Source organism: Ruegeria sp. AJ12 (assembly GCF_056536245.1).
On record NZ_JBQFJJ010000001.1, the window covers coordinates 281,320 to 338,187 of the forward strand.

The following is a 56,868-nucleotide window of genomic DNA, read 5'->3' on the forward strand; positions in this document are numbered from 1 at the left end:
GGGTTGGATTGGCTGACATGGCTGCAAATGCGCTATGGCCACGGGCATTGGACCCTTATGTCTGATGCGGATGAATTGTTGATCTACGCCCACCACGATACGCGGCCCTTGCAGGATCTGACGGCCTGGCTGGACAAAAACGGGCGTTCGGCGTTCGGCGCGCTGATGCTGGATCTTTACCCGCAGGGGCCATTGGGCGCTCAGGCCTATGATCCGGAAACGGATCCAACCGAGCTTCTTTGCTGGTTCGATAGTGCGCCATACCGGGTCCGGCGACAAAGCCCGATGGGCAATCTGTGGGTTCAGGGGGGTGCCCGTGAGCGCATGTTCTTTGCTCAAACCCCGCAACGCTCACCCACGTTGAACAAGATCCCGTTGGTTCGATGGTCGCGGCACTATGCTTTTGTGAATTCCTGCCATTCTGCCCTACCTAGATGTCTGAATACACTCTATGATGGACCGGACGGTGACACGCCGTCAGGTATTTTGTTGCATACAAAGTTCCTACCGGAAGTTGTCGAAAAGTCCCGGATCGAAAAACAGCGGCGCCAGCATTTTCACGATCCCGACCAATTCGCGCCTTACTATGATGGAATTATTGACCGGCCTGTCATGTGGGGCCCAGAGTCCCAGCGCTACACAGGTTGGAAGCAGTTGCAGCAGCTTGGGTTGATGAATCAGGGCGGTTGGACCTGAGAGCCAGACAAAAAGGCCAAAATACCATGCCGGAAACTAACGTCTTTTAAATCCGTTGCCTCGAAAGATGTAAAAGTGGCATAAATCCTCAATATCCCGGCACCAAACAGAATTTGGCGGGTCAGGGGGTCGCTCGCGTCAAAATAAAGGTTGGGCAGTCACGTGAGCCTGTTGGACTCTTATCGGATGAGATTGCGGCGCAAGCGCCGTATTCTGCGCTGCCTGAAAAAGCGACGTGAACTCAAGCCAGCCAGCGCCAAGACGGATGCGATCCGCCCCGGCGACGTGTTGTTGATGAGTGTGGTGCGGAACGAAAAAATCCGGCTGCCGTTTTTTCTGAACTATTACCGCAAGCTGGGCATCGACCACTTTCTGTTCATCGACAATGACAGCGATGATGGCGGCTTTGAGTTTCTGCAGGCGCAGCCCGATGTCTCGGTCTGGCGCACGACAGCCAGTTACCGCCGTTCGACATTTGGAATCGACTGGTCGAACTACCTGCTGCGCAAATACGCGCACGGGCATTGGGTTCTGACCGTCGATCCCGATGAGTTCTTCATCTACCCGTTCTGCGACACGCGCCCGATCCGCGCGCTGACCGACTGGCTGGATGGCTGTGCCGTGCGCAGTTTTGGCACGATGCTGATCGACATGTACCCCCAAGGCCCAGTTGACGATCAGCCTTATCACGAGGGGCAGGACCCGTTCGAAATTGCGCGGTGGTTCGATTCCGGAAACTACATGATCACCAAGAATCCGGACTACGGGAACCTATGGATTCAGGGCGGTCCCCGGGCACGGGTGTTCTTTCGCGACACTCCGTCCAAAGCACCAGCGCTGAACAAGATCCCGCTGGTGAAATGGGACCGGCGCTATGTCTATGTCAGTTCAACCCATTCCCTGCTGCCCCGGGGCCTGAACCAGGTCTACGATGAATGGGGCGGTGAAAAGACCAGTGGCGCGCTGCTGCACGCCAAGCTGATCGACACTTTGGGCAAAAAAGCGCAAGAAGAACTGCAGCGCGGTGAGCATTATCGCAGGTCGGGCGAATACAAGGCCTATGCCGAACAGTTGCAGGAGAGGCCGGTTTTTTGGTGCGACCGATCCGAGAAATACATCAACTGGCGGCAGCTTGAGATTCTGGGCCTTATGTCCAAAGGAAACTGGGCATGAGCAGTCTTGGCATCGTCATGCTGGTGCACACGGCGCTGGACCGGGCAGAACAAGTCGCCCGCCACTGGACCGCCGCAGGCTGCCCGGTGGTTGTCCACGTCGATCGCAAGGTGCCCGGCGATGTCTATTCCGGTTTTGTGACCGCGTGTTCCGACGATCCGCTGATTACCTTTTCCGATCGGCACATTTGCGAATGGGGCGGCTGGGGCATCGTTGCAGCATCGCAATCCGCATCGGAACAGATGCTGGAGACCTTCCCGGATGTCCGTCACGTGTTCCTGTCCTCGGGCGCCTGCCTGCCGCTGCGCCCGGTGCAGGAGCTGATCGACTATCTGTCCGACCGGCCCCGCGTCGATTTCATCGAAAGCGCAACCACGGCGGATGTCAGCTGGACCATCGGTGGGCTGGATCACGAACGCTTCACCCTTCGGTTCCCGTTTTCCTGGCGCAAACGGCGCAAGCTGTTCGACCGCTACGTGAAACTGCAACGCGCGCTGGGCATCCGCCGGCGCATACCGGACGGTCTGATGCCTCACATGGGAAGCCAGTGGTGGTGTCTGACCCGGCAAACCTTGTCCGCAATTCTCCAGGACCCCAAACGACAAACCTATGACAAGTATTTCCGCCATGTCTGGATACCCGACGAAAGCTATTTTCAAACTCTCGCGCGGCTGTATTCCACTCATATCGAAAGCCGGTCGCTGACGCTGTCCAAGTTCGACTACCAAGGGCGCCCGCACATCTTTTACGATGATCACCTGCAGTTGCTGCGCCGTTCCGACTGCTTTGTCGCACGCAAGATATGGTGGCGGGCGGACCGGCTGTACCAGTCCTTTCTCACCGACGAGACCGGGGCCATGAAACCCGCGGAGCCCAACCCTGGTAAAATCGACCGCTTGTTTTCCAAGGCGGTCGAACGGCGCACCCGCGGCCGGGATGGGTTGTACATGCAAAGCCGCTTTCCGCGGCATGGCAGCGAAAACGGTCTGACCTCATCGCAATATTCGGTGTTTCAGGGATTTACCGAGCTGTTCGAAGATTTCGAACCCTGGCTGACGCAGGCGAGCGGTGCCAAGGTGCACGGGCACCTGTTTGGACCGGAACGGGCAGAGTTCGCCGATGGCGAGACGATCTCGAACGGTGCGCTCAGCGATTGCGCGACCTTGCGCGATTACAATCCGACGGCGTTTCTGTCGAGCCTGATCTGGAACACACGTGGTGAGCGCCAGTGCTTTCAGTTCGGGCCAACCGACACGCAAAAAATCAACTGGTTCCTCGCCCGGGATAAAAACGCGCAGATCTCGGTTGTCACCGGCGCCTGGGCCATCCCGTTGTTCCGGTCAAACATGAACTTTGCCGATATCCGCAACGAGGCCGCCCGTCTGCAGCAGATCGAAACCAAGCAGCTTGAGGTTTTGACCTCGGTCTGGACCAAGGCAAGGGTTCGCAGCTGGTCGCTGGCGGAATTCGTCGAATCTCCTATGGAACCGTTGCAATCCGTCATCGAAGAAATCGGACCACATCAGCTCAGCCACTTGACCGAGGCCCCGACCATGGTCGATCTGTCCGGTTTCGGGCAGTTCCTGCAAAACCTCAAGAACCAGGGCATGCACCCCTATCTGATGGGCGATTTTCCGGCCGACGATGTCTTTGGGTCGCAGACGAAACCCTTCCGCAAACCCTATCTGGTTCAATAGGTACGCATGTCTGCGAAGTTCGACTATTTCATCATTCTGGCCGCCATGCGCACCGGTTCGAACCTGCTGGAGGCAAACCTGAATGCGCTTGACGGCGTCACCTGCCATGGCGAGGCCTTCAATGCGCATTTTATCGGCCGCTTGAAGTCCGACAACCTGCTGGGGGTTTCGCTGGAGGCGCGCGATGACGATCCCACCCGTCTTGTAAAAGCCATTCGATCCGATCCAGAGGGCTTGGGTGGTTTCCGGTACTTTAGAGATCATGACCCTCGCGTGCTGGTACCGGCCCTGAACGACCCCCGCTGCGCCAAGATCATTCTGACGCGCAATCCGCTGGACAGCTACCTGTCTCTCAAGATCGCGCGCAAGACCAAACAATGGCAACTGAAGAACATCAAACGCCGCCTTGACGCGCAGGTGGAGTTTCGTGCGCAAGAGTTCTTTGAATATGTTGAGCAGTTGCAGGACTACCACCAGTTTTTGCTTAGCCATCTGCAGACATCCGGACAGACACCATTCTTCATCGGCTATGACGACCTGAGCCAGTTGGACATCCTGAACGGTCTCGCGGCCTGGTTGGGGATCGAGGCACGGCTGACCCGTCTGGACGATACATTGAAGCCGCAGAACCCGTCCGCACCGTTGTCCAAGGTGACCAATCCCGATGAATTGGCGCGGGCCCTGTCCGAAATGGATGCTTTGAACCTGCACCGGATGCCGAGTTACGAGCCGCGACGCGGTCCGGCGGTCGGCAATTATGTCGCCGCCCCTGCAACGCCCTTGATGTATCTGCCCTTGCGCAGCGGGATTGAACCGCTGGTGAGCCAATGGTTGGCGGATCTGGATTCTGTCAAAATCGACGGGCTGATCACGGATCAAAACCGGAAACAGGTGCGGGACTGGATGCAGTCACACCCGGGCCATCGCAAGTTCACCGTTCTGCGCCACCCTTTGGCCCGCGCCCATACCGCGTTTTGTGCGCGCATCCTGAACAAGGGCCCCGACAGCTATCAGGTGATCCGGCACACATTGCGCAATCGGTTCAAATTGCCGATCCCCGGACAGGTGCGGGACAATAACTACGCCCTGGAACAGCATTACGACGCTTTCGCGGCATTCCTGACATTCTTGCGCCAGAACCTGAACGGACAGACGCCGATCCGGGTGGACGGAACGTGGTGCAGCCAATCGCAGGCGCTCGATGGAGTGTCCGGATTTGCGGCACCCGATCTGATTCTGCGGGAGGAAGAGTTGGCGACAGCGCTGCCCGATCTGGCGCGCCGATTTGGGCACACGACCCCGCCGCAGCCGGGCACGCACATACCGGATGCACCATTCACGCTGGATCAGATTTATGACACACGCCTCGAGGCGCTGGCGACTGAGGCCTACCCGCGGGACTACATGCAGTTTGGGTTCGGCAACTGGGCGCCGGTCTAGCGCCGCGTCAGGGACGCAGGGTGATCAGCGTGCCCCGGTTCACCATCGCGTAGATTTCTTCCATCTCGTCGTTCTTGACGGCGATGCAGCCCGCGGTCCAGTCCGGCGTCTTTTTCGCGCGCTTGTATTCCGACCGCAGATTGGGCTGACCGTGAATGAAGATGTCGCCACCGGGATCGACACCTGCCGCCTTGGCCTGAGCGACGTCCTGCGAGTTGGGATAAGAAATCCCCAGTGACAGGTGGTAGCTGCTGCGCGGGTTGCGGCGGTCGATCAGATAGGTGCCTTCGGGCGTGCGACCGTCGCCCTTTCGGGTCTTGGTCCCGTTCGGAGCAAATCCCAGATCGACCTCGTATTCCCGAAGGATCTTTTCATTGTGTAAAAGGTAGAGTTTCCGCGCGCCCTTGTTGACCACCAAAGAGGTCACTTCGGGTCCGTTGTAGGTCAGAAATTTTGGGCTGGCTGAGGCACAAGCCGAAAGGCTCAGCGTTGCCATTGCCCCCAATCCAAATGCTCGACGATCCATGTTTTCACTGCCTGCTGCTTTTTTTGGGAATCATTATGCCAAAAAAACAATAAACTGAAATCACTTTTTGATGTTCGACTGCTCAATTAAGTGGCGTTCGATGGTTTCCAGCCGCTCGAGCACCTGATCGCGATAAGCATCGGTTTTCACTTCGTCCTCGGCGTGATGCGCGTCCTGCATCGAATTCACGATCAGACCCACAAGCAGGTTCACCACCGCAAACGTCGTGACCATGATGAAGGGCACAAAGAACATCCAGGCATAAGGGTAGACATCCATCACCGGCCGGACGATCCCCATGGACCAGCTTTCCAGCGTCATGATCTGGAACAGGGTATAGGCCGATAGGCCCAGATCCCCGAACCACTCGGGGAAGGATTGTGAGAACAGTTTGGTCGCGATCACGGCGCCGATGTAAAACAGGATCGCCATCAGCAGGAACACACTGGCCATGCCCGGTACCGCCGAGATAAAGCCTTCGACCACGCGGCGCAGCCTCGGTGCAACGGAAATGACCCGCAACACCCGCAGGATTCGCAGCGCCCGCAGCACCGACAGACCCCCGCCGCCCGGGATCAGAGCGATACCAACGATCACAAAATCAAAGATGTTCCAGCCACTTGTGAAAAACCTGCGCCCCGTGGCGATCAGTTTTGAACCGATTTCAGCGACGAATATTGCCAGACAGACCCGATCTAGAAACACGATCAGTGGCCCGGCCCGATCCATCAGCGTCGGTGACGTCTCCATGCCCAACAACACGGCGTTGAAAATGATGACACCGGTGATGAAGCGGCCAAAAGCCGGAGCCTCGATAACGGTCAGCAAGCGCTGTCTGAACCCCATTCTGCCTGTCTCCTGTCTGCTCAAGATGCGGGGTTCAGCACAAACCGCGCCGCAAGTTCCGTATGTGACGACCATCGAAATTGGTCAACGACCTGTACCCATTCAAGGGTGTAACCCGCGTTAACAATGGTTTTTGCGTCGCGCGCGAAGGTCACCGGGTTGCACGAAACATAGGCAATGACCGGTCTTGTGGCCTGAATCAGCTCTGCCACCTGCGCCTCGGCCCCCGCGCGCGGCGGGTCCAGAACGACGGCATCGTATTTGGTCAGTTCATCTGGCATCATTGGGCGTCGAAACAGGTCGCGCGCCTCGGTCGTGACCTGTTTCAGCCCTTGTGCCTTGCGCCAGCCCTGATCCAACGCCTTTGTCATCGCGGCGTCGCCTTCAACCGCGTGCACTTCGGCGATTTGTGCCAGTGGCAAGGAAAACGTCCCACAGCCGGCAAACAGATCAACGATACGCTTGGCACCCCGCGTTGCTTCGAGAACGGCCTGTGTTAAAGCCTGTTCTCCGTCCTTGGTGGCTTGCAAAAACGCACCCGGCGGGGGCATGACATCGGCAGGGCCAAAGCGTTGAACCGGCGGGTGTCGCATGGCAATGACCTCGTCGTCCCAGCTGAGGCGGGCCAGCAGGTGTTTCTCGGTTGCCTGCGCCAGCGCCAGTTCCAGCGGGCCATCCAACGGCTTGCCGCCGTTCACCGCAACGTCCAGACCGACCTCGGACAGGGTCAGGGTGACGGCCAGAATACCTTTGCGGCTGCCGCCCAGAATCGCCAGCTCTTTGGCCAGGGGAATCGCGGAGATCAGTTCGGGGTCCAGCAAATGACAGTCCGGGATCTCGGTGATCGTCTCCGATGCGCGGGCGTGGAACCCGGCCAGGGCGCCTTTTTTGGTGCGGCGCACGGTGATCGTGGCGCGGCGTCGGGACCGTTCCGGCGATGTGTGAATTGGCCGCATCGGGGCCTCGAGCCCTTGCGCAGCCAGCGCATTCCGAACCACATCCACCTTCCAACCGGCGACAAATTCATCTGACGCGTGCTGCAATTGACAGCCCCCGCATGCCTTATAGTGGCGGCACGGGGCCTGCACGCGGCTGTCCGAAGGCGTCTCGATACGGATATCCTGCAGAAATTGACCGAGCAGCGTCCCGGTGACCACTTCACCCGGCAGAGTGCGTGGCGCATAGACCGGTCCATCTGCGATACCGTCGCCCTGATGCCCAAGCCGGTTAATGGTGAATTGCTGCGTCATGGAGGCCTGATACCGGGGGTTCGTGTGCAACAAAACCCCTTATTCGGCGGCTTCGGCCTGAATGAACCCGCCGGACTGGCGATGCCAGAACCTTGCATACAGCCCGCCCTTTTCAAGCAGGACATCATGGGTTCCGCTTTCCACGACACGCCCGTGATCCAGAACGACGATGCGGTCCATCTCGCTGAGGGTCGACAGACGGTGTGCGATGGCCAGAACGGTCTTGCCCTGCATGACCCGGTGCAGCGCAGTCTGAATCGACGCCTCGACCTCAGAGTCCAGCGCCGAGGTCGCTTCGTCCAAAACCAGGATCGGGGCGTCTTTGAGGATGGCGCGTGCCAAGGCAATCCGCTGGCGCTGGCCGCCGCTAAGCTTTACGCCGCGTTCACCCAGATGGGCGTCATACCCTTTGCGCCCCTGCGCGTCTTGAAGACCCAGTATGAAGTCATGCGCTTCGGCCTTTTTCGCAGCCTGGATCAGCTCTTCTTCGGTTGCATCAGGGCGACCGTACAGGATGTTCTCGCGAGCCGAGCGATTGAACATCGCGGTTTCCTGCGTGACCATTCCGATCTGGCGGCGCAGGCTGTCCTGAGTGACCTGCGACACGTCCTGCCCATCGATGCGAATGGACCCACTTTCCCCGTCATAGAGCCGCAGCAGCAAGGACACCAAGGTTGATTTCCCGGCCCCGGATGCGCCGACAATGCCCAGTTTTTCACCGGGCTGCACGTTCAGATGAATCTCTGTCACGCCACCAATGTCGCGCCCATAGGCAAAGCTGACCGCGTCAAACGTGATGCCACCCTTCACCACATTCAGATCTACGGCCCGTGCTGCATCCTCGACGCGATCCCGTTTAGCCAGCGTCTTCATTCCGTTCTCAATCTCGCCCACATTCGCGTAGAGGCCCATCAGCGTGAAACTGACCCAGCCGGTCATCTGCGCAATGCGGATCGACACAGCGCCCGCCGCAACAATATCTCCAGCGGTCGCCATACCGAATTGCCAGAGCCACAGCGTCGCGCCCAACAGCAGCACGGGCAAAATACCGGCCAGCGTCATCAGGATGAACCGGAAACTGGCGGAGAGCTTGCCGAAATCCAGTGACCTCTCACGCAATTCGACCATCGAGTCCCGCGCGGCCTGATCCTCGAACGCCGAATGGGCAAACAGCTTGACCGTCTTGATATTGGTGATCGTGTCGACCACCTGCCCTGACACCATCGCCCGCGCCCCGGCCCGCGCGGCGGAGCGCACACGGATGCGTGGCAGATACCAGCGGACCAGCAGGAAATAGACCACCAACCAGGCCGCAAAAGGCAGCATCACCAGCGGGTGAATGGACCCTAACAACAGCAAAGACCCCGCCAAAGACGCCAATGCAAATACGATGGCACTGATCGTTTCCGACACGACCGAGGCCATCGCGTTCGATGTTTGCATCTGCTTCTGTGCAATGCGTCCCGCGAAGTCATCATCGAAATAGGTCACCGACTGGCCCAGCGTCCACCGGTTCAGCTTGGCCAGAACCAAGGGCGTGATATTGGGCATCACGATGTAATTGTTCGACACCGAAGACAGGCCGAACAGGATCGGGCGCAGCAGCATAAAAAAGGCCACTGCCCCAAGGATCATCCACATATTGGCGGCGGTCAGGAAATTCTCGGGCCCGCTGGACGTTGCCACGTCGATCACGCGGCCCAGAATCCACGCGGTGCCAGCCTCCATCGCGCCCGCGATTGCCGAAAAGAACGCGGCGACAAACAGCATTGGCCACGCGCCGGACAGGCTCCAGCGAATAAACGCCCCCAACGTCTGTGGTGGGGGCGTTTCGATGTTCTTGAACGGGTTTATGAGGTCGGCAACCCTCATTCAGCGGCCTCCGGGTTCATGAAGCCGCCAGATTGCCGCGCCCAGAACTGAGCGTAAAGACCACCCTGCGCCAGCAGCTCGGAATGTGCGCCTTCTTCCACGATGCGCCCGGCATCCATCACCAGAATCCGGTCCATCTGAGCGATCGTGCTCAGCCGGTGGGCAATGGCGATGACAGTCTTGCCTTGCATCATGCCGTAAAGGGTCTCCTGAATCGACGCTTCAACCTCGGAATCTAGGGCGGATGTCGCCTCGTCCAACAAAAGGATTGGCGCGTCCTTCAGGATTACCCGCGCCAGCGTCACCCGCTGCCGCTGACCGCCACTGAGCTTCACACCACGCTCGCCCACATGCGCATCATAGCCGGTGCGCCCCTGCGGGTCCTGCAGGTCGAGAATGAACTCATGCGCTTCAGCCTGTTTGGCGGCGGCGATCATCTGCTCTTCGGTGGCGTCGGGCCGACCATACAGAATGTTGTCGCGAACCGACCGGTGCAGCAAAGCGCTGTCCTGCTGAACCATGCCGATATGGCCGCGCAAGCTGTCCTGCGTCACGCCTGAGATGTCCTGACCATCGATCAGAATCGCACCGCGCTCCACGTCATAAAACCGCAACAACAGCTTGACCAGGGTTGATTTCCCTGCACCGGACCGTCCGATCAGACCGATCTTTTCGCCGGGCTGAATGGTCATGTTGACGCGGTCCAGACCACCGGCATCCCGACCGTAGTGGTGCGACAGATCCCGGACCTGAATCTCGCCGGTTGTCAGGTGCAGCGGTTTGGCCCCGGCAGCATCCAGCAGATCAATGGGCTGCGCGATGGTCTCCATCCCTTCGGCAACGATGCCGAGTTGACGGAAGAAACTGGTCAGCGCCCACATGATCCACCCGGTCATGGCGTTCAGCCGCAGGGTCAGGGCGGTTGCGGCGGCAACAACGCCCACCGACGCGCCACCCTGCATCCATAGGTATATGGCCCAACCGACAACACCAACGATCAACAGGCCGTTCAAAGTCACCAGAACGGCGTCCATGATGGTGAAAATCCGCATCTCTACCTGGAACGTTCGGCGCGTTTCCTCAATCGCTTCGCGGGCATAATCCAGTTCCTGCGAGTCATGGGCAAACATCTTGACCGAATGGATATTGGTATAGCTGTCCACCACCCGCCCGGTAACGGTCGAACGGGCGTCCGAGGCCGCCTTGGAGGCCGGTCCGACACGCCGGACCGTCCAGCGCACCAGCAGAGCATAGAGCGCAAACCAGATCACCAGCGGGATCAGCAGGCGTGGATCTGCGACATACAAAAGGATCGCCGCGCCGATGAGATAGGCCAGCGAGAAGGAAATCGCATCAAAGACCTGAAACACCACTTCGCCTGCAGCGGGCGGTGTCTGCATGATCCTGTTTGCGATCCGTCCGGCAAAATCGTTCTCGAACCAGCCAACGGACTGACGCAAAACATGCTTATGGGCACGCCATCGGATCAGCGTGCCAAAGTTCGGCAGGATCGTGTTGTTTAACAGCAGCACGTCGACAAGATGCAGGATGGGCCGCAACAGCATAATGAACGCGGCCATCAACAGCAGTTCGGTGCCGTGATCCTGCCAGACCTCGGTGGGCGAGCCGCCCAACAGGTCGACAACACGCCCCATGTAATAGATCAGACCGATCTCGACGCCGGCAACGATGACGGAAACAAGCGCGGTCCAAAAAAACACCCGCTTGAAAGGCTGCGAGTAGTCCAGCATGAACGGCCACAGCCGTGTCGGCGGCTTGTCGGATTCCTTGTAGGCGACAAAGGGGTCAACGAGGTTTTCGAAATAGCGAAACATGGAGGATGCTCCAATTGAGCAAGAAAAACAGGGCGTGCGAAGAAAGATGGCGCCAGAACACCACCCCTACGGGTCGAGCGTTCCGGCTTTAGCCGAACCAGATCCCGTAGTACATTCGCATGCCTCCCTCCAATTCAAGTGACAGGCGCAAGTAATCACAAACGAATTTGTTTGTCATCCCCTTTTGAGACTTCGTTTCAACCGGTCAGCAAATCTTTGCGGGTCAGCTGAAACCCCGAGGCGATCCAGCGCGCCTCAAGCTCTGCCAGTTTCCTTCCCAGCGCAGGGCCGGTGAACTCCGGGATCAGGTCGGTCGCCTTTATTGGGAAGCGCGCCTCGGCACCCGAATGCAGGGCCGTGCGCAAGTCCTCGGACCACGGTTGTTCGAAAAGGGCGCACCGCAACAGGGTTTCATGCAGCCCGCCTTCGTCGCCGTACCTGTAGCCCAACTCAGCCACGCTGGTGGAGGCCGAGGCCTCGTCCCGCATGCGGGTCAGACGTTGCAGCTGCGCCCGGCTCAGCCGCAGGGTCGCGGCGTCTTGCGGGGTTGCAATTGATGCCAACCGGCGCACCGGGTCGGGCGCGGCATCTGCCGCCTGTTCAATGGCCACCAAAGGCGCCAGCGCCCGGTCATCCGCGCCGGGAAGAACCTGCGCCATTACCCCGGTGTTGCGCATCGCGGCGACAGAAGGCGCCGGGTCAGGCGCCCCGAGCAGCTTCAGCAGTTCGGCCCCCACGCGTTCGCGGGACAAAGCCGATAGCCCGTCAAGATTTGACGCGATCGCCGCAAGAGCCTCGGCATCGAACCCGTTGCCAGCGTCCCCGTACCAGGCGTGAAACCGGAAATACCGCAGCGAGCGCAGGTAGTCTTCGCGAATGCGATGCGCGGCTGTGCCGATGAACCGCACGCGGCGCGCCTGGAGGTCGGGCAACCCGCCAAGCGGGTCCAGTATGGTTCCGTCAGGCCGCGCATAGATCGCGTTCATGGTGAAATCCCGGCGCGCGGCGTCTTCTTGCACAGTGTCGGCATAAGCGACGACCGCGCGGCGGCCATCCGTTTCCACATCGCGGCGGAAGGTGGTTATCTCGTGCGGGATACCGCCACTGACCACCGTGACGGTGCCATGGTCGATGCCCGTGGGTATCGCCTTGAGGCCTGCCTTTTGGGCCAGCTCGACCACCTGTTCCGGCCGGGCGTCCGTCGCAATGTCAATATCAGAGACCGGTGCACCAAGCAGCGCATTGCGGACGCACCCGCCGACGAACAATGCTTTCGCACCGGACGTTTTCAGGGCCGAGCACACGTGTTGGGTCGCTGGTTCAGAAACCCAGGCCTCTTCGATCCGCTTCATTCATTCACCCGTGCCGCTAGCCCCCGCAAAATGCGGGCAGTTGCGCCCCAGATGTAATAGGGGCCGAATGGCACTGTGAAGTATTTTCGTCGCTGGCCGCGCCACCGGCGCGACTCGATGAGGTAATTGGCGGGATTCAGAACATGCGACAGAGGAACGGAAAACACCTCATCCACCTCTCCGGGTTCCGGAATTGCCTCGAAGCTTTCGCGCAGGATTGCCACCACCGGGGTCACCGAGAACGAAGTCACCGTCTCATGGGTCGGCAGGAATCCCAGAATCTCGGGCATTTCGATGGGCAAGCCAATCTCTTCACGGGCTTCGCGCAAGGCCGCCGCCGTGACATTCGCATCGCCGTCATCTTGCTTGCCGCCGGGAAAGGCGATCTGACCAGGGTGGTGTTTCAGGGCCGATGACCGCTTGGTCAGGATCAGACGTGGCGCGCCACCGACGACCGAGATGGGCACCAGAACGCCAGCCGGGCGCAATTTGCGCCCGGGCGGCAGGACGGTTTCCGGATTCAGGTCAAAGTCGCTCGACCCGTGACCGGGGCGGCCCAGCGCCGCCCGGATCTGTTCGGTGGGATCATGCACCCTTGGCGCCTTCGGCATCAAAGCCGACCGTCGCGGGATCCAGCACATAATGCGCCCCGCAGAACTGGCAATCAGCCGTTACATTGCCCTCGGGCGTGGTCATCTTTTCGATGTCCTTGGCCGAATAGATCGACAGGCTCTGGCGCACGCGATCTTCGGAGCAGGTGCAGCCGAACTGGACGGCCTGCGCGTCATAGACACGTGGCTGTTCCTCGTGGAACAGGCGGATCAACAGGTCGGTCGGCGCAATCGACGGTCCGATCAGTTCCAGATCCTCGACCGTGTCCAACAGGATGTTGACCCGGCCCCAGTTTTCGCCTTCGACCCCGTCGACCAGATCATCAGCAGACAGGATGTCACCGCTGCCTTCACCCGACGCCACAAAAGGCGACGCTTTTGGCATATGCTGCAGCATGATGCCGCCAGCGCGCCAGTGCTCATCAACGCCCGGTTCTGTCGATTTGCCAAAGCTCAGCGAAAACCGGGTCGGCAACTGCTCGGACTGCGCAAAATACGCTTCGGCACAAGCGCGAAGCGATCCACCCGCCAGCGGCGTGATCCCCTGATACGGTTGCGTGTTTTCGCCCTGATCGATCATGATGGCAAAGTATCCCTCTCCCACCTGATCAAAGGGCGCACCCTCACGCAACCGGTCCCGGTCGAAACTGGCATAGGCCCTGATTCTGGCCGGTTCGCCCTCGGTTTGTGGCGCGTAGTAGTCGGTTGCAATCATCCGAACCGCACCCTTGGACTGCACCTGCAGTGACAGTTTCCAGCGCAGCGCAACGGTCTGGCCGATCAACGCGGTCAGCAGGGCCATCTCTGCCACCAACGCCTCGACCTGTTCGGGATAGTCGTGCTGTTTCAGGATACCATCCAGCACGCCGTCCAGACGGGCCACGCGGCCGCGCATGTCCGATACATCAAGCTGAAAGGGCAGGACGGTATCGTCCCACGCGATTTTAGTTCCAAGAGACATGGGGTTTCCTTACACGCCACGGGTTGGCATACCGCCACCATATAGGTCGAACAAAATGGGTTGAAAGGGGCCATACATGATCAGACGGTTCGGTGAAACCCCGCAGCCCGGACGAAAATACACGCGGCGGGTTGGCGTTTATGCCCTGCTGCCCCGCCGCAGGCATCTGTTGCTGACCTGCCAGACCGAACCCGGACCGGATCTGCAATTGCCCGGCGGCGGGATCGACTCCGGCGAATCGCCGATCACGGCCCTGCATCGCGAAGTGTACGAAGAAACCGGGTGGACCATTTCCGATCCACGGCGCATCGGCGCCTTTCGTCGATTCACATATATGCCGGAATACGACCTCTGGGCCGAAAAGATGTGCCTGATCTATCGCGCGCGGCCCGTCCGGCGTATGGGCCCGCCTACAGAAGCGTTTCACGAGGCCCTCTGGATGGACACATCGGACGCGGTCGAATTGCTGGGCAATGACGGCGACCGTCATTTTGCCAGCCTGCATCTTGGCGACCTTTAGGGCCCGTTATACTCAAAGAAAACGGCTGAAACGTCATCTTCCATCGCGGCATCGGGCGACATGACCTGCGTGAGTCGCCAGAACATATCGTCCAGAAATTCAGGCCCGCCCCGGTCTACAATGCACTCCTGAGCCATCCGCAACAAGCCGTCCTCATCCAACAGCCCGCCTTCGGCGAGGCGGCATTCCGTAAAGCCATCGGAATACAGCAACAGCTTGTCGCCCGGGTTCAGATACGTTTCGAATTGATGAAAGGACGCGTTGGACAACAACCCAACGGGCAGACCCCCGCCCCCCAGAAACTCGGTGCTGCCATCCTGGCGCATCAACAGGGGGTGCGGGTGCCCGGCCTGTACCATCTTGAGGTGTCCATAGCGCAGGTCGATGATGGCATAAACCATCGTAAAGTACTCTTCGACCCCGGCATCTGCGATCAGGCGCGAGTTGAGCGTCCCGGCAACCTCCTCGGGCGGCAACAGGGCGTAAAACTTGTCAAATCGCCGCTCCATCGCGACGTTCTGGTCAAAGTGAGTGCTGGACAGATAGCCGCCCAGTCGCGCCGTCATCATGGCCGAGGTAATCCCGTGCCCCGACACATCAATGCTGTAAAACCCTAACCGATTAATGCCGGGCGAAAACACACCCACCAGATCGCCGCCAATGTGACCGCATGGTTTCAGCAACAGGCTGACACGCGAGTTTCCGAACTTTCGTGTCAGTTCGGGCACGAGCGACTCCTGAATTTTTCGCGCCTGCATCAAGTCCTTGTCGATAGCGTCGTGCACAAGTTTCAGTTCTTCCAACGCGGATTCGATCATCCGGTTCTTCTTTGACAGTTCGCGCTGCATATCCAGAATACGAGCCCCGGCCGAAATGCGCGCGCGCAGCTCATCCGCTTCCAGAGGCTTGATCAGGAAATCGTCAGCCCCGGCATCCAACCCCCGCGCAACCTCCTGCTTTTCGCTCTTGGATGTGAGCAGTATGAAATAGCTGTAGTGTTCGGTGTCCATCGCGCGAAAAGCGCGGCAGAACTCCAGCCCGCTCATCCCCGGCATCACCCAATCGCTGAGCACCAGATCGGGTGATTGATCGGCGCACATCGCGATGGCCGCGTCACCGCTGTCGGCCTCAAGAACCTCGAACCCCCATTTTTTGAACGAGGCGGCCAGAATGCGCCGCTGCAGACGGCTGTCATCGACCACCAGCACCCTTCGGATCGCACCAAAATCCAGCCCGGACCCGGCTTCCTGTTGAGTGGCTTCTGACACGCTGCAATCCCTGATCTGTGGCATCTCCCGCACGGACCAACCCTAGCGCCGTTGGATTTAACATCCGGTGAAGCCGTAAGGCCCGCGCCATCCCTTTTCGGGTTAACCGCCTGTTTACAGGAAACGCGGTACCAAAAGGTACACGCGGTCCGAAGCAGGAGGATGCGAATGATCCACTGGCCCCGAGTCAGGCAAGTGCGGGATGAGGTCGGCGCGGGTGAATTCGACGAGGTCGTCGAGATTTTTCTCGAAGAAGTGCAGGAGGCCATCGCACGCCTGCATTCGGACACCGCTCGAAAAGAGCTGGAACAGAACCTGCATTTTCTCAAAGGCAGCGCGCTAAGCCTGGGATTCGACCAGTTTTCCAAACTCTGTCAGGACGGTGAGCGCCGCGCTGCCGCAGGGCATGGAATGGACGTGGATTTGCCGGCGCTGCTGGCGGCGTTCGACGCGTCAAAAGCGGTTTTCGAGGCAGAGCTTGCGCAGAACCTGACCTGAGTCAGATCACAAACTGCGCAAGCGTTTCATCTTCGGTGATATCTGTATAGGTGAACCCGGCGTCATCCAGATGCGCAAACAGACGCATGAAATTTTCGGGTTTCCGGGTCTCGATTCCGATCAGAACCGAACCGAAATTGCGCGCTGATTTCTTCATGTATTCGAACCGGGCGATATCATCCTCGGGCCCCAGAATGTTCAGGAACTCTTTGAGGGCACCGGGGCGCTGCGGCAGGCGCAGGATAAAGTATTTCTTAACGCCAGAGTAGCGCTGTGCACGTTCCTTGACCTCGGGCAGGCGTTCAAAGTCGAAATTTCCCCCCGAGGTCACACAGACCACGGTCTTGCCGCGAATAAAGCTCTGAATGTCAGCGACGGCCTCAATCGCCAGCGCCCCTGCGGGCTCCAGAACGATGCCCTCGACATTCAGCATCTCGATCATCGTTGTGCAGATGCGATCCTCGGACAAAACCAGGACATCCGACAGGTGACGGTCCTTGAGCAACGCGAAGGGCCGGTCTCCGATCCGGCCCACCGCCGCGCCATCGACAAAGTTGTCGACCGAGTCCAGTGCCACCGGATGCCCCGCCGCCAGCGCGGCATGAAGGCAGGCGCCGCCCTTGGGCTCGACAAACAGGCAATGTGTGCGGTCACCAAACCATGTGGCCACACCCGAGGACATGCCGCCGCCGCCAACGGGCAGGACAACGTGATCGGGCACGCGGCCGAGTTGCGCCTCGATCTCAACTGCCAGAGAGGCCTGACCTTCGATCACATCCGCATCGTCAAACGGAGACAGAAAGTGCCCGCCCCGCTCGGCGCACCAGCTTTGGGCGGCGGCCAGCGTGTCATCGAAATAGTCGCCGGTCAGATGAACCTCGATATTGTCACCGCCGAAAATGCGGGTTTTCTGGATCTTTTGCTGCGGCGTTGTCACCGGCATGAAGATCACGCCCTTCACACCCAGATGCTTGCACATATAGGCCACGCCCTGCGCGTGATTGCCCGCGCTGGCGCAAACGAACAGATCCTGCCCTTGCTGTTTCCGCATGGCATTGAACGCGCCGCGGATTTTGTAGGATCGCACCGGGCTGAGGTCTTCGCGCTTGAGCCAGATATCCGCGCCATAGCGCTCGGACAGATGCGCATTCCGCTGCAGAGGTGTCGCCGGAAACACGGTGCGCATCGCCTGTTCGGCGGCACGGGCACAAGTCATGAAATCACTCATGTCGGTGTCACTGCCGCATCACTGCCGAAAGGGCAAGGAATACATATGTGTACGCGGATCAGGTCAGTTCGCGCTTTTCGACAAACACACCGTACATCGTGGTGAAAATGCTGACATTGATCATCGGAAGGATGAGCGTTCCAAAAAACACCGCCAGCAAAACCCCCAAGACCGGAATGATGGCAACTGCGGTAAAGACCAACTGCACAAGAACCTGAAACAGGAAGGCAACAAGCAGCAGCACAAGGATCGCACCGGACACACCGACAGTATTGGTCCACGCATCGCCCAGCGAGATCGGGTGCCCAACTGCGACGGCAGGCAGAATTATCGACAACCGATAAAAGCAGACAACCAGAAAGGCGGTATAGGCGATCAGCAGAATTACCGAGACGCCCGCAAGACCTTCGCCCAGACCGGCAAAAACGAGTCCCATCGGGACATAGGCGATCATCATCAAGACGCCCAGCAGCATGAAACGCCCGAAATAGCCCATGATCCTGTCGAACCGGAACGTTGGAAAAATTCCGGTAGGGTACTCTTCGAGCAAAATAAACCGATGCCAGGAGACTGCGATCCACGCCATAGTGATGAACATCACCACAATCAAACCCAAGACAAATACAAAAACTGACGCCGTTGTCACACCCGGTGGCAATTCTCCAGTGGACCCTTCGAAAGCGTCAAGCGGAATGCCCAGCGCCATGAACAGCCCAACGATGATAATCGTGGCAACCAGCGCAGGTCCGACCGTGATTTGAAGGACCTGCTTGAGGTTACCAAACACCATCCGAACTGAGTGCATGAAAATCTGCCAACCCAGCATGTCAAACTGCCCCTTCTTTCGTTCCTTGCTATCTTTCTATGCGTTTCACCCTAATTCACGCGTTGCGTCAATCCACATGAACTTGCCCCTGCTCACAAAACCCGCTAGGGGCCAGTCGTTCTACGCATAAAGGGAAGTCAGATGTCCGCGCCCAAGAAAGTTGTTCTGGCCTATTCCGGTGGCCTCGATACCTCGATCATCCTGAAATGGCTGCAGACCGAGTATGGCTGTGAGGTCGTGACCTTCACCGCCGATCTGGGTCAGGGTGAGGAGCTGGAGCCGGCGCGCAAGAAGGCCGAGCTGCTGGGGATCAAGCCCGAAAACATCTATATCGAGGATATCCGCGAGGAGTTCGTCCGCGACTTCGTCTTCCCGATGTTCCGCGCCAATGCGCAGTATGAGGGGCTGTACCTGCTGGGCACCTCGATCGCACGGCCGCTGATCTCGAAGCGTCTGGTCGAGATTGCCGAAGCCACCGGGGCCGATGCCGTGGCCCATGGCGCAACCGGCAAGGGCAACGATCAGGTGCGGTTCGAACTGGCCGCCTACGCGCTGAACCCCGACATCAAGGTGATCGCCCCGTGGCGGGAGTGGGACCTGACCAGCCGCACCAAGCTACTGGAATTTGCCGAGGCGAACCAGATCCCGATTGCCAAGGACAAACGTGGTGAGGCGCCTTTCTCGGTTGACGCAAACCTGCTGCACACCTCGTCCGAAGGCAAAGTTCTGGAAGACCCCGCCGATATGGCGCCCGATTATGTCTATCAGCGTACCGTCCACCCCGAGGACGCGCCGAACACTCCGGAATTCATCGAGATCGGCTTTGAAAAAGGCGACGCGGTCAGCATCAATGGCGAGGCTATGAGCCCCGCCACGATCCTAACCAAGCTGAACGAATATGGCGGCAAGCACGGCATTGGCCGTCTCGATCTGGTCGAAGGCCGGTTCGTCGGGATGAAATCACGCGGCATCTATGAAACGCCCGGAGGCACCATCCTGCTGGAAGCGCATCGTGGCATCGAATCCATCACCATGGACCGTGGCGCGATGCATCTGAAGGACCAACTGATGCCGCAATATGCCGAGCTGATCTATAACGGGTTCTGGTACTCGCCCGAGCGTGAGATGCTGCAGGCCGCGATCGACAAATCGCAAGAGCACGTCACCGGCACCGTTCGCGTGAAACTGTACAAAGGTCTGGCTTCGACGGTCGGTCGCTGGTCGGATCATTCGCTGTATTCCGAGGCGCATGTGACCTTTGAAGAAGATGCAGGTGCTTATGACCAGAAGGACGCGGCAGGATTCATCCAGTTGAACGCCCTGCGCCTGAAACTGCTGGCGGCACGCGACAAGCGTCTGGCCAAGTGATCGACGACGACGATACCGACAACGAGCTCGACATGTTCATCGAGGCGCAGGACACGGTCTGGACCGATGTCCTGCAAGAGTTGCGTCAGGGACAAAAGACAAGCCACTGGATGTGGTTTGTGTTTCCGCAACTGGCAGAGCTTGGCCGGTCCCACATGGCGCAGCTTTATGGAATTGAAGGGTTGGACGAAGCGGCAGCCTATCTGGATCACCCCGAACTGCGCCGTCGCCTGACGGAAACCGCCCGACTGATGCTTTTGCACAAGGGGCGCGACGCCAGTGATATCCTTGGTGGAATCGACGCCAAAAAACTGCGCTCTTCCATGACCTTGTTTTCGTCTGTATCGGATGCCCCACCCGAGTGTCAGGACGTGCTGGACGCGTTTTACGGAGGTCAGCCCTGTGAACGGACCGTACAGATACTACAGGCATCCTGATCACAAGTTCCAGCAGGGTCATCCTTGATCACCTGTCTCCCCACGCTTTACGCATTCAAAAACTGCGAAGGGACAACAGATGCTTCAGGACATCGCCGACGGGATACAAAAGGGACTGACTGGCAAGAGCTTTGACGGGTCCCTGAAATTCGATTGCGGGGCTGAGGGCGTGATTGTTCTGGCCGACAATCAGGCCTCGACGCAGGATCAGGAAACGGACTGCACGATCCGCATTTCGCAGGAAAACCTGACCAAGCTGCTGACCGGCAAGCTGAACCCGATGACGGGCGTGGCGCTGGGCAAGCTCAAGATCTCCGGCAATATGGGTGTCGCGATGAAGCTGGGGCAGCTTCTGGGCTGACGTCAGCGCAAATCCGAAATGGATTTCTGCATGGCGAGGATCAGCGCATCTCGCTGCTGTGACAGGTCTGCCAGGGTTTTGCCTCGGGCCTCATCTGCAACGCCATCCGCAAGCTGTTCTGCGATCTCTTTCGTCAGAGAGACCTTGCCCAGATCGTCCCACCACCCGTTGAACGTCTCCGCAAAATGGTCGCAGAAGGCTTTCAATCCGCCTTCACCCGCCCCGAGATTGAACAGCATGGTCGGGCCCATTGCCGCCCATCGGACGCCCGGTCCGGCCCAGACGGCTTTGTCCACATCCTCGACAGACGCAACACCCGAAACCACAAGATGGATTGCCTCGCGCCACAGCGCAGCCTGCAGTCGGTTGGCAACATGACCGGGTACCTCCTTGTTCACGCGAATCGTGGTCTTGCCGAGGCTTTCATAGAACCGCTGCGCCACGTCGACGACACCGTCTGCGGTTTTGGCATTGCCCATCACCTCAACCAACGGGATCAGATGCGGCGGGTTGAACGGATGGCCCAAAACAAACCGCGCCGGGTTGGACCAGCCGGGTTGCATCTGTCCCAGAGTCAGGCCCGAGGCCGAACTGGCAACGATGGTATTCGGTGACAGGACCGGTTCGATCTCGGCAAAAATCATGTGTTTGATCTGCAGCCGCTCGGGCACGTTTTCCTGCACGAATCCCGCGTCCTCGACCGCGCTGGCCGCGCTGGAGTGGAAGTGGATTGCATCCGGGTTGCCGTTTTCAGTCAGTCCCAGTGCCTCCATCACCGGCCAGGCCTCAGCAATATATGCCAGAACCCGATCCTTTACGCCAGGATCGGGATCAAACAGGGCCACAGACCGACCCGAGGCCAGAAACAATGCCGCCCAACTGGCACCGATCACGCCACCGCCCAGGCAGGCTGTGTGTCGAATGTCCATCAAAACAGCCCCGGATTGAGAGGCGAGGCCGCTGTCATGCCGCCATCCAATGTGAACATTTGGCCGGTCGCGAACCCGGCTTCGTCCGAAGCGAGCCAGACCGCCAGGCTTGCAATGTCTTCCGGCCGACCGAACCGGCGTGTGGCATGGCGGGCCAAAGCGTCCTGGCGTGCGGCTTGCGGATCGGTTGCCAAATCAAAACCCGCGTCCAGCATGCCGGTCTCGACCCATCCCGGACATATGGCGTTGCATCTGATCCCGGGTCCGTGATCGACCGCAATCGAGCGGGTCAACCCGTGCACAAAAGCCTTGGATGCATTGTAGAGCGCCATTGAAGGGTCCGCGACGTTCCCGGAAACAGAGCCGATGTTGATGATCGACCCTCCCTTGGGCATCCGGGGGATATAGGCCCGGCAAAGGTTGAACACGCCCCGGCAATTGGTGCCGATCACCGCGTCCCAGTCGTCTTCCGTGCTGTCGGTTATGGTCTTTTCAACCTGAACCCCGGCGTTGTTGACCAGGATATCCAGGCCGTCTGTCGATGCCGCCAACTCTTGGACTGCGGCGGCGTCCGTGACATCCAGCGTGTACCAGGTGATGTCTTCAGCCAACCCTTCAGGCCTGCCTCCGCGACCACATGTCGTGACCGCGGCGCCTTCGCGCATAAACGCTTGGACAATTCCGCGTCCGATCCCTTGCCGCCCGCCTGTAACCAGCGCCCGTTTTCCCGCCAGCCGCATCAGTGCGCCATCATCACATGTCGCACAAACGTGCGAAATTCCGATGCATGGGCCTGCAGATCAAAGCTGCAATTGCATTCAGATGGCCGGTGCGCTCGGCACGAGGTGGTCAGCGATGTCCGGTCGCGACCGGCGACCAGCAACAACCAGTCATTTCTACCAACTGTGGGCGCACGGGTGACGATCACCGGTTTTTTCATAGTTTCATCTGCTGAACCTGCGCGCTCAGCCCTCCGTCCAGAACCCAAAGCTGACCGCTGGCATAGCGCGCCTCGTCCGAGGCCAGCCAGTTGACCAGATTGGCAACGTCTTCCGGCGTGCCGTAGGTGCGCATCGGGTGCACGTCGCGCACGGCCTGTTGCAGCTGATCAATGGTCTGTCCCCCGCCGCCCGAACCATCGCCGGTGAAAAAGCTCCGCAGCATGGGGGTGTCGACATATCCGGGACAGATCGCATTGACGCGGATACCTTCGGGACCATGATCGCAGGCCATCGCCCTGGTCAACGCGTGCACAGCCCCCTTGGTTGCACAATAAACGGCGAGGCCGGGATCGGCGATGAACCCGTCATAGCTGCCAAAGTTGATGATCGAGGCCGAGGTTCCCGAAGCGGATGCGGCACGCATCAGGGGCAATGCGTGTTTTGACGTCAGAAACGTTCCGGTGACATTGACCGCAAACGACTGGTTCCATTCGTCCAGCGTCGTTTCTTCGATGGTCTTTTCGATCTCGATCCCTGCAGCGTTTACCAGAATGTCCAGTTTGCCCGCCTCTGCACCAACCTTGCCCAGCGCGGCAACGGCATCCCTCTCCTGTGTGACATCCAGTTTGACAAAGATACTGCCGTCATCATCATGCGCGGTCAAAGACCCCTGTGGTGTGAGATCGGCGGCGTAAACCCGGGCGCCTTCGCGCAGAAAGCGCGCGACAATGGCCCGACCGATCCCCCCACGGCCGCCGGTGACCAAAGCGGTTTTGCCGTTGAGCATCATTTTGCCTCCTCCCCAACCGGTGGAAACCGATATCGGGTCGCCGCCGCAGTCCAATCCAGATGATTGCGCACATATTCCTGTGACGCATCGCGCGGAGGATCATAGTCCCAGGCGTCGCCGGCGCCGGCCTCCATCGCTGCATGCAAGGCGCGTCGGGTTTTTTGGGTCGCGATCACGTCTGCGCGAAGCTTCTCACTGTCCCAGCGCCGCGCAACTTCGGCGGCAAACTGTGCTGCATGATCTGCATAAGCGGGATCGTCGGCAAGATTGACCTTCTCCAGCGGGTCCCGCGACAGATCGAACAGCAGCGGCGGGTCCGGATCGCAGTGAATGTATTTCAACGGCCCGCGCCGGATCATGAACACCGGATAGGGCGTCATCTCGGCGCAGTATTCCCCGATTGTTTCGTCAATCGGATCGTCCTCGCCACGCGCCAACGGCATCAAGGACCGCCCGTCCACCGGTTCCCCGAACATGTCCTCTGTGCCGCCAGCGATTTCAACGAAAGTGGGCAGCAGATCCACCAGAGAGCAGGCGTTGGATGCCGTGCCGTACGTGATCCCCTGACCGGCCATGATCAGGGGCACCCGAGCGGAGTGTTCGAAGAAGTTCATCTTGTACCACAGGCCGCGTTCACCCAGCATGTCGCCGTGGTCGGCGGTGACGATCACGATCGTATCCTCCAGCGCGCCAGTATCCTCCAATGCCTGAACCACTGCGCCGACCTTGCTGTCGAAATAGCTGACATTGGCCAGATAGGCGCGGCGGGCGCGGCGCACCTCATCTTCGGTCAGGGGCACATGGCTCGCCTCAATCCCGTCCATGACCCGGCGCGAAAAGGGGTCCTGTTCCTCGGGCGTCAAAGTGAAGTCCGGCATCGGAACATCCGCGTCGGAATAGAGGTTCCACCATTCAGGCTTGGCCACATATGGATCGTGCGGGTGGATGAAACTGGCCACGAGGCAGAACGGTGCGTCGTCTCCGGCGGCACGGTCGCGCGCCCGGTCAATCAGCCAGCGGCGGGCGGCGAACTCAACCTCGTCGTCATAGTCGGTCTGAAAGGTGGCGACCGCCTGGCCGCTTTCCTTGACCGTCGCCATGTTGTGATACCACTTGTCGATCCGCTCGTCCGGGGCCTCCCAATCCGGGGTCCAGGCGAAATCGGACGGGTAGATGTCGGTGGTCACCCGGTCCTGAAACCCGTGTTTTTGGTCCGGGCCGATGAAATGCATCTTGCCGGACAAACAGGTGCGGTAACCCAGGGCCCGCAGGTAATGCGCAAATGTGGGGACTGAGGCGCGGAATTCGCTGGCATTGTCATAGGCTGCGATCCGGCTGATCAGCTGCCCGGACATAAATGCAAAACGCGACGGTGCGCAAAGCGGCGAGTTGCAATACGCCGCGTCGAACCGCATCCCGCGCGCGGCCAGCGCGTCCAAGTTCGGGGTCTTCACCGTCGGATGGCCATAAGCGCCACAGAAGTGCGGTGCCAATTGATCGGCCATGACCACAACGATGTTGGGCCGTCTCACGGGGCGGCCTTTGCATAGGCGTCCAGCACCAGCCCGTGAAAATGATGGACGGCATGTTCGGATTTACCCGACCCGTTCGGGTCGTGCACGATGCGGCCCTGGGTGAATGCGGGCGTGCTCATGCCGCGCTGAACGCTCTCGACGATGTTGATGTCTTCTTTTTGCAATACCTCGTCCAGATATCGGATGGCCTCCAGCTCTGCGTCATCCGGTTCCGGAGTTTCAAGAAAGAAGTCATAGGTTTCCAGCGTCCGATCCGGACCAACCGGAATGACGTTCAGCACGATCATCGAGGATCGCCCCGGATACCGCATCAGGCAGGTCGTGGGCCACAGCCACCAGACCGCATGGGTCCGAACTGTCGCGTTCGACACGTCATAGGCTGTGTTTGCACCTTTGCCCGCCTCGGCCATGTGGCTGGAATAGATACCGTGGGTCGTGACCTTGTAGGTGTCCATATCGACCAGATCGCAGAAATCCTTGTGCGCGGTCGGACAGTGATAGCATTCAAGGAAGTTGTCGACGACGTTTTTCCAGTTCGACCTGATATCATAGGTCAGGCGATGCCCGAATGTCAGGGTTTCGATATCCGGGGCCCAGTGGCGGATTTCGGTCTCAAGGTCGCCAGAGACCTCGTGCAGCGGACGCGCCTTTGGGTCGAGGTTGACATAGATGAAGCCTGTGAACTCTTCTACGCTGACCTGATCCAGACAAATGTCCTTAGTGCTGAAACCTGTCAGATTTTCCGTTTCAGGCGCGCGGACCAGCTGGCCGTCCAGCCTGTAGACCCAGGCATGATAGGGGCACATGATGCGCGTGGTTTCACCTTCACCCGACAACAAGTGGTGCGCCCGATGTTTGCACACGTTGTAAAACGCGCGCAAAACACCGTCGCGATCCCGCACCACCGCAACGGGTCGACCTGCAATCTCAACCGTCACGTAAGAGCCCGGCGCGCGCAGTTTTTCAACGTGGCACACCCATTGCCAGGATTTTGCAAGGATCTCATCCAGATCGACCTGATACCACGCCGGATCGACATAGGCCTCGGCCTTCAGTGAACTGGTGTTGAACGGGTCGGCGCTGTACCCGTCTGAAATCCGCGCAAACTGATCCCTGGATGGCAGCTGGCTCATGTATGGCTCCGCTAAGTTCGGTCGGGCGCACTGGCCCCGATGACTGGATTGTGGCGCATATGATCCGTTGAAACGCAGCGCAGGGCTTAACGTTATTCGCCGCAGAATTGACTTTTTCGGACGGCGTGAGGTCAGCTTTTTGGCTTGCGATGCATCGGCCACGCCCGGAATTCAAACGGAACCCGCCCTTCGATCCGATCCTGCGTCGGGGCCAATCCAAACCTGTCCTTGTAGGACCGGGTGAAATGGACATGGCTTGCAAACCCCGAGGCCAGAGCGACCTCGGCAATGGGCAATTCGGTCTGAGTGACCAATCCACGCGCCCGGTCCAGCCGGATGTCGCGATAGTAAAGCACGGGTGCCTTGCCAATATAGGCCGCAAAAAGACGGGTCAGCTGCCGTTGCGAAACACCGGTCTGCCTGCTGATCTCCGGAACCGGGACAGGTTCTTCGAGATTGGCCTCCATCACCTGTATCGCTTTCCTTAGTTGGGCGGGCACGGTCGAACCCAACGGCTCATTGCCGTCCGGCTGCTGCATTTCTGCCGGGCCGCGCAACCGGTCGTGAAATATGTATCTGGCCGCCGCATTGGCCAAAGCGCTGCCGTGAATGCCCTGCAGGATTTGCAGCCCAAAATCAATCGAGGCAGAGCCGCCGCAACAGCTCACCCTGTTGCCATCCAGAACGTACAGGTTCTCCACCACCTCAACGTCAGGATAGAGCTCTTGAAAGGCGTCGATATGCTCGTAATGCACGGTGGCGCGCCGCCCCGTCAGCAACCCGGCCCGCGCCAGGATAAAGGCGCCGGTATCCAGCGATCCGAGGGTGGCGCCGCGGCGGGCCCAGTGACGCAGTGCGGTGCCCAGATTGCCGGTCAAATGCCGTTCTGGCGTCCAGCTGGCCGAAACAATCACAATGTCAGCCGCTGCCGAGGCCCGTGCATTCAAAGGTGTTGTTTCAATGCCTGTGCCATTGCTGGACAGGCAGTAACCGCCAGCCTCAGACACGAATTCCCAGTTGAAAACAGGGCGTCCATCCAGATAGTTCGCCGCGCGAAACGGATCGATTAAGCCCATTGTTGCAGCCATGTTGAAGCTGGGGGTAACGATCACGGTCAGACGAGTTGTCTTTCCTTTCTGTGCCATCTGGCCATCACCCCGTTTGCCCGTCTTTCCTTTCATGAAAAGTCTTTTGGGCGTTTTGCGCAAGCATTGCGCCAAGCGGGCGGGATCAAAACAAACGACGCCATCGCAACGCGAAGGCCCGCACCCGGCGATAAACTCGCCTCACCACCGCGTGACATTCAGCTTCAGCGGATTGCCAGATCGCGCATCTCAAGGCAGCCTGATCCGGAAAGGAGATCTGTCATGTGCCGGACTGCCTATAGAGATTGCATCAAACCTACCATGCTATTTGCGTTGATTACCCTTGTCGCGTTGCTTCGGGCTTTGCCGGCCCCGGCAGCCGGGACCGAAACACTCACCGTTGCCGGCGGGTGTTTCTGGTGCGTCGAATCCGATTTCGAATCCGTGCCTGGTGTGATCGGCGCGGTTTCGGGCTACACCGGCGGGCAAACTGCCAATCCAACCTATGACCAGGTCACCAAGGGCGGCACGGGTCACTATGAGGCCGTGCAAATCACCTTTGACCCGGCCCGCGTGTCCCGTGAAACGCTGTTGAACATGTTCTTTCGCTCGGTCGATCCGACCGATGCCGGCGGGCAGTTCTGCGATCGCGGAGACAGCTACCGCACCGCCATTTTCGTCTCTAACACAGGCGAAAAGGCCCAGGCAGAAGCCGCCAAGGCAAATGCACAGGCTGTATTGGGCCAAGCGGTGGTAACGCCGATCCTGCAGCAATCGACCTTCTATACGGCCGAAGCCTACCACCAGGACTATTACAAGGGCGACAAGCTGGTGCTGACGCGTTTTGGCCCCAAGCGCCAGAAAAACGCATACAAAGCATACCGCAAAGCCTGCGGTCGGGATGCGCGGGTCAAGCAGCTTTGGGGATCGGATGCGCCCTTTGCGGGGTCTTAATCGAACGGCGCGCCGCGCACCTCTTTCAGGTCGGGGATGACATCTGCCGTACCGTGGCGCATCACCATCAGCGCCGCGGCACGGTTGGCCAGCAGGATAGCCTGTTCCATTGGCATTCCACGGTCCATTCCTGCCAGAACATATCCGGTGAAGGTGTCCCCCGCCCCGGTCGTGTCGACGGCCTCAACCTTGTGCGCCGCAAAATCCACCGGGTCGCTGCCCTGCTGCAGATAGCGCGCGCCTTTCGAGCCAAGGGTCACAATCACATGCCGCACCGGCAGATCGCTGACGTCCAGACCCGTTTCCTGGCGTAGCTGGTCCGCCTCCACCTCATTCAGGATCAGGAAGTCCAGATAGGGCAGAACGGCCTGAACCGCATCCGCCTCAAAAGGCGCGGCAGCGTAGCAAACCGTCAGACCCAAATCTTGCCCCAAACGGGCTGCCTCGACCTGCGCGTTGGTTTCGTTCTGCATCACCAGCAGGTCACCGGTGCTCGCCGAGGCCATGGCCTTGCCCAGTTGCCGCACGTCCAGCGCATGGTTGGCTCCGGGAAAAAGGATAATCAGGTTTTCACCCTGAGCGTCGACGCCAATAATCGCGTGGCCCGTCGGGACATCCACCTCGGCGATATGCCGTGTATCCACCCCGTATTCCGTCAGCCGATCTTTCGCCCAGCGCCCATCCGATCCCACGGCGCCGATGTGACGGACCTGCGCGCCCGCTCGGGCCGCGGCCACAGACATATTTGCGCCCTTGCCACCCAGAAACCGCTCAAGCCCATGGGCGGCAAGCGTCTCACCCGGCCCGGGCAGATGCGGCAAAGTGTAGATCATGTCCGCGTTGATCGAGCCGAGGTTCCAGATCGCCATGGCTTATCCGATATCGCAGGAGGCCAGAATGGCCATGTTGAGGATGTCGTTTGCCGTCGACACCGTCGAGCAGACCTGAATCTGCTTGTCGATCCCCGACAGGATCGGCCCGATCACGGTTGCGCCACCCATTTCCTGCATCAGCTTTGTTGAAATCGAGGCCGAGTGGCGGGCCGGCACGATCAGGATGTTCGCCGGACCGGTCAGGCGCGAGAAGGGATAGGCCGCTTGCTGATCAACATTCAGCGCCACATCCACGGTCATCTCACCCTCGTACTCGAAATCGACGCCCCGATTGTCCAGAACAGCGGGCGCCCGGTGCATCTTTTCAGCCCGTTCCGAGACCGGGTACCCGAATGTCGAGAAACTGACAAAGGCGACGCGCGGCTCAATACCCATGTGACGCGCCACGGCGGCGGCGCGTTGGGCGATGTTCGCAAGATCACTTTCGTCCGGCCATTCATGCACCAAAGTATCGCCGATCAACACGATCCGGCCCTTGTGCAACACCGCGGTCACACCAGCCGCCCCATGGGCGGCATCGGCATCAAACACGTGATTGATCCGGTCCAGAACATGGGCCGACTTGCGGGTCGCGCCGGTCACCATCCCGTCCGCATGGCCATGGGCCAGCATCAGGGACGAGAACACATGCCGGTCGCGCGCGGCCAGACGGTGAATATCCTTATGGTCAAAGCCTTTGCGCTGCAGCCTCTGGTACAGGAAGCTCTTATACGCCTCGAGATGCGTGGTGTTGGCGGCGTTCACGACGTCCAGCTCACGAACGGCATCGCCCAGCCCGGCCGCCTCGAGTTTTTCCTTCACGTCATCGGGACGGCCCACGACCAGCGCTTTGCCAAACCCGGACCGCTGATACATCACGGCGGCCCGCAACACACGGGGATCGTCACCCTCGGCAAAGACCATTCGACTCTGCGCGGCACGGGCACGGGCGTTCAGACCACGCAGGATGCTGGCGGTTGGGTCCATGCGGGATTTCAGACTCAGCTCATACGCATCCATATCGATGATCGGACGGCGCGCCGCGCCAGTGTCCATCCCGGCCTTCGCGACAGCGGGCGGAATACGGTGGATCAGGCGCGGATCGAAAGGCGTCGGGATGATATAGTCCCGGCCAAAGGTCAGGGACTTGCCATAGGCCATCGCAACCTCATCCGGCACATCCTCGCGCGCCAGACGCGCCAGGGCATGGGCGCACGCGATTTTCATCTCGTCATTGATGGCACGCGCGTGGATGTCCAGCGCGCCCCGGAACAGGTAGGGGAAACCCAACACGTTGTTGACCTGATTGGGATAATCACTGCGTCCTGTGGCAACGATCGCGTCAACACGAACTTCGTGGGCCTCTTCCGGAGTGATTTCCGGATCCGGGTTCGCCATGGCGAAGATTACCGGATTGTCCGCCATCGAGGCGACCATATCCTGTGTCACCGCACCTTTTACGGATACACCCAGGAATACGTCGGCGCCGTTCATGGCCTCTTCCAGGGTGCGCAACTCGGTCGAAATCGCGTGTGCCGATTTCCACTGGTTCATACCCTCGGTCCGGCCCTGATAGATGACCCCTTTGGTGTCACAGACGATGCAGTTCTCATGCCGCGCGCCCATCGACTTGAGCAGTTCGATGCAGGCAATACCCGCCGCCCCGGCCCCGTTCAGGACGATCTTCACATCCTCGATCTTCTTTCCCGAGATATGCAGCGCGTTGATCAGACCGGCGGCACAGATCACCGCCGTGCCATGCTGGTCGTCGTGGAAGACGGGAATGTCCATCTCTTCCTTCAGACGCTGTTCGATGATGAAACACTCGGGCGCCTTGATGTCCTCAAGATTGATGCCGCCGAAGGTTGGCCCCATCAGACGCACGGCGCGGCAAAACTCATCCGGATCTTCGGTGTCCAGCTCGATATCAATCGAGTTCACGTCGGCAAACCGCTTGAACAGTACCGATTTCCCTTCCATGACCGGTTTCGAACCCAGCGCACCCAGATTGCCAAGGCCCAGAACGGCTGTCCCGTTCGAAATCACGGCGACCAAATTCCCTTTGTTGGTATAGTCGTAGGCCGTCTCGGGCGTTTCGGCGATGGCTTCGCAGGGAACAGCAACACCGGGGCTGTAGGCCAGCGACAGATCACGTTGCGTGGTCATGGGAACGGTGGCCTGCACCTCCCACTTTCCGGGGGTGGGGTCCAGGTGAAAGGCCAGCGCCTCTTCTTTGGTGATCTTCGTTTTGGGCATGTGATGGGTCGTTTCTTTGCAACTGATGGGCCTTCGCCTCATAGCGCAGGCAGGTGCGCGCCTCAACGACAATACTTTTCGCCTTTCACTGCACGGGGCGGATTTGTAAGGTCGCCAGCGGAATACGCCAGAAGGGATCAGCCTTGTCCACAGTCACGCCGATGATGGCGCAATATCTCGAGATCAAGGAAGCCCACGCCGATGCCCTGCTGTTCTACCGCATGGGTGACTTCTACGAGATGTTTTTTGAAGACGCCGTCAGCGCGGCAGAGGCGCTGGACATCGCCCTGACCAAGCGCGGCAAGCACAATGGGGACGACATTCCGATGTGCGGCGTCCCGGTGCACTCCGCCGAAGGGTACCTTTTGACGCTGATCCGCAAAGGGTTTCGCGTGGCCGTGTGTGAGCAGATGGAAAGCCCGGCGGAAGCGAAGAAAAGAGGCTCTAAATCAGTCGTAAAGCGTGATGTCGTGCGTTTGGTGACGCCCGGAACGCTGACCGAGGATGCATTATTGGAGGCCCGTCGCCACAACTTTCTGGCCGCATATTCCGAGGTGCGGGATGAGGCGGCACTGGCCTGGGCCGACATCTCGACCGGGGCGTTTCATGTGATGCCGCTGACTTCGGTCCGCCTGAGTCCGGAGCTTGCACGTCTGGCCCCGTCTGAACTGATCGTCGCTGACGGATCCGAAGGGCACCTGCAGGAACCGGTTCGTGACCTCGGCATTTCTCTGACCCCGGTCGGGCGCGCGAGTTTTGACAGCGCGTCCGCCGAAAAACGCATCTGCGGGCTGTTTCACGTGGGTGCACTGGATGCGTTCGGGAACTTTGGCCGTGCCGAAATCTCGGCCATGGGCGCACTGATCGATTATCTGGAAATCACGCAGAAGGGCAAACTGCCCCTTCTGCAAACACCGCTCAAGGAATCCGAAGACCGCGTCGTGCAGATTGACGCTGCCACACGGCGCAATCTGGAACTCACCCGGTCCCTGTCCGGCGGTCGGGCCGGGTCGCTTCTGGCCGTTGTGGACCGCACTGTCACGCCTGGCGGTGCCCGGCTGTTGGAACAGCGCCTGTCCAGCCCGTCCCGAAATCTGGATGTCATTCAGGCCCGTCTGGATGCGGTTTCTTTTGCGGTCGACGACAATCTGATCGCGTCGGACCTGCGTGAGGTCCTGCGCAAGACACCTGATCTGGATCGCGCGCTTTCCCGCCTTTCCCTGGAGCGCGGCGGACCCCGTGATCTGGCGTCTATTCGCAACGGGATCACGCAAGCTGCCTCGATTGCCGAGAACTGCAAGGGCAAGGATCTGCCGGTTTTGCTGACGACAGCGGTCCAGAACCTCGTTGGGTTTGAAGACCTGCTTGATCTGTTGGACGACGCGCTGGTGGCAGAACCGCCCTTGTCGGCGCGTGACGGCGGTTTCATTGCGCCCGGCTTTGACGCCGAACTGGACGAAGCCCGCACCCTGCGCGATGAAGGCCGCTCGGTCATCGCCGGGTTTCAGAAGAAATATGCGGAACACACCGGGATCACCTCGCTCAAGATCAAGCACAACAACGTGCTGGGGTATTTCATCGAGACCACGGCCACCCATGCCGAGAAAATGCTCAACCCGCCGTTTTCTGAGACCTACATCCACCGCCAGACCACCGCCAATCAGGTCCGGTTCACGACCGTCGAACTCTCCGAAATCGAAACCCGCATTCTGAATGCCGGGAATCTGGCGCTGGAGATTGAAAAGCGGCTCTATCAAAGGCTTTCGGGCGAGATTCTCGCTGGCGCGGCGCGGCTGAACCAGGCGGCCCGGGGTCTGGCCGAAATAGATCTGACCACCGCTCTGGCCGATCTTGCGCGGGGTGAAAACTGGTGCCGCCCGCAAGTCGATTCATCGCGGGCATTCGATGTTCAGGGGGGTCGCCACCCGGTTGTGGAACACGCGCTTCGGCAGCAAAGCGGCGATGCCTTCGTTGCCAATGATTGCGATCTCAGCGCTCGGGATGGTGCCGCGATATGGTTGCTCACCGGTCCCAACATGGCGGGTAAGTCAACCTTCTTGCGCCAGAACGCGTTGATCGCGTTGCTGGCTCAGATGGGCAGTTACGTTCCGGCCGAACACGCACATGTCGGCATGGTCAGTCAGCTGTTCAGCCGGGTTGGTGCATCTGATGACCTCGCACGTGGTCGATCGACATTCATGGTGGAAATGGTCGAGACCGCTGCGATTCTGAACCAAGCCGATGATCGTGCCCTTGTCATTTTGGATGAAATCGGTCGCGGCACGGCCACCTATGATGGTCTGTCCATCGCGTGGGCCACGCTGGAACACCTTCACGCCACCAATCAATGCCGCGCGCTGTTCGCCACCCATTACCATGAGCTCACCGCGCTGGCCGGTAAACTGGAGGGCGTGGACAACGCCACCGTTGCCGTCAAGGAATGGGAAGGTGAGGTGATCTTTCTGCACGAAGTCCACAAGGGTGCCGCAGACCGGTCCTATGGCGTGCAGGTCGCCCAGTTGGCCGGCTTGCCAGCCTCAGTTGTCGAGCGGGCGCGTATCGTGTTGGATCAATTGGAGAAAACAGAGCGCGAGGGCGGCAAACAAAAAGCTCTGATTGACGATCTGCCGCTGTTTTCTGCAGCACCGTCACCGCCTCCCCCTGCACCGAAAGCGTCACCGGTATCGGATATGCTCGATGAAATCCTGCCCGATGAACTGACACCACGCGATGCGCTGGACCTGATCTACAAACTGAAAGAGGCGGCCAGATCCTGACCGCCCCGCAAGCTCATTTATTGAACTGTTCAGCTTGAAGGCGTCGACGACACGCCAACCTGAGCCGGGCGCAGCAGGCGGTCATGTAACATGAATCCTTCCGCCGAGACCTGAATGATGTCGCCAGCGCGGGTTCCCGGAACCGGCGCTTCGAACATGGCTTCATGCAGATTGGGATCGAACCGGTCGCCAACCTCGGGTGTGATCACTTCGATTCCGTGTTTTTGAAACACGTCTTTCAGGGCCCGCATGGTCAGCTCGACGCCTTCGAGCAAAGCCCCGGCAACCTCTTTTTGCTCGTCGGTTGCGGCCTCCAGCGCGCGTTTCATGTTGTCATAGACCGGCAGCATATCCCGGGCGAGCTTTGAGCCGCCATATTGTTCTGCCTCGCGGCGGGCCTTGTCACCGCGTTTTCGGGCATTTTCGGCATCAGCCAAGGCGCGCATGAATTTGTCTTTGTAATCATCCCGCTCGGCACGCAGCTCATCCAGTTCCAGCGCTTCGTCGCTGATTTCCGCAAACTCATCCGCCAGCTCTTCTGCTTCGGCGGTTGCGATATCGTCCAGAAAATCTTCGTTCTTGGGCTCTGCCATCTTCTAACCTCTAGCTCCGGTCGGATATCAGCCTGCCGACCAGTTGCGCCGTATAATCCACAATTGGCACGATCCGTCCGTAATTCAAACGTGTGGGCCCAATGACCCCGACCGCACCGATTATCTTTCGATCAGCGTTCATATATGGAGACACCACCAAAGAGGAACCCGAAAGTGAGAAAAGTTTGTTCTCAGAGCCAATAAAAATGCGCACACCTTCGCCGTCTTCGGTCAATTCAAGGAATTCCGCGATGTCGCGCTTGCGTTCGAGATCATCAAACAGGGTGCGAATGCGGTCCAGTTCCTCAGCCTCACCGGGTTCGCCCAACAGATTCGCCCGTCCTCGGACGATCAATCGGGCCGAGTCGGTCCCGTCCCCATCCCAGGCCGCTATGCCGCGTTCAACCATTTCCCGCGCCAACGCATCGATTTCCTGTCTGCGCGCAGCGATCTGTGTCTGCATCTGACGCCGCACTTCGCTGAGCGTGCGCCCCTCGATCAAAGCATTGAGGAAATTTGCGGCCTCGCGCATTGAACTGGGTGTCTGACCGGGCGGCGGTGTGAACAGCCGGTTTTCTACGTGCCCATCTGCAAACACCAGGACCACAAGCGCGCGGTCATGCGCGAGGGAAACGAACTCGATATGCTTGATTTCAGATTCCTGCTTGGGGGTGAGAACCAGCGAGGCACCATGTGTCACGTGTGACAAGGCCGACCCGACCCGGTCCAGCATTCCGCCCATATCGCCAGTGTTAGAGCCTAGTGTTTCTTCCAGTTTCTGGCGATCATCCGCACCCAGATCACCGACCTCAAGCAATCCATCCACGAACATCCGCAGACCCATCTGGGTGGGAACCCGGCCTGCGCTGACATGCGGGCTGTCCAACAGGCCGAGAAACTCCAGATCCTGCATCACGTTGCGCACCGTTGCGGCGCTGACTTTTTCCGATAGCGTGCGGGTCAGGGTCCGACTGCCGACCGGTTCGCCGCTGTCCAGATAACTCTCGACGATCAGACGGAACACCTCGCGCGACCGCTCGTTCATCTCGTCCAGAATCTTGCTTGCTTCGCTCATCGGCAATCCCTTGCTGGGTCGTCATTAAATAGCAGGCATCTGAAAGGTCAATCGGGGTTGCATCGTAACGCCACGGGACGGTATCCCCAAGCCAGCAAACAAAGGATTTCCCATGCGCCCCTCTGGACGAGATTTAAGCGAAATGCGCCCGGTTTCAATTGAACCCGAGTTCACCAAACATGCCGAAGGCTCCTGCCTGATCAAGGTGGGCGATACCCATGTGCTGTGCACCGCCTCGCTTGAGGATCGCGTGCCGCCATTCATCAAAGGGTCTGGATTGGGCTGGGTTACCGCAGAGTACGGCATGCTGCCCCGCGCAACCAATACGCGGATGCGGCGCGAGGCTGCCTCGGGCAAACAAGGCGGTCGAACCGTTGAGATTCAACGCCTTATCGGTCGTGCACTGCGCGCCGGAGTGGACCGGGTTGCATTGGGGGAACGCCAGATCACCGTGGATTGCGACGTGATTCAGGCCGATGGCGGGACACGTTGCGCCGCGATTACAGGGGGGTGGGTCGCCTTGCGCCTGGCGGTCAACAAGTTAATGAAGGCTGGAGATGTGATCTCGGATCCGCTGATCGATCCGGTTGCGGCGGTGTCCTGCGGCATTTACGCGGGCCAGCCCGTCCTGGACCTGGACTATCCCGAAGACAGCGAGGCCGGCGTGGACGGAAACTTTATCATAACGGGTTCCGGCAAACTGATCGAAGTGCAGATGAGTGCCGAAGGGTCCGTCTTTAGCCGCGATCAGATGAATCAATTGATTGATCTGGCAGAGAAAGGCGTCGGCGAATTGGTCACGGCACAAAAGGCCGCAACTGCATGACCCGCAAGTTCGAAGGCGACAGATTGCTTGTTGCCACCCATAACAAAGGCAAGCTTGAAGAGATGGCGCATCTTCTCGAACCCTTTGGGGTGACTGTCGTGGGTGCCCGCGAGATGAGCTTGCCGGAACCGGACGAAACCGAAAACACGTTTGCCGGCAATGCGCGGATTAAGGCGCATGCGGCCGCAAAAGCCACCGGCTTGCCCGCCCTGTCGGACGATTCGGGTATTACCATCGACGCGCTGGACGGCGCACCGGGTGTTTACACCGCTGATTGGGCGGAAACCGCCACCGGTCGCGATTTCATGATTGCGATGACCCGCGCGCATAACGAGCTTGAGACCAAAGACGCTGCGCACCCGCGCAGGGCACAGTTCCGCTGCACTCTGGTTCTGGCCTGGCCCGACGGGCATGATGAAGTGTTCGAGGGGGTCGCGCCCGGCCATCTGGTTTGGCCGGTCCGCGGCAAGGACGGCTTTGGCTATGACCCGATGTTTGTCCCTGAGGGTCACGACATTACCTATGCCGAGATGGATCGCTGGGAAAAGAACAAGATCAGCCATCGCGGCCGCGCGGTGGAAATGTTCGTGAAAGGCTGTTTTGGAAGATGATTGGCGCAACGGGGGCTTTGGCCTGTACGTGCATTGGCCTTTTTGCGAGGCCAAGTGTCCCTATTGCGATTTCAACAGTCATGTTTCAAAAACTATTGACCAAAAACAATGGCTTGACGCGTATCTGACGGAATTGCGACGGGTATCGGCCGAGACTCCGGACCGCGTTCTGAACACGATCTTTTTCGGGGGCGGCACGCCGTCTCTGATGGCGCCCGAAACAGTCGCCGCAGTGATCGACATGGCCCGTGCAGCGTGGCGGCCCGCCAACAACATGGAGATCACGCTCGAAGCCAACCCCGGTTCGGTCGAAGCCGGTCGGTTCGCGGCCTATCGTGACGCGGGCGTCAACCGGATTTCAATGGGCATTCAAGCGTTGAATGATGAAGACCTGCGCAGGCTGGGCCGTGTTCACACCGTGGCGGAGGCGCGTGCAGCCTTTCACATCGCCCGAACTTGTTTTGACCGCGTCAGCTTTGACCTCATTTATGCCCGCCAGCATCAGACGCTGGACGCCTGGCGCGCGGAACTGACCGAAGCGCTTTCCATGGCGGTGGACCACCTGTCGCTCTATCAACTCACCATCGAGGACGGCACGGCCTTTGGCGATCGCTACGCCGTTGGCAAGCTGCGCGGTCTGCCTGCAGACGACAGTGCGGCGGATATGTATCTCGCCACGCAGGAGATCTGTGAGGCGCATGGGTTGCCGGCCTATGAAGTCTCAAACCACGCCCGTCCGGGATCGGAATCCCAACACAACCTGATCTACTGGCGCTATGGCGATTACCTGGGAATTGGGCCCGGCGCGCATGGTCGGATCACATTGAATGATCAAAAGCTGGCGACCGAAACCTATCTGGCGCCAAATGCCTGGCTGAGCGCCGTCGCAGACGGGTCAGGGGAAAAGCAGCGTGCCAATCTGTCGCCCGAAGATCAGGCCATCGAATACCTTATGATGTGTTTGAGGATCTCAGAAGGGCTAGATATAGACCGGTATGAGGCACTTTCTGGCGCATCTCTGCCCGAGGCAAAGCTCAATGGTCTTTCGGAAATGGGTATGATCACGCAACAAGGCAACAGGCTGTCAGTCACCAAAGACGGGCGGGCCGTGCTGAATGCGGTCATCCGCGAGCTGTTGGGGTAGACGATGCAGTATCTCTGGGCGGGATTGGGGTTGCTTTGCGTCGCGCTCGCGATGATCGGAGTGGTTCTGCCTCTGCTGCCGACCGTGCCGTTCCTGTTGCTGGCTGCTTTTTTCTTTGCCAGATCATCCTCGCGCCTTCACAACTGGCTGATCACCCATCGCACATTCGGGCCAATGATCCTGGACTGGCAACGATCCGGCGCAATACGACCGGTTGCGAAAAGAGCGGCCACGATATCGGTCGTCGCCGTCTTCGGTATTTCCGTTCTGGCCTCGGCCCCAACGCATATCCTGATGATTCAGGCCGTCGTTCTGGGTGGCGTCATGCTCTTTATCTGGACCCGGCCTAACGGCTGAGCTTGGCGCACAGGTCATCCAGCTGATCAAGGTTTTCATAGGTCAGAACAACTTGTCCCGTCTCCGAACCCGGCTTGTGATTGATGGACACTTTCATCGCCAATATGGCAGACAGATCCTTTTCCAGCGCGCGTGTATCTGCATCTTTACCTGCATTCAGGTTTCTGGATCGCGGCGCCGGACGTTCGGAACCTGCTTGCTGTTGTTTCTTGACCAGCATTTCGGTCGCACGCACCGACAACCCGTCCCGCACGATGGATTTGGCCAGCTCGGACGGGTTATCAGCCGTAATCAACGCCCTTGCATGGCCGGCGGACAGTTTTCCTTCGACCACGAGTGTCTGGACGTCCATTGGCAGAGACAACAGCCGCAACAGGTTGGCAATATGGCTGCGGCTCTTGCCCAGCGCCTCGGCCATTTTTTCCTGCGTATGTCCGAAACGGTCCATCAGCTGCCTGTAACCCGCCGCCTCTTCGACCGCGTTCAGATCGGCCCGCTGGATGTTCTCGATAATCGCGACCTCAAGCACTTCGGTGTCATCAAAATCGCGCACAATCACTGGAATATCATGCAGTTGCGACATTTGCGCAGCGCGCCACCGACGCTCGCCAGCGACAATCTCGTACTCGCCATCACCGATTGAACGGACGATCAGCGGCTGAATGATACCCTTTTCCTTGACCGACGCAGCCAGTTCATCAAGCTGATCAGGCGAGAACGTGCGGCGCGGCTGGTTCGGATTGGCACGCAGCTTTTCGATGGGGACAGTCAAATCCGGTCGGCGCGGCTCGGTAGACGGCCGACCCTCGGCCTCGGGTGTGACATCGGCCATCAGGGCGGACAATCCGCGCCCAAGACCTCTTGATTTCGTTTTCCTGGCGCTCACCTCGCCCTCCTCACTGCCGCTCAGGCGGCGATCTTATTGTTCTTGTGCATGATCTCGCGCGCCAGATGCCGGTAAGCCATCGCCCCAAGCGAGCCCGAGTCATATTGCAATACGGGCAAGGCATAAGACGGTGCTTCGCTGACCCGCACGTTCCTGGGTATCTTGGTCTTAAAGACCATCTCACCCAGATTGTCACGCGCATCCTTTTCGACCTGACGGGACAAGTTGTTGCGGTTGTCATACATGGTCAACACAACACCTTCGATTCTGAGGTCTGGGTTTGCCGTCTGACGCACCTCGCGAATGGTCAGCATCAGCTGTGACAGACCTTCCAGCGCAAAGAACTCGCTCTGTAACGGAACCAGCACCGAATGCGCCGCAACCATGGCGTTGACCGTGAGCAAATTCAGCGAAGGCGGGCAGTCGATGAGCACAAAGTCCAGCTCGAAACCATCGATCGCCGTCTGGCGGAGCGCGTCATGCAACAGGTAGCTGCGTTTCTCGTTCGAAATGAGCTCGATATCCGCAGAGCTCAGGTCAACGGTCGCGGGAACCACAAACAGACCGCCGATTTCGGTTTCCTGAACGACAGCTTCCAGCGGCGCATCATCAAGAATCAGATCATAGGTTGTCCAGTCCCGATCCTCGACGCCCAGACCCGTGGATGCGTTCCCCTGAGGATCGAGATCGACCACCAGCACTTTGCAGCCTGCTTCGGCCAACCCCGCCGCAAGGTTTATCGCCGTTGTGGTTTTTCCAACTCCGCCCTTCTGATTGGCAACCGCAATAATCCGGGGCCCTGAGGGACGGGACAGATCAACCACGTGAAACTCCTTTGATCTTAAGGATAACGGCCTGGGGTTCGGTTAGACTTGTAATCGGCTCTGCGTCAAATTTCCATTCTTCGCGCGCCGCATCCACTTCTTTTTTCCAGTTTGCGCCTTTCGGCAACAAGGCCACGCCGTTTTTATCTAAATGTCTGTCACAAAAGGATAATAATGCCGGCAAATTCGCCACTGCGCGTGCGGACAGGACATCCGCACCCAGCGGTTCCACATCCTCGATTCGCTTCGGGACAACGCGACATGTTGCTCCGCATTCCCGTGCAACGGTACGCAAAAAGGCTGACTTACGCTGATCGCTTTCGACCATTGTAAACTTTGTCCCCGGTGCGTCTTCGATGGCCAGAATGGCGCACACCATACCGGGGAACCCTCCGCCGCTCCCAAGATCGGCCCAGTGGCCAAAAACGCCTGCACATCGATAAACCTGCACCGAGTCGAGGATGTGACGAGACCAGATATCTGCCAGGCTGCTGCGGGACACCAGGTTGATCCGAGGGGTCCAGCGTTCGACCAGGTCTACATAGGTCGTCAGACGTGCCAGTGTTTCACGTGAAACATTCAGAGCATCAATCACGTTTTGATCTGGCGTCATGCCCGGCGTACTCGGCTGTCCCGGCGCAGTTTGGCCAGAACCAAGGTCAGCGCCGCCGGTGTAACGCCTTCGACACGGCTCGCTTGTGCGATATTTGCAGGCCTGGCCTGTGACAGCTTCTGCTTCATCTCCGAAGACAGGCCATCCAGCGCGAAATAATCAAATTCGCGGGGAATTTCATAGGACTCATCCCGTTTCATCGCCTCGACGTCCCGTTGCTGACGGGCGATGTAGTTGGCGTAAAGCGCGTCCCGCTCAACTTGTTGACGGATGTTTCCATCTACTGCGTCAAGCTCTGGGATCAGTGGCAGCAGGTCATCGAATTTGACATCCGGAAAGGCCAGAATTGCCATCCCATCCCTGCGGTTTCCATCCTGATTGACGGCAATCCCTGCGGCCCGCATCTCTTTCGGCGTGTAAGTGCGCTCGGTCAGCTTGGATTTTGCGGCTCCGAGTTCAGCCATTTTGGATTCAAAGTGTTCACGGCGCGTCTCCCCCACACACCCCAGCTCCAAGCCGACAGGTGTCAGGCGCTGGTCTGCATTGTCCGCGCGCAGGGACAAACGGAATTCGGCACGCGATGTGAACATTCGATAGGGCTCTGCCACACCACGGGTCGTAAGATCATCGATCATCACGCCGACATAACTGTCAGCACGGGTGAAATGCACCGGATCGCGGCCCTTGGCTTCCAACGCCGCATTCAAGCCGGCGACAATGCCCTGCGCCGCGGCCTCTTCATATCCCGTGGTGCCGTTGATCTGGCCCGCAAGGTACAGCCCTGGAACATCCGGCAAAGAGAGTGACGAGGACAGAACCCGCGGGTCGACATAGTCGTACTCAATCGCATAGCCCGGTTGCAGAATGGTGGCTTGCTCAAGCCCCTTGATCGAACGCACATAGTCCAGCTGAACATCTTGCGGCAGCGATGTTGATATGCCGTTCGGATAGATCGTGTGATCGTCGACACCCTCTGGCTCCAGAAAGATCTGATGGGAGTCCTTTTCGGCAAACCGCACGATCTTGTCTTCAATCGAGGGGCAATATCTGGGGCCGACGCCGTCGATATGCCCGCCATACATCGCGGATTTTGACAGGTTTTTTTCTATGATTTCATGGGTCCGCGCATTCGTGTGGGTGATCCCGCACGAAATCTGGGGTGCAACAACAGACGTGGAGAGAAACGAGAACAATGTGGGGTCCTCGTCACCGTCCTGCTTCTCCAAATCGGACCAGTCGATCGTGCGCCCATCCAAACGCGGAGGCGTCCCGGTCTTTAATCGCCCTGTCCGCAGGTTGTAGCTGTCCAGCCGCTCGGCCAGCTTAACGGAGGGTTTGTCGCCCATGCGGCCGCCCGGACGCGAGACATCGCCAATATGGATGACCCCCCGCAGAAACGTACCAGAGGTGAGGATGACCGTTTGCGCGGGAACCTCGGAACCGTCGCCCAACTTGACGCCAGCAACCCGATCCCCATCCATAAGGAAGTCGACCACCTCACCGATAATGACATCCAGATTCGGCTGCGCCCGCGTTTCCTTCTGCATGGCTGCACGATACAACGCGCGGTCGGCTTGTGTTCGCGGTCCCTGGACAGCCGGCCCCTTGCGCCGGTTTAGCAAACGAAACTGTATTCCGGCCTGATCTGCGACACGGCCCATGACGCCATCCAACGCGTCGATCTCGCGCACCAGATGACCTTTACCCAACCCGCCTATCGCGGGGTTGCAGGACATGACGCCGATATCCGAGGCCGACAGCGTCACTAGTGCAGTGGCCGCCCCCATACGCGCCGCAGCGTGCGCAGCTTCGGTCCCGGCATGACCAGCCCCGATGACGAGGACATCAAATTTTGAATGTTTCACGTGAAACACTCCCTACTTGCCCAGACAAAAGCTGGAGAAGATTTCATCCAACAGGGTTTCGACATCTATTCTGCCAAGCAAAGATTCAAGGGCCCGGATTGCGGTTCTGAGTTCTTCTGCCGCGATATCATACAAGTCCGGACCTGATTCCAGAACCGCAATAGCGGCCGCAAGCGCATCCAATGCCTTGATGATCGCAACCCGGTGACGTTCGCGGGTTGCAATACCATGACTGGTAGATCGCTCACCCAATACACACGATATCTGGGAAATCAGCGCGTCTATACCCTGGCCCGTTTTCCCCGAAACGCCACCTTTAACATCCCCCAAAAGATCGGCCTTGGGCAAAACCTGGATATCCCCGGTCTCCATTGAAACACCCAAAGCGTCGGGCGCGTCTGACAGAAAAACCCGAAGGTCCGCTGCTTCGGCGCGTTTTCTCGCCAGTTCAATACCCAGGTTTTCAACGTGATCTTCAGTGTCCCGCAAGCCCGCCGTATCCAGCAAAGTCACCGGGAGGCCGGACAGGTCCATACGCACTTCGATCACATCCCGCGTGGTTCCAGCGTATTCAGACGTGATTGCGGCTTCACGCCCGGCCAACGCATTCAGCAACGTGGATTTTCCCGCGTTGGGCAGGCCGACAATAGCAACTTCGAACCCAGTGCGGATACGTTCTGCTATCTTGACCCCTTCCGCTTCCCGGCGCAGGTCATCCATGACGCCGGACACCAGACCGCGTACTTCGGGTGTGACGTCCGTCGGGACCTCTTCGTCGGCAAAGTCGATCACAGCTTCCAGCAGGGACGCTGCCCGGATCAGATCGCGGCGCCAGCGCTCGGCCAAAGCACCCAGCTCACCGGCCAGTATGGTCTGCGCCTGCTTTCTTTGTGCTTCGGTTTCAGCATCAATCAGATCAGCCAGACCTTCGACCTGAGTCAGGTCCATCTTGCCGTTTTCCAAAGCGCGCCGGGTGAACTCACCAGGTTCGGCCAGCCGCAGGCCTTCGGACTCGGACAGGCTGCGCAGCACCGCATTGACAGATGCCGTGCTTCCGTGAATCTGCAGTTCGGCCACGTCCTCGCCAGTAAAGCTTGCCGGCGCCTGAAATGTCAGAACAAGCCCCTCATCCAGAGTTGCACCAGTGCGATCCCGCAATGTGCGCATGCTCATACCCCGCAATGGCAGATCGCCGCCAGACAAGGCCGCAGCTGCAGAATGCGCCAATGGACCGGACAGACGGATAACCGCCACCCCTGCTTTGCCCTGCGCGCTGGCCAAGGCGAATATCGTATCCATTCGAAGGCCTCGCGTCCGTTAAGACCTGTGTCAGGTATTCATCGAATCGAAGAACTCACCATTTGTCTTGGTCTGTTTCAACTTGGACAACAGGAACTCGATCGCGTCGGTGGTGCCCATCGGGTTGAGGATACGACGCAGGACAAAGGTCTTGGCCAGATCGCCCTTGTCGACCAGCAGGTCCTCTTTCCGGGTGCCGGACTTGAGGATGTCGATGGCCGGGAACACGCGCTTGTCCGCAATCTTGCGATCCAGAACGATTTCCGAGTTACCAGTGCCTTTGAATTCTTCGAAGATCACTTCGTCCATCCGGCTGCCGGTGTCGATCAGCGCGGTGGCGATGATGGTCAGCGACCCACCCTCTTCGATGTTCCGCGCCGCACCAAAGAACCGCTTGGGCCGTTGCAGAGCGTTTGCGTCCACACCACCGGTCAGAACTTTACCCGAGGATGGCACAACAGTGTTAAAGGCCCTACCAAGTCTTGTGATCGAGTCGAGAAGAATAACAACATCTCGTTTATGTTCGACCAAACGCTTGGCTTTTTCGATGACCATTTCGGACACGGCCACGTGGCGGGTTGCGGGTTCATCAAAGGTGGACGACACAACCTCACCCTTCACCGAACGCTGCATGTCGGTCACCTCTTCCGGGCGTTCGTCGATCAGCAGGACGATCAGATAGCACTCTGGGTGGTTCTGTTCGATCGAATGCGCGATGTTTTGCAGGATCACCGTTTTACCGGTCCGCGGCGGTGCCACGATCAGCGACCGCTGGCCTTTGCCAATCGGCGAGACAAGATCGATCACACGGGCAGACTTATCCTTGATGGTGGGATCTTCGATCTCCATCTTCAGACGTTCATCGGGATAGAGCGGCGTCAGGTTGTCGAACAGGATTTTGTGCTTGGCTTTCTCCGGCTCTTCAAAATTGATCTTGGTAACCTTGGTCAGCGCGAAATAGCGTTCGTTCTCATCAGGTGCTTTGATGTCCCCTTCAACCGTATCACCGGTCCGCAGCGAGTGCTGGCGGATCATATCTGGCGAAACGTAGATGTCATCCGGACCCGGCAGATAGTTCGCCTCGGGCGAGCGCAGAAAGCCAAAACCGTCCTGCAAGACCTCAAGCACACCATCGCCACCGACGATCCAGCCTTCATCCGCGCGTTCGCGCAGGATCTGGAACATCATCTCGCCCTTGCGCATGGTTGAGGCATTCTCGATTTCGAGTTCCTCTGCCATCGACAAAAGGTCTTTTGGGCTTTTGGCCTTGAGGTCAGCCAGATTCAGGGATTCGGTTGTCATGATATACGGACCTTGGCCGACTTAAGTGCGGCACAGATTGGAATTTCAAATTGGAAGAGTCATCACCCGGACGGGCGCGTTGCGTCTTACATAGGCCGCAGGGCTGACAGAGTCAAACAGGCGTCAGAATTTCAGGATGACCGCCAGAACGATCACAACCATCAAGACGGTCGGAACCTCGTTCATCATGCGGTACTGGCGCCCTGTGAGCGTGTTTCGCCCCTCGCGAAAATCCTTGCGACGCGCCATCAGCCAGTGATGAAACCATGTCATCCCAAGCACGGCCGCACCCTTGACCCAGGGCCATGACCAGTCCCATCCCACAATGCCCGGCGTAAAGACCATGATCAGCCCGCAGACCCACGCCACGACCATCGCAGGACCCATGATCACCCGCAGCAGCTTTTCTTCCATTTCATAGAAGATTTCCTGCGCCCCATCGACCGCTTGTGCCTTTTCAACGTGATAGACGAACAGTCTGGGCAAATAGAACAGTCCCGCCATCCACGAGATGACCGCCATGATGTGAAGCGACTTCACCCATGGATAGATTGCAAAAAGGAAATCGGTCATTTTGGTTCCCGGCTATGATCTGACCCTCCCTAATAAAAAAATATAGAAAGAAAAAGGATGATGGTTTTGTAGGGCGCTCAAAATCCGTGGATTACTGGTTTACACAAGTGTTTCTCCCCAGGTGGACAGAATTTAGCATTTTCAAAGTAGGTTTGGTGGATTAGATAAAAGTGATTTAAAAACATATGGTTATACAAAATTTCATCAAAACTTCCTGTGGATAACTCATTGGGTATCTGGGGAAATATGGTTTATCCATGTGATCAGAGTTGTCCTTGTACACCCGGGATAGTCTTCGAACGACTCAGAGGTGTTTCGGGCGAAAATCCCGGGGTTGCGTGTCAATCGGAAAACCATACAAACCGTACCAGACCTCTCATCGATTAGCCCACGGTGTTTTCCACATGACTATCCCCATCGTCCTTGCCTCAGGGTCTGCCATTCGAGCGCAATTGCTGGAGAACGCTCGGGTTCCATTTTCCGTTCAGAGTGCACGGGTGGACGAGGATACGATGAAACGCGCCCTGTTGGCGGAAAACGCGTCCCCGCGCGATATTGCCGACGCGCTGGCGGAAATGAAAGCGCGCAAGGTCAGTGACAAGAACCCCGGTGCCATGGTTCTGGGCTGTGATCAGCTTCTGGATTTCGAAGGGCAATTGTTGTCAAAGCCGGAAAACCCCGAAGATGCGCTGGCGCAGTTGAAGGCGTTGCGCGGCAAACGGCATAAGCTTTTGTCTGCGTTGGTGATTTATCAGGATGGGGAACCGATCTGGAGACATGTCGGGCAGGTTCGTCTGCGAATGCGGGCCAGTTCGGACACATATCTAAAAGACTACGTAGCAAGGAACTGGGATAGTATTCGGCACGCTGTCGGCGCCTACAAGCTCGAAGAAGAGGGTGTGCGTCTGTTTGCCAGCATTGACGGGGACTATTTTAACGTTTTGGGTATGCCCTTGTTGGAGCTTCTCAACTACCTGGCTGTCAAAGGGGTAATCAAGCAATGACCGACTATCGGATTCCCCTGGCCGGGGTGATCGGGCATCCCGTTGCGCATTCACGGTCTCCGAAACTGCACGGGCACTGGCTGAAAACCTATGACTTGCCGGGGTGTTACATCCCGATGGATGTGGTGTCAGCAGATCTGGAAACCGTTCTACGTACCTTGCCAAAGGCTGGATTCGTCGGCGCGAATGTCACCGTCCCGCATAAAGAAGCGGCCTTGCGGTTGGCAGACCATGTATCGGACCGGGCGTCTGTTATCGGCGCGGCCAATACGCTTGTGTTTCGGGACGATGGTTCAATTCATGCTGACAACACCGACGGTTATGGCTTCATGGAGAACCTGCGCCGTGGTGCGCCAGACTGGAACGCGCAGGATGGACCCGCCGTGGTGTTCGGTGCCGGAGGGGCCGCGCGGGCCGTTCTGCAGGCGCTGGCGGATGCGGGTGTGCCGGAAATTCTGCTGACAAACCGCACCCGAACCCGGGCTGACTATCTGAAAGAAGAGTTCGGCCAGCGCATCACCGTGGTCGATTGGGTTCAGGCCGGCAACGTGATCGAAGATGCGGAGCTGGTGGTCAACACCACCTCTCTGGGGATGCAGGGGCAGCCAGACTTGCGTGTACCTCTGGACGGTCTGCAACCGGGCGCAGTTGTGACCGATCTGGTCTATGCACCCCTGAAAACCCGGCTTTTGCAGACTGCCGAAGAGGCGGGGTGCACTGCAGTCGATGGTCTGGGCATGCTGTTGCATCAGGCGGTACCTGGATTTGAACGATGGTTCGGCCTGCGCCCCGAGGTTGATGCAGAAACGCGCGCGGCGACTCTGGCATGAATTTTGCCCTTGGCCTCACCGGATCCATCGGCATGGGCAAAAGCACGACGGCCCAGATGTTCGTCGACGAGGGCTGCGCCCTGTGGGATGCAGACGCCGCCGTACACCGGCTTTATTCTTCCGGTGGCGCAGCAGTTGACCCTATCGGGGCCGTCTTCCCGACTGCCATATTGGATGGCGCCGTCAGCCGGGAGGCGTTGAAACAGGTCATTTCGGACAATCCGGCAGCCCTGAAGACCATAGAGGCCATTGTACATCCGTTGGTTGCGGCAGACCGTGCCACGTTCCGGGCAGAGACCTCGGCAGAGATTCTGGTATTTGACATTCCGCTGTTGTTCGAAACCGGTGGCGATGCGGCAATGGACGCCGTGGCCTGCGTGTCGATCCCAGCAGCGGAACAAAAGCGCCGGGTGTTGGAACGGGGAACGATGACCGAAGCGCAGTTCGAACAGATCCTCGGCAAGCAGATGCCAAACGATGAAAAATGCGCGCGGTCGGATTTTGTGATTGTCACCGACACACTGGACCATGCCCGCGCACAGGTGCAGGATGTCGTCAGGCAGATCAGGGTGGGGATGGCAGATGCGTGAGATTGTGCTCGATACCGAAACCACGGGCTTTGACCCGGATGGTGGGGATCGGATCGTCGAAATCGGGGCGGTCGAGTTGTGGAACCACGTGGCTACGGGCGAGACTTATCACGTCTATATCAATCCCGAACGGTCCATGCCCGAAGAGGCGTTTGGCGTTCACGGAATTGGACCCGATCTACTGGAAACGCCCCGCCCAGCGGAAAAGGGTGAGGTCACATTAAAAGACAAGCCTATTTTTTCCAAGATTGGTCAGGGGTTTCGTGACTTTGTGGGTGAAGCCAAGCTGGTAATCCACAATGCCTCCTTTGACATGAAGTTTTTGAATGCGGAACTGAAATGGATGGGTTTGTCTCCCATTCCGATGGATCAGGCATTGGACACGCTTGCCATCGCGCGCAAACGGTTTCCGGGCTCGCCGGCTTCGCTGGACGCACTGTGCCGTCGGTTCAGCATCGACAATTCGAACCGTGTTTTGCACGGGGCTCTGCTCGACTCGGAAATACTGGCCGAGGTGTATCTTGAACTGATTGGTGGGCGGCAGCCTGACTTTGGACTGTCCTCATCTGCTGCAACCGCGGCAGGCGGCGGCGAAGACTGGCGACCAGCGCCGCGGGACACTCCGTTGCCATCCCGGATCACCGAGGATGAGCGCGCTGCGCATCAAAAATTCTTGGAAAAGCTGGGCGAACACGCCCTTTGGACCCGCGCCTGAACTTGTCAGGCGCGGGCGCCAATCATCAGGCGTCCGCTTTCTGGGCCTGCTCGGCCTGACGGCGCATCAGTTCATTGCGGTACAGGGATACAAAGTCGATATTGTCGAGGTTGACCGGCGGGTAGCCGCCGTCGCGGGTGATGTCGCTGACGATCCGGCGCAGGAACGGGAACAACATGCGCGGACATTCGATCATCAGGAACGGGTGCAGCTGATCCTCTGGCACGCCTTCCACGTGGAACAGGCCGCAATAATCGATCTCACACAGGAACAGAACGTCCTCGAGGCCTTTGGCCTTGGACTTCAGGTTAAGCTTGATCGCGACCTCATACTGGTGGTCCTGTTGACGCTTTTTTGCGTCAAGGTTCACCTGAACCGAGATCTCGGGCTGCACGTCCCCGGACACGCCCTTTTGGGCCATCACGTTTTCAAAGGACATGTCACGGATGAACTGCCCCAGAATGCGCATCTGTACCTGAGGGGCAGCTTGGGCCGCAGTGTTTTCTGCAGCGTTTTCTTCGGCCATGGATCTACTCCAAAAATAAAATTCGCCACTGCTTATCAAGTTGGGCCGGGTACCTCAATGCCGGTGCGGGCCTTCAACCCATTTGGACGGTTTTGACGGGTCTTTTCGGGGCCGAACCTCGGTGAATTCGCCATCAATCACGTCGTCGCGGTCAAACGGAGATCTGCGGCCCTGAAACCCGGGGCGCGGTCCCATCTGAAACTGTGTGACGGTGACCTTGGATTTCAGATAGCGGAACACTGCCACCCGAACACCGGGGATCAGCAAGGCAAAGCCGATTGCATCGGTGAAAAATCCCGGCGTCAGCAACAAGGCGCCGGACAGCAGGATCATGGCTCCATGCGCCAGCGGTTCGGTCGGATCATCAAGCTCGGCAAAGGATCGCTGCAGGTTTCCCAGCGCCATGCGACCTTGTGTCCGCACCAGAACGGTGCCCAAGAACGCAGTCAGGACTACTATGGCAAGAGTCGGCCACAGGCCGATCAGACCACCAACCTGGATGAACAGGGCGATCTCGATGATCGGAACCAATAAAAAAGCCAAGAACAGGTACATTTGCGTTATCCTTTACCATAGGCCGGGCTGTGGACTTGCCACGAACTGTCACCTACATAGTGGCATGAGGCCGCATACACAAAGTTCCGGCGCTGAAAAGAGGACGAAATGAACTCACCCCTGATCCAGCTTCTGGTGCTGGCCGGAATTGCGATTTTCCTGATCCTGCGCCTGAGAAGCGTACTGGGAACGCGTGAAGGTTTCGAAAAGCCGCCGCTGCAAAAGCAGCCCGACGCCAACAACTCGCGCCGCGATTTCGAGGTGATTGAAGGCGGGCCGGATCACGATATCACCGATCATGTCCCCGAAGACAGCGAACAGGCCCAGACACTGGCCGCGATGAAACGGGTTGAGCCCGCCTTTTCCGTCGGCGAGTTTGTTCAGGGCGCACGTGGCGCTTACGAGATGATCGTGATGGGATTCGAGCGGGGAAATCTGGACGAAATCCAGCCCTTCCTGTCGGAAGAGGTGTTCGACACCTTTGTCTCGGTCGTGGCCGCGCGGGAAGACCAGGGCCTGACCATCGAAGCCGAATTCGTCGGTGTGCGTGAAACCACCTTGACAGATGCAAACTTCGACAAGGACACCAACCAGGCGGAAATCACGATGCGCTTTGTTGGTGAACTGACCTCGGTCGTGCGGGACCGCGGCGGCGATATCATCGAAGGCAACCCCAACACCATCAAACGCCAAAAGGACAGCTGGACCTTTGCCCGTGTCATGGGCAAGGACGATCCGAACTGGCTGCTTGTTGCCACGGACGCATGATTGCCACGCTCCGGTCGCTATTTCTGGTGGGCGCAATGACCACCGCCAGCGCCGCCGGAGCCGAGGCGACGCGTTCCATTCTGTCATTTGACGACCTGGATGGCTGGGCCGCCGACGATCACGGGGCGGCCCTTTCGGTTTTTCTGAACACATGTGGGGATCTGGGCGATCCGGATTGGCGTGCATTGTGTGGCGCTGCGCGTACGTATGAACCAGACGCGGCCCGCGCATTCTTTGAATTGTTCTTTCGCCCTGTCTTGGTCGAAGACGGTAAGGACGCCCTGTTCACCGGATATTTCGAGCCAGAACTTGACGGTTCCAGAACTCGGTCTGATCGCTATAGATACCCGCTTTATCGCATTCCGCCCGAGGCCCGCGCAGTTGGTAAATGGTTGAGCAGGCGCGAGATTCTGACCGGCGAGGCCATGAATGGCCGTGGGCTCGAGATTGCCTGGGTCGATGATCCGGTCGAGCTGTTCTTCCTGCAGATTCAAGGCTCGGGGCGTATCCGGCTGCCCGACGGCACCGCCCTGCGCGTGGGCTATGGCGGGGCAAACGGGCATCCCTATCGCTCGATCGGAGTGGAGTTGATCCGACGGGGTATTCTCGGAGCCCATGAGGTCAGCGCACAGATGATCCGCACCTGGGTGCGTCGGAACCCTGAAGCCGGGGCTGAGCTGTTGTTTCACAACCCGTCTTATGTATTTTTTCGCGAGGTCACGCGCGTTGCCCCCGAGCTTGGCCCCCTGGGCGCGATGAACCGGTCGGTGACAACGATGCGCAGCATTGCGGCCGATCCGGCCTATACACCGCTGGGTGCGCCGGTCTGGGTGGAGAAGGACGGAAGAGACCCGCTGCGACGGCTGATGATTGCACAGGATACCGGATCTGCCATCAAGGGCGCACAACGGGCTGATATCTTCTTTGGGACCGGGGATGAGGCCGGACAGGCCGCGGGTCAGCTTAAGGACCCCGGCCGGATGGTCGTTTTGCTACCGATCCAGCGCGCATATGCATTGCTGCCGGATGAGTTCTGATGGCGCGGCGCAAACTGACGGCGGATGAAATCGAGCTGTGGCGCAAGGTGGCAAAACAGGCGGAAAGACTGCACCCCGAAGTTCCGCAGACCGTACATCCGACATCGCTGCCCAAACCCAAGCCAACCAAATCGCCGAGACTGCGATTGGATGCGTTCGCACTGGGCCAGAAAGCACAGACAAAGCAGGGTACAAACGCTCTGAAACCGTCAGTCACCGAAGGCCTGCGCAGCAAGCCGGTACAAATGGACACCAAGGCGTTTTCCCGCATGAAGCGCGGCAAGCTCAAGCCCGAAGGCAAGCTGGATCTGCATGGGATGCGTGTCGACAATGCACATCCGGCCCTGATCCGCTTTGTGCTGAGCGCACAGGCGTCCGGCAAACGGCTGGTCCTGGTGGTCACCGGCAAGGGCAAGGACCGGGATGCGCCCGGCCCGATCCCGACCCCGCGCGGCGTGTTGCGCACTCAGGTGCCGCAATGGTTGTCGCTGCCGCCACTGGCGCAGGCGGTGTTGCAGGTGACGCCTGCACATATCAGCCATGGGGGCGATGGGGCCTATTACGTGTACCTGCGCCGGGTTCGCTAAAAGGTGCGTACCGCGCGGGATATCCCGACATGGATCAGAACGCAGACCAGCACAAAACCCCCTGCGATCCACAAGAACTGCGCATCCAGCGAGACGCCAAAGTCAATCAGCACGCCGGTCAGTCCCGGCCCGACGGCGGACCCCAGAACCATGACCGCCGCGGCCATGGCCTTGATCGCACCAATATGCCGCGTGCCATAAAACTCGGCCCAGAAAGCGCTGGGCAGGGTACTGTTCGCCCCAACGGTCAATCCCAGCAGGATCAGGCCCAGCAACGCGCCACTGATTGACGTGGTGATAGACAGGACAACAAAACCAAGCCCGATGGGCAGTTGGTAATACGGCATCATCCGCGCCGTGCCCCACTTGTCCAACGCCCACCCGGCTGCAAACATCGACAGCAGTGACACGCCGGTAAAGGCCGGGAACAGGGCCACCAGCTGGATGTGCTGCCAGCCTTTGATCTCTGCCAAGTAAACCTGATGAAAGAAGAACGCGGTTATGAACGCAGAGGGCGCCATCACCGACGGCACCATGAACCAGAACAGCGGGTTGACCAACGCGTCACGCCGCGACCAGTGCCGCCCCTCCATCCCGGTAGCGTTGTACTCATCGGTCAGGCTTTGCGGTGTTCTTTCCTGACGCAGCAGGCGCGTCAGAACGGGTATTCCCAAAACCGTGATGGCTGCTGCAACCAGCCATAACCAGCGCCAGTCCAGAAAAGCCATCGCCGCAACAAAGACCAGTGGCAACAGGGCCTCTCCTATTGAGTACCCGGCCGAGGCGATGGACAGGGCCTTTCCGCGTGTCGCGGTGAACCAGCGCGCCATCGCAACAACGGCCAGATGCGTGCTCATCCCCTGACCGAACAGGCGCAGGCAGAAGATCACGACCGGCAAAAAGGCCAACCAGATGTTCGTGGCCATCGCGACGGCGGCGAGTGCGAGACCGAACAAAACGGCCGGGCCCAGAACCCGGACGCGAAAGACATCGGTCAACCCACCAGCCCAGATCATGACAATCGCGGCCCCGGTTGTCCCCAGCGTATACAACCCGCCCCATCCGCCATGGCTCAACCCATATTCGGCCCGTATGTCGCCTGCGAAGATCGAGATGAAAAACGTCTGTCCAAAGCTGGACAGAAAGGTCAGCAAGACGCCGGCACTCAACCACTTGGCATTCTGAACGAGATAGTCGCGCAGGCTGAACCGTGTCACGGAGCGCTGACCTGCGGCTGGCCGGTTCCTGTCAGCACGATTTCGGTCGCCCCGTCCGTGTTTCGTTCGGTCGGCGGAACCAGGCCGTCGATGCCGGGTCGATCCCGCCCGAAAGTGCGGTTAACGCGTTGGGCCGAGCTGAGCAACGACAGCAGCGCAGGTGAGGTTGCCGCAACGAAATGCGATGATCCGGCATCGCTGTTGAAGGCCGTCGTGTCGATCACGCTGATGGGATAGTCCGACAGCTGCGCAACGGAATCGATGTTGCCCAGCCGTTTGCTATCCGCCGTACCGCGCAGTCGCGCCGAAATATTCAGGATTTTATCCTTTTGCGATACCATCACCACAAAGGGGTCCGGTGGGTAGCGGATGCTGTTCATCTGCGTGCGGAACAGGTCAACATCCAGATCCGGTGAAATCAGAATGACGCCTTCGATATTGCGGCGGGACCAGCCCGGCTGACGCAGTTCGGCCTGACGCATCATTTCCATCGTCAGAGCGCCGCCCATGGAATGTGCGACAATGTTGACATGCGTCACACCCATGGATTTCAGCTCGCGCACGGTGCGTTCCAATCCGTCCCGTGCGAACAGCATGCTGTCGAGATCATAGGCATAGCCGACCCCGCGCGCCTGGCTGGGCCAGGAATAGATCAGGATGGAGCCCGGAATACCGATGTCATGCGCCAGTTGCGCAGCCCGGAACGCGGTTTCGGTTTGCGTCGCGTTGTAGCCATGCACAAAGATCGTGACATCGTTGACGCCTTTCAGCCGATTGCCAAGGTCCTGCGCACCGGTGAACTCTGTGACATCCGCCAGAACAAACTGCTTTTCGGGATTTGGATTTGCGTAAGAAAACTTGAGGGACCCGGGCGTGTGGGACGGTGGAATCGATACCGTCATCTCAAGATACCTCAACTGCTCGGCGCGTCGGTATCCGTAAGACCCATCCGCCTCGCGGGCGCGGGACGTCACGGCAAACACGGTCTCAGGCGTGCCGACGCGCAACGCGTCCGGAACCGTCTCGGAAACCGAACGGTCCACACAGGCACTCAGCGACAAAGCGGTCAGCAGGACAAATAAATAGCGCAGCACAATCAGATCTCAGTGTATCTTGCGGCTACGCTATCGATTTCTGCCTCCGCGTCCAGAGACAAGGGATGGCAATACCCGGAAATGCGGCAAGTTCCGGCTGGTCCGGTTACAGAACGTAACGGCTCAGATCCGCCGATTTGGTCAGCTCTCCCAGATTGTCGCTGACAAACTGTGCATTGACCGTGATTTCCGTTCCGGCCTTGTCCGGCGCCTCAAAGGACAGCTCTTCGAAGACACGTTCCATCACCGTATACAGCCGCCGAGCGCCGATATTCTCGATGCTCTGGTTCACGTCAGCCGCAATTTTGGCCAGCGCGGCGATGCCATCTTCGGTAAAGGCGACAGTGACGTCTTCGGTGCCCATCAGGGCGGTGTACTGGAGTGTCAGCGCGTTATCGGTTTCGGTCAAAATGCGTACAAAATCTTCCTCGGTCAGTGCGCGCAGTTCAACCCGGATCGGCAGACGACCCTGCAGTTCCGGCAGCAGGTCCGAGGGTTTGGCGATGTGAAACGCGCCCGACGCGATGAACAGGATATGATCGGTCTTGACCGGGCCGTGTTTGGTGGACACAGTCGTGCCTTCGATCAAAGGCAGCAGGTCCCGCTGCACCCCTTCGCGGCTGACATCACCGCCACGGGCGTCGGTCCGCGCACAGACCTTGTCGATCTCATCGAGGAAAACGATGCCGTTCTGTTCCACGGATTCCAGAGCGACGCGAGTCACGGTTTCGTCGTCCAGCAGCTTGTCGGCCTCTTCCCCGATCAAGGTGTCATAGCTTTCGGCAACGGTCATGCGGCGTTTGACGGTGCGTCCGCCGAATGCTTTGCCAAAGATGTCCCCTATGTTCATCATGCCCATCTGGCTGCCGGGCTGTCCGGGTATGTCGAACATCGGCATGGGATTTGAACTGTCGCTAACCTCAAGTTCGATCACCGTATCGTCCAACTCGCCGGCCTTGAGCTTTTTTCGGAACATTTCACGCGTTGCGTCGCGTGCATCCTCGCCGGCGATGGCTTCGATCACCCGGTCTTCTGCGGCCAGATAGGCTTTGGCCTTGACGTCTTCGCGCATGTATTCGCGGGTTTGCAGGATGGCGGCGTCGGCCAGATCGCGCACGATCTGTTCCACGTCGCGCCCGACATAACCGACTTCGGTAAACTTGGTCGCTTCGACCTTGATGAACGGTGCGCGGGCCAGCTTGGCCAGTCGGCGGCTGATTTCGGTTTTGCCTACACCGGTGGGTCCGATCATCAGGATATTCTTGGGATAGACCTCGTCACGAATGTCATCCGCAAGATGCTTGCGCCGCCAGCGATTGCGCAAGGCCACGGCAACCGCGCGCTTGGCGTCTTTCTGACCGATGATAAAGCGATCCAGTTCCGAGACAATCTCGCGCGGGGTCAGGTCGGTCAAGGGGCAGTCCTCTCACTCGGTAAAGGTAACATCCGGCTTAGGTAATCACGCCATTTGTGAAAACAACCAAGCCATTTGCATCGGCAGCGCTGGTTAGCAACGGCTCCTCCGGTTTGCAAATGCTTTCCGTGCACAGTGCCATTAGGTGAAGCGACCACCGTCTGCTAGAATGATTTCAATGGTTTGAGGGTCAGGATTGAGAAATGACGAAGATTGCCAAGGTAACCTTGCTGTTCGTGGTGTTTGTAGATCTGATCGGGCAGGGCCTTGTTTTTCCCATCATCAACTCACTGATCATGGAGACAAAGTCCGGCTTTCTGCCCGAAAGCACAGCCACGGGGCGCCGGCATTTCTACTACGGGCTGGTGATCGGTTGCTTTTTTCTATCCTGGTTTCTGGGGGTGGTCTATGTGTCCAAGGTCTCAGATTCCATCGGACGAAAGAATGCCCTTCTGGTCTGCCTGGCGGGTGCGCTTGCAGGATATGCGCTGACCATCGTCGCACTCTACATCAACAGCCTGCTGCT

General features: G+C 58.9%; 55 protein-coding genes and 1 pseudogene (2 of these 56 cut by a window edge). 23 read left to right on the plus strand and 33 right to left on the minus strand.

Going from position 1 to position 56,868, the window contains the following annotated elements; translation table 11 throughout:
* From ACR3E0_RS01430 to ACR3E0_RS01445, 4 genes are all read left to right on the plus strand, one after another.
* Positions 1-696, plus strand: partial view of a glycosyltransferase family 2 protein gene (locus tag ACR3E0_RS01430; protein ID WP_480475470.1) — the 3' portion only. 348 nt of this gene lie to the left of the window's left edge; 696 of the gene's 1,044 nt are visible here — the last part of the coding sequence; its start codon lies beyond the left edge, outside the window; the stop codon is at positions 694-696.
* A gap of 186 nt (positions 697-882) precedes the next feature.
* Positions 883-1,869 (plus strand): glycosyltransferase family 2 protein, encoded by a 987-nt coding sequence (locus tag ACR3E0_RS01435; RefSeq protein ID WP_480475472.1) that lies wholly within the window; start codon positions 883-885, stop codon positions 1,867-1,869.
* On the plus strand, positions 1,866-3,566 hold the full coding sequence (locus ACR3E0_RS01440; RefSeq protein WP_480475474.1) for a DUF5927 domain-containing protein: 1,701 nt from the start codon (positions 1,866-1,868) through the stop codon (positions 3,564-3,566). The genes ACR3E0_RS01435 and ACR3E0_RS01440 overlap by 4 nt, the downstream gene beginning before the upstream one ends.
* A 6-nt stretch (positions 3,567-3,572) precedes the next feature.
* Positions 3,573-5,006 carry a nodulation protein NodH gene (locus tag ACR3E0_RS01445; RefSeq protein ID WP_480475476.1) on the plus strand — a complete coding sequence of 478 codons (1,434 nt, stop codon included), beginning with the start codon at positions 3,573-3,575 and terminating at the stop codon, positions 5,004-5,006.
* A gap of 7 nt (positions 5,007-5,013) precedes the next feature.
* On the opposite strand, the gene ACR3E0_RS01450 is transcribed toward ACR3E0_RS01445, so the two are convergent.
* From ACR3E0_RS01450 to hslO, 8 genes are all read right to left on the minus strand, one after another.
* Entirely contained in the window at positions 5,014-5,532 is a 519-nt protein-coding gene (locus tag ACR3E0_RS01450; RefSeq protein WP_480475478.1) for a L,D-transpeptidase family protein, read from the minus strand.
* Positions 5,533-5,592: 60 nt separating this feature from the next.
* A complete protein-coding gene (locus ACR3E0_RS01455; protein ID WP_480475480.1) occupies positions 5,593-6,378 on the minus strand; it encodes an ion transporter in 786 nt (261 codons plus the stop codon).
* Between the two features lie 20 nt (positions 6,379-6,398).
* Positions 6,399-7,628: a class I SAM-dependent RNA methyltransferase gene (locus ACR3E0_RS01460; protein ID WP_480475482.1), complete on the minus strand. Its 1,230-nt coding sequence runs from the start codon at positions 7,626-7,628 to the stop codon at positions 6,399-6,401.
* 39 nt (positions 7,629-7,667) lie between these two features.
* The gene (locus ACR3E0_RS01465) at positions 7,668-9,500 is read right to left on the minus strand and encodes an ABC transporter ATP-binding protein (RefSeq protein WP_480475484.1); all 1,833 of its coding nucleotides are present in this window, start codon (positions 9,498-9,500) and stop codon (positions 7,668-7,670) included.
* Positions 9,497-11,335 (minus strand): ABC transporter ATP-binding protein, encoded by a 1,839-nt coding sequence (locus ACR3E0_RS01470; RefSeq protein ID WP_480475486.1) that lies wholly within the window; start codon positions 11,333-11,335, stop codon positions 9,497-9,499. The genes ACR3E0_RS01465 and ACR3E0_RS01470 overlap by 4 nt, the downstream gene beginning before the upstream one ends.
* Before the next feature lie 197 nt (positions 11,336-11,532).
* On the minus strand, positions 11,533-12,687 hold the full coding sequence (locus tag ACR3E0_RS01475) for a CCA tRNA nucleotidyltransferase (protein WP_480475488.1): 1,155 nt from the start codon (positions 12,685-12,687) through the stop codon (positions 11,533-11,535).
* Positions 12,684-13,298, minus strand: coding sequence for a CoA pyrophosphatase (locus ACR3E0_RS01480; protein WP_480475490.1), 615 nt, complete (start codon positions 13,296-13,298; stop codon positions 12,684-12,686). The genes ACR3E0_RS01475 and ACR3E0_RS01480 overlap by 4 nt, the downstream gene beginning before the upstream one ends.
* Positions 13,273-14,259 (minus strand): Hsp33 family molecular chaperone HslO, encoded by a 987-nt coding sequence (gene hslO, locus ACR3E0_RS01485; RefSeq protein ID WP_480475492.1) that lies wholly within the window; start codon positions 14,257-14,259, stop codon positions 13,273-13,275. Before hslO ends, ACR3E0_RS01480 begins: the two co-directional genes overlap by 26 nt.
* A gap of 76 nt (positions 14,260-14,335) precedes the next feature.
* On the opposite strand from hslO, the gene ACR3E0_RS01490 reads away from it, so the two are divergent.
* Complete coding sequence (locus ACR3E0_RS01490; protein ID WP_480475494.1) at positions 14,336-14,779, plus strand: NUDIX hydrolase; 444 nt, start codon at positions 14,336-14,338, stop codon at positions 14,777-14,779.
* Here the strand turns inward: ACR3E0_RS01490 and ACR3E0_RS01495 are convergent.
* Positions 14,776-16,047 (minus strand): PP2C family protein-serine/threonine phosphatase, encoded by a 1,272-nt coding sequence (locus tag ACR3E0_RS01495; protein WP_480475496.1) that lies wholly within the window; start codon positions 16,045-16,047, stop codon positions 14,776-14,778. The two genes, ACR3E0_RS01490 and ACR3E0_RS01495, sit on opposite strands and share 4 nt — an antisense overlap.
* A gap of 168 nt (positions 16,048-16,215) precedes the next feature.
* Here ACR3E0_RS01495 and ACR3E0_RS01500 point away from each other — a divergent pair, with 168 nt between their 5' ends.
* Complete coding sequence (locus ACR3E0_RS01500; protein WP_480475498.1) at positions 16,216-16,545, plus strand: Hpt domain-containing protein; 330 nt, start codon at positions 16,216-16,218, stop codon at positions 16,543-16,545.
* A 1-nt stretch (position 16,546) separates the two neighbouring features.
* Here the strand turns inward: ACR3E0_RS01500 and ilvA are convergent, their stop codons facing one another.
* Positions 16,547-17,773, minus strand: coding sequence for a threonine ammonia-lyase IlvA (ilvA, locus tag ACR3E0_RS01505; protein WP_480475500.1), 1,227 nt, complete (start codon positions 17,771-17,773; stop codon positions 16,547-16,549).
* 58 nt (positions 17,774-17,831) lie between these two features.
* Entirely contained in the window at positions 17,832-18,578 is a 747-nt protein-coding gene (locus ACR3E0_RS01510; protein ID WP_480475502.1) for a hypothetical protein, read from the minus strand.
* 162 nt (positions 18,579-18,740) lie between these two features.
* Here ACR3E0_RS01510 and ACR3E0_RS01515 point away from each other — a divergent pair, with 162 nt between their 5' ends.
* From ACR3E0_RS01515 to ACR3E0_RS01525, 3 genes and pseudogenes are all read left to right on the plus strand, one after another.
* Positions 18,741-19,967 carry an argininosuccinate synthase gene (locus ACR3E0_RS01515; protein WP_480475504.1) on the plus strand — a complete coding sequence of 409 codons (1,227 nt, stop codon included), beginning with the start codon at positions 18,741-18,743 and terminating at the stop codon, positions 19,965-19,967.
* A gap of 32 nt (positions 19,968-19,999) precedes the next feature.
* Positions 20,000-20,404 (plus strand): DUF1810 domain-containing protein, encoded by a 405-nt coding sequence (locus ACR3E0_RS01520; RefSeq protein WP_480480912.1) that lies wholly within the window; start codon positions 20,000-20,002, stop codon positions 20,402-20,404.
* Between the two features lie 76 nt (positions 20,405-20,480).
* A pseudogene (locus tag ACR3E0_RS01525) lies at positions 20,481-20,765 on the plus strand (SCP2 sterol-binding domain-containing protein); the annotation flags it as partial.
* Between the two features lie 2 nt (positions 20,766-20,767).
* Here ACR3E0_RS01525 and ACR3E0_RS01530 read toward each other — a convergent pair.
* The 6 genes from ACR3E0_RS01530 to ACR3E0_RS01555 form a co-directional block, all read right to left on the minus strand.
* Positions 20,768-21,694: a 3-hydroxyacyl-CoA dehydrogenase NAD-binding domain-containing protein gene (locus ACR3E0_RS01530; RefSeq protein WP_480475506.1), complete on the minus strand. Its 927-nt coding sequence runs from the start codon at positions 21,692-21,694 to the stop codon at positions 20,768-20,770.
* Positions 21,694-22,434 carry an SDR family NAD(P)-dependent oxidoreductase gene (locus ACR3E0_RS01535; RefSeq protein ID WP_480475508.1) on the minus strand — a complete coding sequence of 247 codons (741 nt, stop codon included), beginning with the start codon at positions 22,432-22,434 and terminating at the stop codon, positions 21,694-21,696. The genes ACR3E0_RS01530 and ACR3E0_RS01535 overlap by 1 nt, the downstream gene beginning before the upstream one ends.
* 196 nt (positions 22,435-22,630) lie before the next feature.
* Positions 22,631-23,422 (minus strand): SDR family NAD(P)-dependent oxidoreductase, encoded by a 792-nt coding sequence (locus ACR3E0_RS01540; RefSeq protein ID WP_480475510.1) that lies wholly within the window; start codon positions 23,420-23,422, stop codon positions 22,631-22,633.
* On the minus strand, positions 23,422-24,957 hold the full coding sequence (betC, locus tag ACR3E0_RS01545) for a choline-sulfatase (RefSeq protein WP_480475512.1): 1,536 nt from the start codon (positions 24,955-24,957) through the stop codon (positions 23,422-23,424). The genes ACR3E0_RS01540 and betC overlap by 1 nt, the downstream gene beginning before the upstream one ends.
* On the minus strand, positions 24,954-26,093 hold the full coding sequence (locus tag ACR3E0_RS01550) for an aromatic ring-hydroxylating oxygenase subunit alpha (protein WP_480475514.1): 1,140 nt from the start codon (positions 26,091-26,093) through the stop codon (positions 24,954-24,956). Before ACR3E0_RS01550 ends, betC begins: the two co-directional genes overlap by 4 nt.
* A gap of 131 nt (positions 26,094-26,224) precedes the next feature.
* Positions 26,225-27,274: a GlxA family transcriptional regulator gene (locus tag ACR3E0_RS01555; protein ID WP_480475516.1), complete on the minus strand. Its 1,050-nt coding sequence runs from the start codon at positions 27,272-27,274 to the stop codon at positions 26,225-26,227.
* A 186-nt stretch (positions 27,275-27,460) separates the two neighbouring features.
* On the opposite strand from ACR3E0_RS01555, the gene msrA reads away from it, so the two are divergent.
* Positions 27,461-28,132: a peptide-methionine (S)-S-oxide reductase MsrA gene (msrA, locus tag ACR3E0_RS01560; protein WP_480475518.1), complete on the plus strand. Its 672-nt coding sequence runs from the start codon at positions 27,461-27,463 to the stop codon at positions 28,130-28,132.
* Here msrA and ACR3E0_RS01565 read toward each other — a convergent pair.
* Positions 28,129-29,001, minus strand: a complete 873-nt coding sequence (locus ACR3E0_RS01565; protein ID WP_480475520.1) for a ribokinase — start codon at positions 28,999-29,001, stop codon at positions 28,129-28,131. The genes msrA and ACR3E0_RS01565 overlap by 4 nt on opposite strands.
* A gap of 3 nt (positions 29,002-29,004) precedes the next feature.
* Positions 29,005-31,260, minus strand: coding sequence for an NADP-dependent malic enzyme (locus tag ACR3E0_RS01570; protein ID WP_480475522.1), 2,256 nt, complete (start codon positions 31,258-31,260; stop codon positions 29,005-29,007).
* Positions 31,261-31,421: 161 nt separating this feature from the next.
* On the opposite strand from ACR3E0_RS01570, the gene mutS reads away from it, so the two are divergent.
* Positions 31,422-34,037 carry a DNA mismatch repair protein MutS gene (gene mutS, locus ACR3E0_RS01575; RefSeq protein ID WP_480480914.1) on the plus strand — a complete coding sequence of 872 codons (2,616 nt, stop codon included), beginning with the start codon at positions 31,422-31,424 and terminating at the stop codon, positions 34,035-34,037.
* A gap of 29 nt (positions 34,038-34,066) precedes the next feature.
* Here mutS and ACR3E0_RS01580 read toward each other — a convergent pair whose 3' ends face one another.
* Both ACR3E0_RS01580 and hrcA read right to left on the minus strand, forming a co-directional pair.
* Positions 34,067-34,630, minus strand: a complete 564-nt coding sequence (locus tag ACR3E0_RS01580; protein WP_480475524.1) for a nucleotide exchange factor GrpE — start codon at positions 34,628-34,630, stop codon at positions 34,067-34,069.
* Positions 34,631-34,640: 10 nt separating this feature from the next.
* Entirely contained in the window at positions 34,641-35,705 is a 1,065-nt protein-coding gene (hrcA, locus tag ACR3E0_RS01585) for a heat-inducible transcriptional repressor HrcA (protein WP_480475526.1), read from the minus strand.
* 112 nt (positions 35,706-35,817) lie between these two features.
* Between hrcA and rph the strand changes: the two genes are divergently transcribed.
* From rph to ACR3E0_RS01605, 4 genes are read left to right on the plus strand one after another with little or no spacing between them, the layout of a single operon-like run.
* Entirely contained in the window at positions 35,818-36,531 is a 714-nt protein-coding gene (rph, locus tag ACR3E0_RS01590; RefSeq protein WP_480475528.1) for a ribonuclease PH, read from the plus strand.
* Positions 36,528-37,142, plus strand: coding sequence for an RdgB/HAM1 family non-canonical purine NTP pyrophosphatase (gene rdgB, locus ACR3E0_RS01595; protein ID WP_480475530.1), 615 nt, complete (start codon positions 36,528-36,530; stop codon positions 37,140-37,142). The genes rph and rdgB overlap by 4 nt, the downstream gene beginning before the upstream one ends.
* Complete coding sequence (gene hemW, locus ACR3E0_RS01600) at positions 37,132-38,286, plus strand: radical SAM family heme chaperone HemW (protein ID WP_480475532.1); 1,155 nt, start codon at positions 37,132-37,134, stop codon at positions 38,284-38,286. The genes rdgB and hemW overlap by 11 nt, the downstream gene beginning before the upstream one ends.
* A gap of 3 nt (positions 38,287-38,289) precedes the next feature.
* Positions 38,290-38,643: a YbaN family protein gene (locus tag ACR3E0_RS01605; protein ID WP_480475534.1), complete on the plus strand. Its 354-nt coding sequence runs from the start codon at positions 38,290-38,292 to the stop codon at positions 38,641-38,643.
* Here the strand turns inward: ACR3E0_RS01605 and ACR3E0_RS01610 are convergent.
* From ACR3E0_RS01610 to ACR3E0_RS01640, 7 genes are all read right to left on the minus strand, one after another.
* Positions 38,633-39,529 (minus strand): ParB/RepB/Spo0J family partition protein, encoded by an 897-nt coding sequence (locus ACR3E0_RS01610; protein WP_480475536.1) that lies wholly within the window; start codon positions 39,527-39,529, stop codon positions 38,633-38,635. The two genes, ACR3E0_RS01605 and ACR3E0_RS01610, sit on opposite strands and share 11 nt — an antisense overlap.
* A gap of 20 nt (positions 39,530-39,549) precedes the next feature.
* Positions 39,550-40,353 (minus strand): ParA family protein, encoded by an 804-nt coding sequence (locus ACR3E0_RS01615; protein ID WP_480475538.1) that lies wholly within the window; start codon positions 40,351-40,353, stop codon positions 39,550-39,552.
* Positions 40,346-40,966, minus strand: coding sequence for a 16S rRNA (guanine(527)-N(7))-methyltransferase RsmG (rsmG, locus tag ACR3E0_RS01620; RefSeq protein WP_480475540.1), 621 nt, complete (start codon positions 40,964-40,966; stop codon positions 40,346-40,348). The genes ACR3E0_RS01615 and rsmG overlap by 8 nt, the downstream gene beginning before the upstream one ends.
* Positions 40,963-42,831, minus strand: a complete 1,869-nt coding sequence (gene mnmG, locus ACR3E0_RS01625) for a tRNA uridine-5-carboxymethylaminomethyl(34) synthesis enzyme MnmG (RefSeq protein WP_480475542.1) — start codon at positions 42,829-42,831, stop codon at positions 40,963-40,965. The genes rsmG and mnmG overlap by 4 nt, the downstream gene beginning before the upstream one ends.
* A 12-nt stretch (positions 42,832-42,843) precedes the next feature.
* A complete protein-coding gene (gene mnmE / locus ACR3E0_RS01630) occupies positions 42,844-44,130 on the minus strand; it encodes a tRNA uridine-5-carboxymethylaminomethyl(34) synthesis GTPase MnmE (RefSeq protein ID WP_480475544.1) in 1,287 nt (428 codons plus the stop codon).
* Positions 44,131-44,160: 30 nt separating this feature from the next.
* Positions 44,161-45,432 carry a transcription termination factor Rho gene (rho, locus tag ACR3E0_RS01635; RefSeq protein ID WP_480475546.1) on the minus strand — a complete coding sequence of 424 codons (1,272 nt, stop codon included), beginning with the start codon at positions 45,430-45,432 and terminating at the stop codon, positions 44,161-44,163.
* Between the two features lie 123 nt (positions 45,433-45,555).
* The gene (locus tag ACR3E0_RS01640; RefSeq protein WP_480475548.1) at positions 45,556-46,005 is read right to left on the minus strand and encodes a CopD family protein; all 450 of its coding nucleotides are present in this window, start codon (positions 46,003-46,005) and stop codon (positions 45,556-45,558) included.
* A 404-nt stretch (positions 46,006-46,409) separates the two neighbouring features.
* Between ACR3E0_RS01640 and ACR3E0_RS01645 the strand changes: the two genes are divergently transcribed.
* From ACR3E0_RS01645 to dnaQ, 4 genes are read left to right on the plus strand one after another with little or no spacing between them, the layout of a single operon-like run.
* Positions 46,410-47,009 (plus strand): Maf family protein, encoded by a 600-nt coding sequence (locus tag ACR3E0_RS01645; RefSeq protein ID WP_480475550.1) that lies wholly within the window; start codon positions 46,410-46,412, stop codon positions 47,007-47,009.
* On the plus strand, positions 47,006-47,839 hold the full coding sequence (locus ACR3E0_RS01650) for a shikimate dehydrogenase (protein ID WP_480475552.1): 834 nt from the start codon (positions 47,006-47,008) through the stop codon (positions 47,837-47,839). The genes ACR3E0_RS01645 and ACR3E0_RS01650 overlap by 4 nt, the downstream gene beginning before the upstream one ends.
* Positions 47,836-48,429 carry a dephospho-CoA kinase gene (gene coaE / locus ACR3E0_RS01655; protein ID WP_480475554.1) on the plus strand — a complete coding sequence of 198 codons (594 nt, stop codon included), beginning with the start codon at positions 47,836-47,838 and terminating at the stop codon, positions 48,427-48,429. Before ACR3E0_RS01650 ends, coaE begins: the two co-directional genes overlap by 4 nt.
* Positions 48,422-49,144 carry a DNA polymerase III subunit epsilon gene (gene dnaQ / locus ACR3E0_RS01660; RefSeq protein ID WP_480475556.1) on the plus strand — a complete coding sequence of 241 codons (723 nt, stop codon included), beginning with the start codon at positions 48,422-48,424 and terminating at the stop codon, positions 49,142-49,144. The genes coaE and dnaQ overlap by 8 nt, the downstream gene beginning before the upstream one ends.
* Before the next feature lie 25 nt (positions 49,145-49,169).
* Here dnaQ and secB read toward each other — a convergent pair whose 3' ends face one another.
* The gene (gene secB, locus ACR3E0_RS01665) at positions 49,170-49,670 is read right to left on the minus strand and encodes a protein-export chaperone SecB (RefSeq protein ID WP_480475558.1); all 501 of its coding nucleotides are present in this window, start codon (positions 49,668-49,670) and stop codon (positions 49,170-49,172) included.
* A gap of 54 nt (positions 49,671-49,724) precedes the next feature.
* Positions 49,725-50,225 (minus strand): FxsA family protein, encoded by a 501-nt coding sequence (locus ACR3E0_RS01670; protein WP_480475560.1) that lies wholly within the window; start codon positions 50,223-50,225, stop codon positions 49,725-49,727.
* Positions 50,226-50,333: 108 nt separating this feature from the next.
* Between ACR3E0_RS01670 and ACR3E0_RS01675 the strand changes: the two genes are divergently transcribed.
* The 3 genes from ACR3E0_RS01675 to ACR3E0_RS01685 are packed head-to-tail and all read left to right on the plus strand — an operon-like array spanning position 50,334 to position 52,617.
* Positions 50,334-50,993, plus strand: a complete 660-nt coding sequence (locus ACR3E0_RS01675) for a Tim44/TimA family putative adaptor protein (protein ID WP_480475562.1) — start codon at positions 50,334-50,336, stop codon at positions 50,991-50,993.
* Positions 50,990-52,030, plus strand: coding sequence for a murein transglycosylase A (gene mltA, locus ACR3E0_RS01680; RefSeq protein WP_480475564.1), 1,041 nt, complete (start codon positions 50,990-50,992; stop codon positions 52,028-52,030). Before ACR3E0_RS01675 ends, mltA begins: the two co-directional genes overlap by 4 nt.
* Entirely contained in the window at positions 52,030-52,617 is a 588-nt protein-coding gene (locus tag ACR3E0_RS01685; RefSeq protein WP_480475566.1) for a Smr/MutS family protein, read from the plus strand. The genes mltA and ACR3E0_RS01685 overlap by 1 nt, the downstream gene beginning before the upstream one ends.
* Here the strand turns inward: ACR3E0_RS01685 and ACR3E0_RS01690 are convergent.
* From ACR3E0_RS01690 to hslU, 3 genes are all read right to left on the minus strand, one after another.
* Entirely contained in the window at positions 52,614-53,834 is a 1,221-nt protein-coding gene (locus ACR3E0_RS01690; RefSeq protein WP_480475568.1) for an MFS transporter, read from the minus strand. The two genes, ACR3E0_RS01685 and ACR3E0_RS01690, sit on opposite strands and share 4 nt — an antisense overlap.
* Entirely contained in the window at positions 53,831-54,928 is a 1,098-nt protein-coding gene (locus ACR3E0_RS01695; RefSeq protein ID WP_480475570.1) for an alpha/beta hydrolase, read from the minus strand. The genes ACR3E0_RS01690 and ACR3E0_RS01695 overlap by 4 nt, the downstream gene beginning before the upstream one ends.
* Positions 54,929-55,034: 106 nt before the next feature.
* Entirely contained in the window at positions 55,035-56,342 is a 1,308-nt protein-coding gene (hslU, locus tag ACR3E0_RS01700; protein WP_480475572.1) for an ATP-dependent protease ATPase subunit HslU, read from the minus strand.
* Positions 56,343-56,545: 203 nt separating this feature from the next.
* Here hslU and ACR3E0_RS01705 point away from each other — a divergent pair, with 203 nt between their 5' ends.
* Positions 56,546-56,868, plus strand: partial view of an MFS transporter gene (locus ACR3E0_RS01705; RefSeq protein ID WP_480475574.1) — the 5' portion only. 919 nt of this gene lie beyond the right edge of the window; the window shows 323 of its 1,242 coding nt (coding positions 1-323); the start codon lies at positions 56,546-56,548; its stop codon lies off the right edge, out of view.

Coding starts and splice junctions, on each gene's coding strand:
- ACR3E0_RS01435 (WP_480475472.1), top strand. CDS start 883: ATGAGATTGCGGCGCAAGCGCCGTATTCTGCGCTGCCTGAAAAAGCGA.
- ACR3E0_RS01440 (WP_480475474.1), top strand. CDS start 1,866: ATGAGCAGTCTTGGCATCGTCATGCTGGTGCACACGGCGCTGGACCGG.
- ACR3E0_RS01445 (WP_480475476.1), top strand. CDS start 3,573: ATGTCTGCGAAGTTCGACTATTTCATCATTCTGGCCGCCATGCGCACC.
- ACR3E0_RS01450 (WP_480475478.1), bottom strand. CDS start 5,532: ATGGATCGTCGAGCATTTGGATTGGGGGCAATGGCAACGCTGAGCCTT.
- ACR3E0_RS01455 (WP_480475480.1), bottom strand. CDS start 6,378: ATGGGGTTCAGACAGCGCTTGCTGACCGTTATCGAGGCTCCGGCTTTT.
- ACR3E0_RS01460 (WP_480475482.1), bottom strand. CDS start 7,628: ATGACGCAGCAATTCACCATTAACCGGCTTGGGCATCAGGGCGACGGT.
- ACR3E0_RS01465 (WP_480475484.1), bottom strand. CDS start 9,500: ATGAGGGTTGCCGACCTCATAAACCCGTTCAAGAACATCGAAACGCCC.
- ACR3E0_RS01470 (WP_480475486.1), bottom strand. CDS start 11,335: ATGTTTCGCTATTTCGAAAACCTCGTTGACCCCTTTGTCGCCTACAAG.
- ACR3E0_RS01475 (WP_480475488.1), bottom strand. CDS start 12,687: ATGAAGCGGATCGAAGAGGCCTGGGTTTCTGAACCAGCGACCCAACAC.
- ACR3E0_RS01480 (WP_480475490.1), bottom strand. CDS start 13,298: ATGCCGAAGGCGCCAAGGGTGCATGATCCCACCGAACAGATCCGGGCG.
- hslO (WP_480475492.1), bottom strand. CDS start 14,259: ATGTCTCTTGGAACTAAAATCGCGTGGGACGATACCGTCCTGCCCTTT.
- ACR3E0_RS01490 (WP_480475494.1), top strand. CDS start 14,336: ATGATCAGACGGTTCGGTGAAACCCCGCAGCCCGGACGAAAATACACG.
- ACR3E0_RS01500 (WP_480475498.1), top strand. CDS start 16,216: ATGATCCACTGGCCCCGAGTCAGGCAAGTGCGGGATGAGGTCGGCGCG.
- ilvA (WP_480475500.1), bottom strand. CDS start 17,773: ATGAGTGATTTCATGACTTGTGCCCGTGCCGCCGAACAGGCGATGCGC.
- ACR3E0_RS01510 (WP_480475502.1), bottom strand. CDS start 18,578: ATGCACTCAGTTCGGATGGTGTTTGGTAACCTCAAGCAGGTCCTTCAA.
- ACR3E0_RS01515 (WP_480475504.1), top strand. CDS start 18,741: ATGTCCGCGCCCAAGAAAGTTGTTCTGGCCTATTCCGGTGGCCTCGAT.
- ACR3E0_RS01520 (WP_480480912.1), top strand. CDS start 20,000: ATGTTCATCGAGGCGCAGGACACGGTCTGGACCGATGTCCTGCAAGAG.
- ACR3E0_RS01530 (WP_480475506.1), bottom strand. CDS start 21,694: ATGGACATTCGACACACAGCCTGCCTGGGCGGTGGCGTGATCGGTGCC.
- ACR3E0_RS01535 (WP_480475508.1), bottom strand. CDS start 22,434: ATGCGGCTGGCGGGAAAACGGGCGCTGGTTACAGGCGGGCGGCAAGGG.
- ACR3E0_RS01540 (WP_480475510.1), bottom strand. CDS start 23,422: ATGCTCAACGGCAAAACCGCTTTGGTCACCGGCGGCCGTGGGGGGATC.
- ACR3E0_RS01550 (WP_480475514.1), bottom strand. CDS start 26,093: ATGAGCCAGCTGCCATCCAGGGATCAGTTTGCGCGGATTTCAGACGGG.
- ACR3E0_RS01555 (WP_480475516.1), bottom strand. CDS start 27,274: ATGAAAGGAAAGACGGGCAAACGGGGTGATGGCCAGATGGCACAGAAA.
- msrA (WP_480475518.1), top strand. CDS start 27,461: ATGTGCCGGACTGCCTATAGAGATTGCATCAAACCTACCATGCTATTT.
- ACR3E0_RS01565 (WP_480475520.1), bottom strand. CDS start 29,001: ATGGCGATCTGGAACCTCGGCTCGATCAACGCGGACATGATCTACACT.
- ACR3E0_RS01570 (WP_480475522.1), bottom strand. CDS start 31,260: ATGCCCAAAACGAAGATCACCAAAGAAGAGGCGCTGGCCTTTCACCTG.
- mutS (WP_480480914.1), top strand. CDS start 31,422: ATGATGGCGCAATATCTCGAGATCAAGGAAGCCCACGCCGATGCCCTG.
- ACR3E0_RS01580 (WP_480475524.1), bottom strand. CDS start 34,630: ATGGCAGAGCCCAAGAACGAAGATTTTCTGGACGATATCGCAACCGCC.
- hrcA (WP_480475526.1), bottom strand. CDS start 35,705: ATGAGCGAAGCAAGCAAGATTCTGGACGAGATGAACGAGCGGTCGCGC.
- rph (WP_480475528.1), top strand. CDS start 35,818: ATGCGCCCCTCTGGACGAGATTTAAGCGAAATGCGCCCGGTTTCAATT.
- rdgB (WP_480475530.1), top strand. CDS start 36,528: ATGACCCGCAAGTTCGAAGGCGACAGATTGCTTGTTGCCACCCATAAC.
- ACR3E0_RS01605 (WP_480475534.1), top strand. CDS start 38,290: ATGCAGTATCTCTGGGCGGGATTGGGGTTGCTTTGCGTCGCGCTCGCG.
- rsmG (WP_480475540.1), bottom strand. CDS start 40,966: ATGACGCCAGATCAAAACGTGATTGATGCTCTGAATGTTTCACGTGAA.
- mnmE (WP_480475544.1), bottom strand. CDS start 44,130: ATGGATACGATATTCGCCTTGGCCAGCGCGCAGGGCAAAGCAGGGGTG.
- rho (WP_480475546.1), bottom strand. CDS start 45,432: ATGACAACCGAATCCCTGAATCTGGCTGACCTCAAGGCCAAAAGCCCA.
- ACR3E0_RS01640 (WP_480475548.1), bottom strand. CDS start 46,005: ATGACCGATTTCCTTTTTGCAATCTATCCATGGGTGAAGTCGCTTCAC.
- ACR3E0_RS01645 (WP_480475550.1), top strand. CDS start 46,410: ATGACTATCCCCATCGTCCTTGCCTCAGGGTCTGCCATTCGAGCGCAA.
- ACR3E0_RS01650 (WP_480475552.1), top strand. CDS start 47,006: ATGACCGACTATCGGATTCCCCTGGCCGGGGTGATCGGGCATCCCGTT.
- coaE (WP_480475554.1), top strand. CDS start 47,836: ATGAATTTTGCCCTTGGCCTCACCGGATCCATCGGCATGGGCAAAAGC.
- dnaQ (WP_480475556.1), top strand. CDS start 48,422: ATGCGTGAGATTGTGCTCGATACCGAAACCACGGGCTTTGACCCGGAT.
- secB (WP_480475558.1), bottom strand. CDS start 49,670: ATGGCCGAAGAAAACGCTGCAGAAAACACTGCGGCCCAAGCTGCCCCT.
- ACR3E0_RS01670 (WP_480475560.1), bottom strand. CDS start 50,225: ATGTACCTGTTCTTGGCTTTTTTATTGGTTCCGATCATCGAGATCGCC.
- ACR3E0_RS01675 (WP_480475562.1), top strand. CDS start 50,334: ATGAACTCACCCCTGATCCAGCTTCTGGTGCTGGCCGGAATTGCGATT.
- mltA (WP_480475564.1), top strand. CDS start 50,990: ATGATTGCCACGCTCCGGTCGCTATTTCTGGTGGGCGCAATGACCACC.
- ACR3E0_RS01685 (WP_480475566.1), top strand. CDS start 52,030: ATGGCGCGGCGCAAACTGACGGCGGATGAAATCGAGCTGTGGCGCAAG.